Origin of the sequence: Streptomyces sp. NPDC050703, from assembly GCF_040654435.1 — a bacterium.
In the GTDB taxonomy this organism is placed as follows: domain Bacteria; phylum Actinomycetota; class Actinomycetes; order Streptomycetales; family Streptomycetaceae; genus Streptomyces.
This window is the reverse complement of record NZ_JBFAHX010000048.1, coordinates 1-52,553: the sequence shown is the minus strand read 5'-3', so window position 1 is coordinate 52,553 and position 52,553 is coordinate 1. Positions and strand designations below refer to the sequence as shown.

33 protein-coding genes and 1 pseudogene are annotated in these 52,553 nt (G+C 71.9%); 15 read left to right on the top strand and 19 right to left on the bottom strand.

Annotated elements, in window-relative coordinates; translation table 11 throughout:
* Window positions 1-12 precede the first annotated feature (12 nt).
* Both AB0I16_RS30855 and AB0I16_RS30850 read left to right on the top strand, forming a co-directional pair.
* A complete protein-coding gene (locus AB0I16_RS30855) occupies window positions 13-3,933 on the top strand; it encodes an SDR family NAD(P)-dependent oxidoreductase (RefSeq protein WP_363252933.1) in 3,921 nt (1,306 codons plus the stop codon).
* Window positions 3,934-3,984: 51 nt separating this feature from the next.
* Window positions 3,985-4,743 (top strand): alpha/beta fold hydrolase, encoded by a 759-nt coding sequence (locus tag AB0I16_RS30850; protein ID WP_363252932.1) that lies wholly within the window; start codon window positions 3,985-3,987, stop codon window positions 4,741-4,743.
* 82 nt (window positions 4,744-4,825) lie between these two features.
* Here the strand turns inward: AB0I16_RS30850 and AB0I16_RS30845 are convergent, their stop codons facing one another.
* From AB0I16_RS30845 to AB0I16_RS30835, 3 genes are all read right to left on the bottom strand, one after another.
* Complete coding sequence (locus AB0I16_RS30845; RefSeq protein ID WP_363252931.1) at window positions 4,826-5,446, bottom strand: response regulator transcription factor; 621 nt, start codon at window positions 5,444-5,446, stop codon at window positions 4,826-4,828.
* A gap of 269 nt (window positions 5,447-5,715) precedes the next feature.
* Window positions 5,716-6,669, bottom strand: a complete 954-nt coding sequence (locus AB0I16_RS30840; protein WP_363252930.1) for a threonine/serine dehydratase — start codon at window positions 6,667-6,669, stop codon at window positions 5,716-5,718.
* Window positions 6,670-6,796: 127 nt separating this feature from the next.
* A complete protein-coding gene (locus AB0I16_RS30835) occupies window positions 6,797-7,630 on the bottom strand; it encodes a helix-turn-helix transcriptional regulator (protein WP_363252929.1) in 834 nt (277 codons plus the stop codon).
* 137 nt (window positions 7,631-7,767) lie between these two features.
* On the opposite strand from AB0I16_RS30835, the gene AB0I16_RS30830 reads away from it, so the two are divergent.
* Both AB0I16_RS30830 and AB0I16_RS30825 read left to right on the top strand, forming a co-directional pair.
* On the top strand, window positions 7,768-8,505 hold the full coding sequence (locus AB0I16_RS30830; protein WP_363252928.1) for an SDR family oxidoreductase: 738 nt from the start codon (window positions 7,768-7,770) through the stop codon (window positions 8,503-8,505).
* A gap of 218 nt (window positions 8,506-8,723) precedes the next feature.
* Window positions 8,724-11,561 (top strand): glycosyl hydrolase, encoded by a 2,838-nt coding sequence (locus AB0I16_RS30825; protein ID WP_363252927.1) that lies wholly within the window; start codon window positions 8,724-8,726, stop codon window positions 11,559-11,561.
* A 25-nt stretch (window positions 11,562-11,586) separates the two neighbouring features.
* On the opposite strand, the gene AB0I16_RS30820 is transcribed toward AB0I16_RS30825, so the two are convergent.
* Window positions 11,587-12,120 carry a hypothetical protein gene (locus AB0I16_RS30820; RefSeq protein ID WP_363252926.1) on the bottom strand — a complete coding sequence of 178 codons (534 nt, stop codon included), beginning with the start codon at window positions 12,118-12,120 and terminating at the stop codon, window positions 11,587-11,589.
* A 115-nt stretch (window positions 12,121-12,235) separates the two neighbouring features.
* On the opposite strand from AB0I16_RS30820, the gene AB0I16_RS30815 reads away from it, so the two are divergent.
* Both AB0I16_RS30815 and AB0I16_RS30810 read left to right on the top strand, forming a co-directional pair.
* Window positions 12,236-13,888: a helix-turn-helix domain-containing protein gene (locus tag AB0I16_RS30815; RefSeq protein WP_363252925.1), complete on the top strand. Its 1,653-nt coding sequence runs from the start codon at window positions 12,236-12,238 to the stop codon at window positions 13,886-13,888.
* A 74-nt stretch (window positions 13,889-13,962) separates the two neighbouring features.
* Entirely contained in the window at window positions 13,963-15,588 is a 1,626-nt protein-coding gene (locus tag AB0I16_RS30810) for an AMP-binding protein (RefSeq protein ID WP_363252924.1), read from the top strand.
* 12 nt (window positions 15,589-15,600) lie between these two features.
* Here AB0I16_RS30810 and AB0I16_RS30805 read toward each other — a convergent pair whose 3' ends face one another.
* Entirely contained in the window at window positions 15,601-15,963 is a 363-nt protein-coding gene (locus AB0I16_RS30805; protein WP_363252923.1) for a hypothetical protein, read from the bottom strand.
* A gap of 104 nt (window positions 15,964-16,067) precedes the next feature.
* Here AB0I16_RS30805 and sigJ point away from each other — a divergent pair, with 104 nt between their 5' ends.
* Both sigJ and AB0I16_RS30795 read left to right on the top strand, forming a co-directional pair.
* A complete protein-coding gene (gene sigJ / locus AB0I16_RS30800) occupies window positions 16,068-16,973 on the top strand; it encodes an RNA polymerase sigma factor SigJ (RefSeq protein WP_363252922.1) in 906 nt (301 codons plus the stop codon).
* Window positions 16,974-17,300: 327 nt separating this feature from the next.
* Window positions 17,301-18,740, top strand: a complete 1,440-nt coding sequence (locus AB0I16_RS30795) for an FG-GAP repeat protein (protein WP_363252921.1) — start codon at window positions 17,301-17,303, stop codon at window positions 18,738-18,740.
* Window positions 18,741-18,742: 2 nt separating this feature from the next.
* Here the strand turns inward: AB0I16_RS30795 and AB0I16_RS30790 are convergent, their stop codons facing one another.
* Genes AB0I16_RS30790 through AB0I16_RS30780 form a run of 3 tightly spaced genes read right to left on the bottom strand, consistent with a single transcriptional unit; the run spans window position 18,743 to window position 33,105 of the window.
* Window positions 18,743-19,615 (bottom strand): TauD/TfdA family dioxygenase, encoded by an 873-nt coding sequence (locus tag AB0I16_RS30790; RefSeq protein ID WP_363252920.1) that lies wholly within the window; start codon window positions 19,613-19,615, stop codon window positions 18,743-18,745.
* A gap of 51 nt (window positions 19,616-19,666) precedes the next feature.
* Window positions 19,667-29,065 (bottom strand): amino acid adenylation domain-containing protein, encoded by a 9,399-nt coding sequence (locus AB0I16_RS30785; protein ID WP_363252919.1) that lies wholly within the window; start codon window positions 29,063-29,065, stop codon window positions 19,667-19,669.
* On the bottom strand, window positions 29,065-33,105 hold the full coding sequence (locus tag AB0I16_RS30780) for an amino acid adenylation domain-containing protein (protein ID WP_363252918.1): 4,041 nt from the start codon (window positions 33,103-33,105) through the stop codon (window positions 29,065-29,067). The genes AB0I16_RS30785 and AB0I16_RS30780 overlap by 1 nt, the downstream gene beginning before the upstream one ends.
* Before the next feature lie 841 nt (window positions 33,106-33,946).
* Here AB0I16_RS30780 and AB0I16_RS30775 point away from each other — a divergent pair.
* A complete protein-coding gene (locus tag AB0I16_RS30775; RefSeq protein WP_363252917.1) occupies window positions 33,947-34,324 on the top strand; it encodes a nuclear transport factor 2 family protein in 378 nt (125 codons plus the stop codon).
* Window positions 34,325-34,338: 14 nt separating this feature from the next.
* On the opposite strand, the gene AB0I16_RS30770 is transcribed toward AB0I16_RS30775, so the two are convergent.
* Window positions 34,339-35,466 carry a HAMP domain-containing sensor histidine kinase gene (locus AB0I16_RS30770; RefSeq protein WP_363252916.1) on the bottom strand — a complete coding sequence of 376 codons (1,128 nt, stop codon included), beginning with the start codon at window positions 35,464-35,466 and terminating at the stop codon, window positions 34,339-34,341.
* 124 nt (window positions 35,467-35,590) lie between these two features.
* A pseudogene (locus tag AB0I16_RS30765) lies at window positions 35,591-36,247 on the bottom strand (response regulator transcription factor); the annotation flags it as partial.
* Between the two features lie 86 nt (window positions 36,248-36,333).
* Here AB0I16_RS30765 and AB0I16_RS30760 point away from each other — a divergent pair.
* From AB0I16_RS30760 to AB0I16_RS30750, 3 genes are all read left to right on the top strand, one after another.
* Complete coding sequence (locus AB0I16_RS30760; protein ID WP_363252915.1) at window positions 36,334-37,095, top strand: M15 family metallopeptidase; 762 nt, start codon at window positions 36,334-36,336, stop codon at window positions 37,093-37,095.
* Between the two features lie 23 nt (window positions 37,096-37,118).
* On the top strand, window positions 37,119-38,261 hold the full coding sequence (locus AB0I16_RS30755) for an endonuclease/exonuclease/phosphatase family protein (RefSeq protein WP_363252914.1): 1,143 nt from the start codon (window positions 37,119-37,121) through the stop codon (window positions 38,259-38,261).
* Window positions 38,262-38,384: 123 nt separating this feature from the next.
* A complete protein-coding gene (locus tag AB0I16_RS30750) occupies window positions 38,385-38,852 on the top strand; it encodes an SRPBCC family protein (RefSeq protein WP_363252913.1) in 468 nt (155 codons plus the stop codon).
* A gap of 277 nt (window positions 38,853-39,129) precedes the next feature.
* Here the strand turns inward: AB0I16_RS30750 and AB0I16_RS30745 are convergent, their stop codons facing one another.
* A complete protein-coding gene (locus AB0I16_RS30745) occupies window positions 39,130-39,531 on the bottom strand; it encodes a restriction endonuclease (protein WP_363252912.1) in 402 nt (133 codons plus the stop codon).
* Between the two features lie 196 nt (window positions 39,532-39,727).
* On the opposite strand from AB0I16_RS30745, the gene AB0I16_RS30740 reads away from it, so the two are divergent.
* Together AB0I16_RS30740 and AB0I16_RS30735 are read left to right on the top strand one after the other, a co-directional pair.
* Window positions 39,728-39,970 (top strand): DUF397 domain-containing protein, encoded by a 243-nt coding sequence (locus tag AB0I16_RS30740; protein WP_363252911.1) that lies wholly within the window; start codon window positions 39,728-39,730, stop codon window positions 39,968-39,970.
* Between the two features lie 90 nt (window positions 39,971-40,060).
* Complete coding sequence (locus AB0I16_RS30735; protein ID WP_363252910.1) at window positions 40,061-40,975, top strand: helix-turn-helix transcriptional regulator; 915 nt, start codon at window positions 40,061-40,063, stop codon at window positions 40,973-40,975.
* A gap of 54 nt (window positions 40,976-41,029) precedes the next feature.
* Here the strand turns inward: AB0I16_RS30735 and AB0I16_RS30730 are convergent, their stop codons facing one another.
* Together AB0I16_RS30730 and AB0I16_RS30725 are read right to left on the bottom strand one after the other, a co-directional pair.
* The gene (locus AB0I16_RS30730) at window positions 41,030-41,845 is read right to left on the bottom strand and encodes an SAM-dependent methyltransferase (RefSeq protein WP_363252909.1); all 816 of its coding nucleotides are present in this window, start codon (window positions 41,843-41,845) and stop codon (window positions 41,030-41,032) included.
* Between the two features lie 259 nt (window positions 41,846-42,104).
* Window positions 42,105-43,310 carry a glycosyltransferase gene (locus tag AB0I16_RS30725; RefSeq protein WP_363252908.1) on the bottom strand — a complete coding sequence of 402 codons (1,206 nt, stop codon included), beginning with the start codon at window positions 43,308-43,310 and terminating at the stop codon, window positions 42,105-42,107.
* A 351-nt stretch (window positions 43,311-43,661) separates the two neighbouring features.
* Between AB0I16_RS30725 and AB0I16_RS30720 the strand changes: the two genes are divergently transcribed.
* Complete coding sequence (locus AB0I16_RS30720; RefSeq protein ID WP_363252907.1) at window positions 43,662-44,366, top strand: hypothetical protein; 705 nt, start codon at window positions 43,662-43,664, stop codon at window positions 44,364-44,366.
* Window positions 44,367-44,416: 50 nt separating this feature from the next.
* Here AB0I16_RS30720 and AB0I16_RS30715 read toward each other — a convergent pair whose 3' ends face one another.
* The 6 genes from AB0I16_RS30715 to ctaD all read right to left on the bottom strand — a co-directional run bounded on the left by AB0I16_RS30715 (window position 44,417) and on the right by ctaD (window position 52,212).
* Window positions 44,417-46,009, bottom strand: a complete 1,593-nt coding sequence (locus tag AB0I16_RS30715; RefSeq protein WP_363252906.1) for an AMP-binding protein — start codon at window positions 46,007-46,009, stop codon at window positions 44,417-44,419.
* Window positions 46,010-46,196: 187 nt separating this feature from the next.
* Complete coding sequence (locus AB0I16_RS30710) at window positions 46,197-47,084, bottom strand: LysR substrate-binding domain-containing protein (protein ID WP_363252905.1); 888 nt, start codon at window positions 47,082-47,084, stop codon at window positions 46,197-46,199.
* A gap of 79 nt (window positions 47,085-47,163) precedes the next feature.
* On the bottom strand, window positions 47,164-48,075 hold the full coding sequence (locus tag AB0I16_RS30705; RefSeq protein WP_363252904.1) for a glutaminase: 912 nt from the start codon (window positions 48,073-48,075) through the stop codon (window positions 47,164-47,166).
* A gap of 102 nt (window positions 48,076-48,177) precedes the next feature.
* Complete coding sequence (locus AB0I16_RS30700; RefSeq protein ID WP_363252903.1) at window positions 48,178-49,179, bottom strand: BtrH N-terminal domain-containing protein; 1,002 nt, start codon at window positions 49,177-49,179, stop codon at window positions 48,178-48,180.
* A complete protein-coding gene (locus AB0I16_RS30695) occupies window positions 49,176-50,390 on the bottom strand; it encodes a PP2C family protein-serine/threonine phosphatase (protein ID WP_363252902.1) in 1,215 nt (404 codons plus the stop codon). Before AB0I16_RS30695 ends, AB0I16_RS30700 begins: the two co-directional genes overlap by 4 nt.
* A gap of 109 nt (window positions 50,391-50,499) precedes the next feature.
* Entirely contained in the window at window positions 50,500-52,212 is a 1,713-nt protein-coding gene (ctaD, locus tag AB0I16_RS30690; protein WP_363252901.1) for a cytochrome c oxidase subunit I, read from the bottom strand.
* Window positions 52,213-52,553: the final 341 nt, after the last annotated feature.

The window sequence follows — 52,553 nt, the reverse complement described above, 5'->3', positions numbered from 1 at the left end:
CACTCGCCGCACGTGGAGCGTATCCAGGAGGCGTTGGCCGAGGTCCTGGCCGGAATCGAGCCCCTGCCCGCGACGGTGCCGATGCTCTCCACGGTGACGGGGGAGTGGCTGGCCGGGAGCGAGGTCGGCGCGGAGTACTGGTATCAGAACCTGCGCAACACCGTGCGCTTCGAGGACGCCACGCGTGGTCTCCTCGACCACGGCGTCGGCGTGTTCGTGGAGTGCAGCCCCCACCCCGTCCTCACCATCGGCGTGCGCGAGACGGTGGACGCCACCGGGGGCGACGCCGTCATGGTGGGCACGCTGCGCCGCGACGAGGGCGGCCTCGACCGGTTCCTGCTCTCGGCCGCCGAGGCGTACGTGGAGGGCATGCCGTTCGACTGGCGGGCCGTCGTGCCCGCGGGGCGGCCCGCCGACCTGCCCACCTACCCCTTCCAGCACAAGCAGTACTGGCTGGACGCTCCCCTGGACCTGCGCTTCGCGCACGCCGCCGGCGGTCTCGGCCTGGCGGACGCCGAGCACCCGCTGCTCGGTGCCGTCGTGGACCTCGCCGACGAGCAGGGCCTGGTGTACACCGGCAGGCTGGGCACGGACACCCATCCGTGGCTCGCCGACCACGCCGTCGCGCGGACGACGCTCCTGCCCGGCACGGCCTTCGCGGAGATCGCACTCGCGGCGGGCAGCGGGCTCGGCCTCGACGAGGTGGAGGAACTGACGCTGGCCGCGCCGCTGGTACTGCCGGAACGCGGCGGCGTACGACTGCGAGTCACCGTCGGCGGCGACGACGGCACCGGCCGGCGGGCGCTGAACATCGACTCCAGCCCCGAAGACGCGGCCACCGGCGCCGACTGGACGCGGCACGCCACCGGCTTCCTCACCACCGCCGAGCCCACCGAGCCCGCCGGACCGGCCGCCCCCACGCAGTGGCCGCCCGCCGGAGCCGAGCCCGTCGACCTCGACGGCCTCTACGACACCCTGGAGGAGGCCGGCTTCGGCTACGGACCCGCCTTCCAGGGCCTGCGGGCGGCATGGCGCGGCGACGGCGCCGTGTACGCCGACGTCGCGCTCGCCGAGGACCAGCACCGGGACGCCGCGTCGTTCGGTCTGCACCCGGCGCTGCTCGACGCCGCGCTGCACGCCTGCATGCTCGGCGGCCTCGTCGAAGACGCGGGGCGCCCCCGGCTCCCGTTCTCCTTCAGCGGCATCCGGTGGCACGCGACCGGCGCGACGGCGGCACGGGTACGGCTCACCACCGCCGGACCCGACGCCGTCACCCTGGAACTGACCGACGTGCGGGGCAACCCCCTGGCGAAGGTCGCGTCCCTGGTGCTGCGGCCGGTCGCCGCCGACCAGTGGGGCGCACGCCACCGCGACGCGCTGTTCCGGCTGGAGTGGGTGGCCGCACCGGCCCGTGGGGCCGCCCCCGCTCCCGTCGGCGGCTGCGCGGTCGTCGGCCCGGACGAGCTGAAGGTGGGCGCGGGCCTCGCCGCGGCCGGTATCGCCGTCCAGGAGCACGACAGCCTCGCGGCCCTCGCCGAGGCCGGGGTGCCGGGTCTCGTCGTCGTCCCGTGCCTCGCGGCGGACGGTGCCGAAGGGAACGGCGCGGCGCCGGTCGACGCGGCCCGTACCGCCGCCCTGCGCGCGCTGCGCCTCGCCCAGGAGTGGCTGGCCGACGACCGGTTCCTCGACTCCCGCCTCGTCTTCGTCACCAGCGGCGCCGTCGCCGCCGGCCCCGACGAGGACGTGCCCGACCTCGCCGACGCGACGGTGTGGGGTCTGATCCGCTCGGCGCAGTCTGAGAACCCCGACCGGTTCACGCTGGTCGACGTGGACGGACACGACACCTCCTGGCCCGTGCTGTCCACCGCACTCACCGCGTCCGAGCCGCAGTCGGCCGTGCGCGGCGGCGACGTACTGGTGCCGCGCATCGCCCGGTCCCGGCCCTCCGACGCGGAGAGCGGGCTCACGTTCGCGCCCGGCGGCACCGTCCTGGTGACCGGCGCCACCGGCATGATCGGCGGCCTCGTCACCCGCCACCTGGTGGCCGGACACGGCGTACGGCACCTCGTCCTCGCCAGCCGCAGCGGCGCCGCCGCCCCCGGCGCGGAGGACCTGCGCGCCGAACTGACCGGCCTCGGCGCGCACGTCACGCTCGCCGCCTGCGACGTCACCGACCCCGCCGCCCTGGCGGCACTCCTGGCCGATGTGCCCGCCGACCACCCCCTGACCGGTGTGGTGCACTCGGCGGGCGTCCTCGACGACGCGACGATCAGCTCGCTGACCCCGGAGCGGCTCGACACGGTGTTCCGGCCCAAGGTCGACGCGGCCTGGCACCTGCACGAGCTGACCCGCGGCCTCGGCCTCTCCGCGTTCGTCCTGTTCTCCTCCGCCGCGGGCATCCTCGGCAGCCCGGGGCAGGGCAACTACGCGGCGGCCAACGCCTTCGTCGACGCCCTCACCCACCACCGCAGGGCCGCGGGACTGCCCGCGACCTCGCTGGCCTGGGGCCTGTGGGAGACGGCGAGCGCGATGACCGGCGGCATGGCGGAGAACGACGTGGCGCGGATGTCGCGCTCCGGGTTCGCGGGCCTGACCCAGGAGCAGGGCCTGGCGCTGTTCGATCTCGGGTGCGCGGCGGACGAGGCGGTCGTGGTGCCGATGCGGCTCGACATCGCCGCCCTGCGCGGCGGCCCCGACGAGGTACCACCGCTGCTGCGCGGCCTGGTGCGCCCGCGGGCCGCCAGGGCGACCGCGGCGGCGAGCGAGGAGCCGCTGGCGCAGCGGCTCGCCGGACTCACGGAGGAGGAGCAGGTGCGGGAACTCCAGCTGCTCGTCAGGGACCAGACGGCCGCGGTGCTCGGCTACGCACCCGAGGAGCTGGACGTCTCGGGCTCCCTGGCCCAGCTCGGCCTCGACTCCCTGACCGCGCTGCAACTGCGCAACCGCCTCGCCGGCGTGACCGGCCTCCGGCTGCCCACCACGGTCGTCTTCGACCAGCCCACGGGGCCGGCGCTCGCCGCGTACCTGCGGCGCGAACTCGCCACGGCGACCGGGCCGCGGGACGACGCCCCCGCGTCCGCCGCCGCCCTCGCGGTGGAGGACACGCTCACCGGCCTCTACCGGCAGGCCTGCGAACTCGGCCGGTACGAGGAGGGGTGGCAGATGGTGAACGCCGCCGCGCTGGTGCGGCCGGTCTTCGAGACGCCGGACGAGGTGCCCGCCCTGCCGCCGGTCACGCTGGCGACGGGCCCGGCGACCCCGCTGCTCTGCTTCCCGCCGTCGATGGCGCCCTCGGGACCGCACTACTTCGGCCGCTTCGCCCCCGTGTTCGCGGGCGAACGCGACGTGACCGTGCTGCCCCACCCCGGCTTCGCACCGGGGGAGAAGCTGCCCGCGACCAGGGAGGCGGTCGTCGGCTTCCAGGCCGACGCCGTCCAGCGGCAGGCAGGGGGCCGCCCCTTCGTCCTCCTCGGCTACTCCTCGGGCGGCTGGATGGCCAACGCGGTCGCCGCGCTGCTCGAACGGCGGGGCAGTGCGGCGCAGGCGGTGGTACTCCTCGACACGTACACAGCCACGTCCTCGTTCGAGGACCGCCTGGAGGAGGCACTGCGCAAGCGCGCGGCCAACAGCGACGCGTTCGAGCTGATGACCGGGGCCCAGCTGACCGGACAGGGCGGCTACCTGCGGATCTTCGACGACTGGAAGCCCGAACCGCTCGACACGCCGACACTGTACGTGCACGCCACCTTCCCGCCCGGGGAGTCGCGGGCGCTGCCGACCGAGGACGACTGGCAGCCCCAGTGGCCCCTGCCGCACGAGGGAACCGACGTCCCCGGCGACCACTTCACCCTCATGGACGACCACTCGGAGTCGACCGCGCACGCCGTACGGACCTGGCTGGCGGAAGCCCCGATCAGCGAGAACTCCGCCTGAGCACCCCAAACCGAACCAGTACCGACAACCACAGCAGAACGGACGACCAACATGACTGCTACCGACGGCAGCGACCTCTGGCTCCGCCGGTTCCACCCCGCACCGGACGCCCCGGTACGGCTGGTGTGCTTCCCGCACGCGGGCGGCTCGGCGACCTTCTACTTCCCCGTCTCGGCGGCGCTCCAGAGCGACAGCGACGTGACGGCCCTGCAGTACCCCGGCCGCCAGGACCGGCGCTCCGAGCCGAACGTCGACGACATCGGCGTACTGGCCGACCGCATCGCGCCCGTGGTGGCGCCGCTGTTCGACCGCCCCGTGGTGTTCTTCGGGCACAGCATGGGCGCGATCATCGCCTTCGAGGTCGCGCGCAGGCTCCAGGAGCAGGGGCACACGCCGGCGATGCTGTTCGCCTCCGGCAGGCGCGCGCCCTCGACACGGCGCGAGGAGAACGTCCACCAGCGCGACGACGACGGGATCGTCGCCGAGATGAAGGCCATGAGCGGCACCGACGCCCAGGTCCTCGGCGACGAGGAGCTGCTGCGCATGGTGCTGCCCGCCATCCGCAGCGACTACCGGGCCATCGAGACGTACGGGCCCGTCGACGCGACCGTCGACTGCCCGATCACCGCCCTGGTGGGCGACGACGACCCCAAGACGACGGTGGCGGAGGCCGACGCGTGGCGCGCCCACACGACGGCTGCGTTCGACATCCGGACGTTCCGCGGCGGCCACTTCTACCTCAGCCCGCGGGCGGCGGAGGTGATCGCGCTGACGCGTGAGGCGCTGCGCGGCGCGGTGGCCGTCGGCTAGCCGGGTGTGCGGCCGGGGGCCGGACGAGAAGGCGGTCCGGCCCCCGCCGCGTCGGACGTGTGCGCCGCGCCGCGGTCGGCGCTCAGATGTAGCCCGCGCGCACCGCGTAGGCCACGGCGTGGGTGCGGTTGCGCAGGTGCAGGCGGGAGGTCAGGTTCTGCAGGACGTTCTTCACCGTCCGCTCGGAGTAGGCGAGCTTGTCCGCGATCTGCGCGGTGTCGAGACCCTCCGCCACCAGCTGGAGGACCTCGACCTCACGGGGCGTCAGGCCCATCGTGGGGAGCCCCGCCGGTCCCGGTGCGCCGCTCTTGAGCTGCCCCATCCGGGTGAGGAAGGTGCCGAGGAGATCGGCGGGCAGGTCGCCCTCGCCGCGGTGGGCGGCGAGGATGGCGCGGAGTAATCGCGCGGGCGTCGCCTCTCTGCGCCAGACGATCGAGGTGACGCCGCATCCGGCGACGTTCAACAGGTCGGCCTCCCGCATGCGTTCGACCACCAGGACCGGCCGGGCGCCCTCGCCGTGGACGAGGTTGCGCAGGCGCAGCAGAGTCGTCTCGTCCACGGACCCGACGACGAGCAGGGCGACGTGGCCGCTCTCCCGCTCGGCGGTGCCCGTGTCCACCCACTCGATCTCGGGGTACCCGCGGAGCTGGCTCAGGACGCCGGCCCGGGAGAGGGGGTCCGATGTGTGAACGGACAACCGCACCCGCTCAGTCGTAGGGTCACTCTCGACGGTCTGCCGCACGGGCTGTAGCTCCTTTGCGCTTCCACGAAGGCCAGGGCCGAGCACGGCAGACACGGGTGTGCACCGCTGCCCCTCGTCGACCACATAATCAGCTGCCGCGGTCGGGACCCAGGAGGCGCCGTGTGTTCCTGATCACCAGATTCCGGACCACCAGCGTGGGCCCGGCCGCTCACGTCCCGCTGATGTTCCGCTGATGTCCGGCCCGCCACCTGCGGAGTTGATGTCCTCCGTCATCCCGCGTAGCCGGTCACGTCGTCCACCGAGACGTTGCCGCCGCAGACCACCAGGCCGAGCCGCGTCTCCTCGCCGGTCTTGGCCAGGACCCGGCGCGCGGCCGGGAGGAGGCACCCCGCCGCGGGCTCGGCCCACACCTTGGCGTGCTCGGCCAGCTCCCGCACGCCGGCGAAGGCCTCCGCCTCGGGCACGACCAGCACCTCGTCGACCAGGTCGCGCACCATGGCGTACGTCAGCGGGGACACGGTGGGCGCGCTCAGCGTGGAGATGCGGGAGTCCACGCTCACCTGCACCGGCCCACCATGGGCCAGAGCCTGCGACATCGCGTCGGCGCCGCTGGTCTCCACACCCCACACCCGCACGCCCGGCCGCAGCACCCGCAGCGCCGCCGCCACACCGGCGATGAGACCACCACCGCCGATGGACACGAGGACGTCCGTCAACTCGCCCGAGTCCGTGGCGAGTTCGAGACCGACGGTGCCCTGGCCCGCGATCACCACCGGGTCGGCGAACGGATGCAGCAGCGTGAGCCCTTCGGCCTCCAGCCGCTCCATGAGGGCGAAGGCCTCGGCCATGGTCGCGGTCAGCCGGACGTCGGCGCCTGCGGCACGAGCGGCCGCCACCGAGCGCGCCGGGGCGGTCCGCGGCATCACCACCGTGGCGCGCACCCCGAGGGAGGCGGACATCTCCGCCACGGCGACGCCGTGGTTGCCCCCGGACACCGCGACCACCCCGGCCGCGCGCTGCTCACCGGTGAGCGAGAGCAGCTTCAGGGCGGCACCGCGCACCTTGAACGAGCCGGTGCGCTGCAGCAGTTCGAGCTTGACCGTGACCGGGACGCCGAGCAGCGCGCTCAGCCCCGGACTCGGCAGCGTGGGGGTGCGCACCACGTGCCCGGCGATGCGTGCCGCCGCCGCCTCCAACTCCTCGACACCGATCGTGGTGCTCATGGTGCTCCCCTCCACGCTGTGGTTCGCGTACGCCGTCTCCGCATGCACGAGGTGGCGGCATGCACGAGCACGATACGTGGCGGTGCGGACGGTGGAGGTGCCGTTCACCGCAGAGGTGATCCGTTCCTCACGGGGAGATCCGGTGCGCGGTGGCGTGGATCGAGCCGAGCAGGCCGAGGGCCTGGGCGCTGGGGCTGCCGGGTTCGGCCTGGTAGATGATCAGTTGCTGGCCTGGGGCGTCCCGTACGTCGAAGGACTGGTAGGTGAGGGACAGGGCGCCGACGTCCGGGTGGAGGAGGTGCTTGGCGTCCTGGGTCTTGCCCCGCACGGCGTGGGTGCTCCACAGGCGGCTGAAGTCCGTGCTGTGCTCGCTGAGCGCGCCGACGAGTTCGCGCAGCCGCGGGCTGTCCGGGTCGACGCCGGCCGCCTGCCGCAGATGGCCCACCAGGGCTTGTGCCGTGCCGCTCCACCGGGTGTAGAAGTGCCGGCCCGCCGGGTCGAGGAAGGCCATGCGGGCCAGGTTGTCCGCCGGTTCGAAGGGGGAGTGCAGCGCCTCGGCCAGGGCGTTGGCCGCGAGGATGTCCAGGGTCCTGTTGATGACGAACGCCGGGGCGCCCGGGTAGCCGTCCATCAGCTGGCGGAGGGCCGGGCCGACCTGGTCCGTGGTGTGGCCGAAGGGGATGCCCGGCACTGTCCCGGCCAGTCGGTGCAGGTGCGCGTGGGCGTCGGCGTCCATGTGCAGGGCGCGGCCGAGCGCGTCGAGGACCTGGGCCGACGGGTGGCGTTCGCGGCCCTGTTCCAGCCGGGTGTAGTAGTCCACGTTCATCCCGGCGAGGACGGCGACCTCCTCACGGCGCAGCCCGGCGACCCTGCGCACTCCGTAACTGGCCATGCCGACGTCCTGCGGTCGCACGGCGGCCCTGCGTGCGCGCAGGAACTCTCCCAGGTGGTTGTCGGTCATGCCGACCAGGCTAGACGGGAGGAGCGGGGTGCTGCCTGGGTGTGGCGCACCCAGGCGGCGAACGTCCTGGTCGGGGGTCTTCGGCCCGCCCAGACTCGGTCGGGCAGGACAGATCGACGCCGAGAGGAACAGCGAACATGACGAACACGGACAGCAAGGTCGTGGCGGTCACCGGAGCGAGCAGCGGGATCGGCGAGGCGACCGCCCGCAGGCTCGCCGCCGACGGTCACCGCCTGCTCCTCGGGGCGCGGCGCACCGACCGTCTCGAAGCACTGGTGAAGGAGATCGCCGCGGCCGGGGGCACCGCGGAGTTCCAGCGGCTCGACGTCACGGACGCCGCCGACGTCCGGGCCTTCGTGACCGCGGCCCGTGAGAGGTACGGCCGTCTCGACGCGGTCGTCAACAACGCCGGGGTGATGCCGCTCTCGCCGCTGGAGGCGCTGAAGACCGACGAGTGGGACCGCATGATCGACGTGAACGTGCGGGGAGTCCTGCACGGGATCGCCGCCGCGCTGCCCGTGATGCGCGCCCGGGGCGGCGGCCACTTCGTCAACGTCGCCTCGGTCGGCGCGTACGAGATCTCGCCGACCGCCGCGGTCTACTGCGCCACCAAGTTCGCCGTCCGCGCGATCTCGGAGGGACTGCGCCAGGAGTCCGGCGGGGACATCCGGGTCACCCTCGTCTCCCCGGGCGTGACCGAGTCCGAACTCGCCGACGGCATCTCCGACCCCGTCGCCAGGGAGGCCATGAGGGCCTACCGCGCCGTGGCCCTGCCCGCCTCGGCCATCGCGGACGCCATCGCCTACGCCCTCTCCCAGCCCGCGGAGGTCGACGTCAACGAGATCGTGGTGAGGCCGGCCGCGAGCGCGCAATGACCGTTTTCGCCCCGAGGAGGTGATCGCGGTCGGGCGTCCGGGCCCGGGGTCAGGACGCCACGCGCGCACGACGTGTCGCCGCCGGGCGGGGGCCGCCGCGCCGGCGGGGCCCCCTTCACGCCTGCCCCAGCTATTGACGCTTGTGTTCAAGAGTTTTACGTTCCTCGACACATGAGAGCGCTCTCAGAGAGCCTTTCCTTCATGACGAGGTGCCGTCCATGCCAGACTCCCTCGCACGACCCGCCCCGCACGGCAGACGATCCGAACCCGCCCCGCAGGGCAGACGACCCGCCCCGCACGGCAGACGGGCCGCCGCCCTGGTGCTGGCCGCCGCGCTGGCCGCCATCGGCCTCGGCCCCGCCGCCACTCCGGCGGCCGCCGCCAACGTCCCCGTAGGTTCCGGCAGCTACTCCGACACCCGCCCCGCGGGAACCTCCGGGCCGACCACCAACACCGGCGCCCCCGTGACCCCCAAGGTCACCGCGGCCGCCAAGGGCAAGCCGGTCCCCACCAACGACTGGTGGTCGTCCCTCGCCTACCAGCGCTACGGCGACAACCCGTACTCCACCCCGATGTACGGACACCCGCTCACCTACCAGGCCACCGCCGGCGGCCTGGAGGTCGGCCACCCCACGAGCCCCGCGGTCGTCGGCGAGGGCCGCCAGTACGAGTACGCGCACAAGCGCGACCTCACCCTCGGCCTGACCGGGCTCAACTCCCCGGACACCAGGGCCGACGCGTGGTCCGACTGGACCGTCACGCCCTACTGGTCCGACGGCACCCGCACCCTGCGCACCACCATCGGCCACGGCCTGCCCTTCGTCTACGCCAAGGGCTCCGGCGGCGACGCCCGGATCACCACCGCCGCCGCGCCGGCCGTCTTCGCGGACCAGGGCAACGTCCTCGGCATCACGGTCGGCGGCCACCACTACGCCCTCTTCGCCCCGAGCGGCAGCGACTGGACCGTCTCGGGCTCCACGCTCAGCGCCGGTCTGGGCGGCAAGGACTACTTCTCCGTGGCCGTCCTCCCGTCGACCGCCGCGCTCGCCACGTACAAGAAGTACGCCTACAGCTTCGTCACCGGCTCCAAGGCGAGCTGGTCCTCCTCGGCGGGCTCGGTGAAGGCGACCTACACCCTCACCACGCAGGCGCAGGAGGGCAGCGAGACCGGCACGCTCCAGGCCCTCTACCGCCACCAGTGGCTGCACACCGACGACCCGCTGACCTCCTACACCTACCCGTCGCCGCGCGGCACGATGAAGGTCCGCGAGGGGAAGTCCTTCACCACCACGCAGAAGTCCTCGGCCGTCCTGCCCGCCCTGCCGAAGTCGTCCGGCGTCGACCGGACGCGCCTGAAGAACCACCTCGACGACGTGGCGAACGCGGCCGACCCGTTCTCCGGCGCCACCGACACGTACTGGACGGGCAAGGCGCTCGGCAGGCTCGCCCAGCTCGTCCCCGTCGCCGACCAGATCGGCGAGAGCGCCACCCGCGACAAGCTGCTCGGGCTGCTCAAGGGCCGCCTCCAGGAGTGGTTCACCGCGGGCGGCGCGAGCGAGTTCTCCTACGACAAGGACTGGAAGACGCTGATCGGCTACCCGGCGTCGTACGGCAGCGACACGGAACTCAACGACCACCACTTCCACTACAGCTACTACGTCTACGCGGCGGCGATCGTCGCCCAGTACGACCGCGCGTGGGCCGCCGACTCCGCCTGGGGCGGCATGGTCAAGACCCTCATCAAGGACGCCGCCAACCCCGCCCGCGGCGACTCCGCCTTCCCCTTCCTGCGCGGCTTCGACGTCTACGCGGGCCACAGCTGGGCCTCCGGGCACCAGGGCTTCGCCGCGGGCAACAACCAGGAGTCCTCGTCGGAGTCGACCAACCTCAGCGCGGCCCTGGTGCTCTGGGGCTCGGCCACCGACGACGCCGAACTCCGCGATCTCGGCGCCTACCTCCTGACCACCGAGTCGGAGGCGATCGCCCAGTACTGGTTCGACGCCGACCAGCAGGTCTTCCCCTCCGCCTTCGGCCACGACACGGCCGGGATGGTGTGGGGGAGCGGAGCGGCGTACTCCACGTGGTGGACGGCGAACCCGGAGGAGATCCACGGCATCAACGTCCTCCCGGTCACCGGTGGCTCGCTGCACCTGGCCGGAGACAAGGCCGCGATCCGGCGCAACCTCGCCGAGATGGTGCGGGAGAACGGCGGCCCCGCCGTCGAATGGCGCGACATCCTCTGGGAGTTCGAGTCGCTCGCCGATCCGGCCGCCGCCAAGGGCAAGTGGGACGTGGGCAACGCCGGTTACACGCCCGAGCAGGGGGAGTCCAAGGCGCACACGTACCACTGGATCAACACCCTCGACGCCCTGGGCGCCCCCGACACGACGATCACGGGCGACATCCCGACGTCGGCGGTCTTCAGCAAGGGGACGACGCGCACCTACGCGGCGCACAACTTCGGCGCCTCGCCCCGCACGGTCACCTTCTCCGACGGCGCGACCCTCACGGTCCCCGCCCGCTCCACGGCCACGGGCACCGGGACGGGCGGCGGCGACCCCGACCCCGACCCGCCCACGGGGAACGTCTTCCAGCTCCGCGGCGGAGGCACGCTCACCACGGCGACCGGCGCCACACCCGGCAGCGACACCATCGCGTCGGCGGGCGGCACCAACCACGACGGCACACCGCACCAGCCACTGGTCTACGAGGCGAAGAACGTCAACGGCACCCTCGCCTCCGGCAAGTCCACGGCCTTCCGCCTCCAGGTGGACGCGGGCACCGCGGTGGGCCTCGGCCAGCAGGCCAGGATCAGCTACGACCTCACCGGCGACGGCACCTTCGACCGGACGGAGACGTACCGCTACTTCGCCACCGACCCGGTGAACGGCTGGGAGACCTACGGCGACGGCAGCGGCCTCAAGTCGTCCACCGGCTCCCTCGGTGACCTGAAGGGCGGCACGGTGCGCCTGGAGGTCTGGTCGGCCATCGGCAACGCCCCGGCGAAGCTCAGGACCGGATCGGCCGACTCCACCCTGACGATCCCGTTCGGCTGACTCCCGTCCCCCACACGACGTCGGCCTACCCGCCGTACGCCTTCCGGCGCGGCAGGGGGCCGACGTCGGCGTGGCGGCCGGGGCGCAGGGCGGCGTGCCGCTGCCCGGGGCCCGGTCCGTTGCGGGCGGCGAGCGCGTCGGCGACGGCACCGGTCGCGAAGGCGTAGACGGCCTTGTGCAGCACGTCGACGACGAGCTCCTTGCGGGGCCAGGTGGACGGCGGGGCGCCGACGCCGGTGGCGTTCTCCAGGATCTGGTCGTTGGTGAGACGCACGACGGTGAACTTCGCCGAGGCCAGCGGGCCGCGCGGGCCGGACTGGGCCATCAGCGAGCGCACCACGCCGAGCAGGGCGGCCTGACCGAAGTGCATGGCCCAGTTCACCGGCACGGGCTGCTTCCCGGGGTGTTCGGGCAGTCCGGCCAGGCGCTGGAGCACCCGTGCGGGGACGTGGGAGTCGGGCCGTCGGGTGAGGGCCTGTTCGAGTTTCTCGCCGAGGGTCATCACGACGCCTCCGGCGGTGCCGGCGATCAGTCCCTGCCACAGTGCGCGCTTGATCATGCCGTCACGGGTACCCGCGCCGGGCACATGGACTCGCCGCTTCCCGCGGGGCTCACCCGAGTGGGGGCGCGAGCGTCCCGGAACCGCCGGGGTACGGCCCGCCTAGCCTTGCACGGTGATCAGTGACCAGCCGACGAACCGTCGCACCAGCCTCGCCCGGGTGCTCGCGGACTTCAGTCCCGCCCTGCTCGACCTCGTGGCGGGAGAGCCCGAACCGGCCGACGAGGTCGGCGGCGTCGTCATCCACGATCCGGGGGACGAGGTCGCCTACCCGGCGCGCGCCATCGTGCTGGGCGTCGGCGTCTACGGCACGGAGGGCATCGCCCGGCTCCTGCGCGAGGCCGGCGGGCACGGCGCGGCGGCACTCGTCGTGCGCGGCCCGGTCGAGCGCGACGAGGCGCTGGCCGCGGCGTCGGCGGCCTCGGGGGTGGCCCTGCTCAGCCTGACCCAGGGCGCGTCGTGGTCGCAGCTGACGCAGCTCCTGCGGACACTGCTCACCGAGGGGGACGTCGGCGACGCGGGCGCGGAGTCGCTCGGGGGAGTCCCCAGCGGCGATCTGTTCGCACTGGCCAACGCCGTCGCGACGCTCCTCGACGCGCCGGTCACGATCGAGGACCGCCGCCAGCGCATCCTGGCCTTCTCCGGCCGCCAGGACGAGGCGGACGAGGCGCGCGTCGCCACGATCCTGGCCCGCCGGGTGCCGGACGCCTACCTGCGGATTCTCGAAGGCCGCGGCGTCTTCAGCGAGCTGTACCGCAGCGACCGGCCCGTACACATCGCCCCCGCGGCCCTCGCGGAGGGCGAGACGGCCATTCCGCGGATCGCCGTCGCGGTGCGCGCCGGCGACGAGTTCCTCGGCTCGGTGTGGGCCGCCGTGGAGGAGCCGCTGACCCCCGACCGCGAGCGGGCCTTCCAGGACGCGGCGAAACTCGTCGCGCTGCACCTGCTGCGCCACCGGGCGGGCGCCGACGCGCGGAACCGGCTGCGGGCCGACCTCGTCGGCACGGTCCTCGAAGGCGGCGCGGGGGCGGTGGACGCCCTGCACCGGCTGGGGCTCGTGAAGGCGTCCACGGTGGTGATGGCCATGGGCCTCACCGGAGAGGGGGGCGACCACGCCCGGCTCGCGGCGGAACGCCAGCGGCTGACCAGCGCCCTGGGCATCCACCTCAACGCGGTGCAGCCGCGGTCGGCACTCGCCCTGCTGGGCGATGTGACGTACGCCGTCGTCCCGGTGCCCGCGGACCCGGCGGACGGGGGGGAGCGGGCGGTGCGGATCGCCACCGACTTCGTGGAGCGCGCGGGCAAGCGCTCCCCGGTGGTCATCGGCATCGGGTCGGTGGCGGCCCACCCGTCGGCGCTCGGCCCCTCACGGACCCGGGCGGACCGTGCCCTGCGGGTCCTCATGAGCGAGCCGGGCGGCAGACGGGTGGCGTCGATCGCCGACGTCTCCGTCGACGCGCTCCTGCTGGAGATGCGGGACCTCGCCGCCGCCCGGGGCGATGAGCTGCTCGGCCCGGTGGCCCGGCTGGTGGAGTACGACGCCAGGCACCGGTCACACCTGGTCGAGACGTTGCGCGCCTGGCTGGACGCCTTCGGCGACACCGCCGCCGCGGCGGCGAGCGGGTTCGTCCACCCCAACACCTTCCGCTACCGCGTCCGCCGGGTCGCCGAAGTGGCGCGGGTCGACCTCCAGGACCCCTCGGTACGGTTCGCCCTCATGCTGCAACTGCGCCTCATGCAGCCGACGCCGGGTCCGGCCGGGGCATGATACGCCGCGAGCCGATGGCCGAAGAGGCCCCCCTCTGAACCCGGGGAATCCCCGCGGCATGTTTGCATATGCCCATGATCATTAACGCACAGCAAACAGCCGGGCCGCAGACCTACGTCGACCGGGTCCTGGACCACTGGTACCAGGACGAGGACGCCGAGGCGCTCGTCCAGGGCGAGCGGCGGCTGACCCGGGGCCAGGCCCGGAGGCAGCTGTTCCGGCTGGGCCACGCCCTGCGCGGGCAGGGCCTCGAACCCGGCGACGGAGTGGGCCTCTTCCTGGCCAATCGCGTGGAATCCGTCCTCGCGCAGCTCGCGGTCCACCTCATCGGCTGCCGCGTCGTGTTCCTGCCACCGGAGCCGGGCCCCGGCGAACTCGCCGCACTCGTCGAGCAGTCCCGGGCGCGCGCCGTGGTCACCGACCCGCTCTTCGCCGAACGGGCCGCCGACGCGGCCGGCCGCAGCGTCCACACCCCCGCACTGCTCAGCCTCGGGCCCTGCGAGCAGCGGTGCACCGACCTGCTCGCCCTGGCGGCCGAGTGCCCGGAGGAGCGCCCCGAAGGCGTGCCCGCGCCGGGGGAGGACGAGGCCGTCACGGTTCTCTACACCGGTGGCACCCTGGGCCGCCCCAAGCTCGCCGCACACAGCCACCGCCTCTACGACGCCCTGCTCGACCTGGTGCAGGGCGACCCCGACGACGCCAGGCCCGCGGCCTTCCCCGTCACGAGCCCGGGCACCGAGCGGGTGCTCGCCGCCACGCTGCTCACCCACGGCAGCGGCCACCTCATGACGGTGCAGGCACTGGTGACGGGGTCCGTGCTCGTCGTGCTGCCCGAGTTCGAGGCGGGCGCGGCGCTGGAGGTGCTGCGCGAGGAGCGGATCACCGCCACGATGTTCGTACCGCCGATGCTTTACGCGCTCCTCGACCACCCGGAGTGCGTGCCGGGCGCGCTCCCCGCGCTGCGGCGCGTCGTCGTCGGCGGCGCGGCCTCGTCGCCCAGCAGGCTGCGGCAGGCGGTAGACGTCCTCGGACCCGTCATCGGCCAGGGCTACGGGCAGTCCGAAGCACTCGGCATCGCCGCGTTCGCCGCCGAGGACCTCGCCTCGGAGGGAGCCCGGCGGCCCGAGCTGTGGGGCAGCTGCGGCCGCGCGATAGCCGGCACCGAGATCGAGGTCCGCGGCGAGGACGGCGCGGGGGCGCTGCCCGCCAGGCAGGTCGGCGAGGTGTGTGTCCGGGGCAGGACGGTGATGCTCGGCTACTACGAGGACCCCGAACGCACCGCGGAGGCACTGCACGGCGGCTGGCTGCGCACCGGCGACATGGGCTACCTCGACGCCGAGGGCCACCTCTATCTCGTCGACCGGGCCAAGGACATCATCGTCACCGGCAGCACCAGCGACAACGTCTACTCCCGCGTCCTTGAGGACTTCCTCCTGACGCTGCCCGGCGTCCGCAACGCGGCGGCGCTCGGCGTGCCGGACGAGGAGTACGGAGAGGCCGTACAGATCTTCCTGGCCACGGCCCGGGACGCCGACGTCGATCCCGACGCGGTCGGCGCGGCGGTCACCGCCGAACTGGGCGATCTGTACACGCCCCGCAGAACGGTCCTGCTCGACAGCCTGCCGACGACCAAGGTCGGCAAGGTCGACAAGAAGGCGCTGCGCGCCGCGTGGACGGACACGGCCCCGGCCACGCGGTAGGCGGGCAGGCACTCAGCGCCGTGCCAGCGCCAGCAGGCTCAGCCCGAACATCAGGACCCCCAGGGGGAGATGGACGGACGGCACGTGCGCGACGCCGAGCACGACCTGGGCCGAGGCGAGGGCGAGGAAGCCGGACGCGTACCAGATCGGCCGGGGCGAGCCGCCGCCCGGCTTCCACGCCAGCACGGCCGCGAGGACGTACAGCATCGACGCCCCGTACATCACCCGGGCTCCGACGCTGTGCAGTGCCTCACCGTAGGAGGACGTCAGCAGCAGTCCGGCGGAGACCGCCTGGAGGAAGATGGTCAGGGTCTGCAGAGCGACCGCGATGTGCAGGAACGAGAAGCGGTGCTGTGCCGTCGCCTGGGTCGACATGTCGGGGTCCCCTCTTTCCGCCCGGGGGCGGTAGATCGATAAGGTCTCACCTGCCCGACGACACGGGCCCGTGAAAGGTAAGGCGAGGGGGAGGCGGCCGGGGCATGGGGGCTGGGGCGAGTGCCGAGGAGATGGCCGCCGAGCGGCGTCAACTGATCAACATCGCCTACCGGTTGCTCGGCTCGCTGGCCGAGTCCGAGGACGCCGTGCAGGAGGCGTACGCCCGCTGGTACGCGCTGCCGGGGAGCCGGCAGGACGAGATCGCGTCACCCGGCGCCTGGCTGACGACGGTGACCGGCCGCATCTGCCTGGACATGCTCGGCTCGGCGCGTGCCCGGCGCGAACGCTACGTCGGGGCGTGGCTCCCCGACCCGCTGCCCGACCATGCCGAGTGGGGCCATGCCCACGGCACCGACCTAGCCGATCAGATGATCCTGGACGAGTCGGTGACCATGGCCTTCCTCATCGTCCTGGAGTCCATGACGCCTGCCGAGCGCGTGGCGTTCGTCCTGCACGACGTCTTCCGCTACCCCTTCGCCGAGATCGCCGACGTCCTCGACCGGACCCCGGCGGCCTGCAAGCAGCTGGCGGCCTCCGCCCGGCGGCGGGTGCGGGCGGGGAGTGCCCCGGCATCGGCCGCCGGGCAGGCCGGCGCGGTGCGTCACGTGAAGGAGGCGTGGGAGGCCAAGGACATCGCGGCCCTCGTCGACCTCCTCGACCCCGCCGCCGTGATGACGGCGGACGGCGGCGGCATGGTCGGCGCGGCCCTCCGCCCGGTCGAAGGCGGGGCCCGCATCGCCCAGTACATGGTCGCCATCGCCGACAAGGCGCCCGGACTCGAACTCCTGGAACGAACGGTCAACGGCGCGCCCGGCCTGGTGGCACGGCGCGACGGCGTCGTCATGACGGTGGCCTCCTTCGACGTCAGCGACGGCCGCGTCACCCGGGTCTGGGCGGTCCGCAACCCGGAGAAGCTGCGGCTGTGGCCACGCGACGACGCGCGCCGTTGAGCGCTGCGGGCGCGCGCCGCGACCACGTTGCCGGACATCGGCAACGAAGGCCCCCGGACTCTGCCGCCGCCACGACCTGCCTCCCCTCGCGGACCGAGCCATAACCTGACGCCCGGTTCACCGAGGTCTACGGCGGAGGCGGCATGGCGACGATTCTCACGGTCTTCGGGGCGCTGGGAGCAGCGCCGCCGTGACCAGGCGAGCATCGACCGCGCCTCCTGCAACTCCGCCGCCGTGCACAAGGCGCCGCCCACCCGACGTGAGCGCCCCCGGCGGCCTTGACCGCGAGGACCGACCGGCCCGCCCATGAACGACAGAGAAGGTTCCATGCCACAGCCACACCGCCCCCTCCACCGCACCGCTTCCGCCGTTGCCGTCGCTCTCGCGGCCGGTCTTCTCGCCGTCACTCCGGCGCACGCCGCGCCCGCCCCCGCTTCCGGCGGGCAGAACAACGGGCGGAGTGATGTGAACGGGGACGGCTACGGTGACCTCGTCACCGCGTCCGAAGTCGCCGTGGCGGGCGCCTCGGGAGCCGGTGCGATCGTCGTCAACACCGGCTCGTCCAGCGGGATATCGGCCGACCGGTCCGAGATCGTCACTCAGGACTCGCCCGGCGTCCCCGGCGCCTCCGAGGCGAACGACCGCTTCGGGTCGGCCCTCGCGACCGGTGACCTGAACGGCGACGGCTACACCGACATCGTCGCAGGCACCCCGCACGAGAAGGTCGGCGACGACGTGGACGGCGGCACCGTCGCCGTGCTGTGGGGCTCGAAGTCAGGCGTCGACGGAGGAACCACCCTGCCCGATCCCGCCCCCGGCGCCCACGACCTCTTCGGCAACCGTCTCGCCGTCGGCGACTTCGACGGAGACGACCGCCCCGAACTGGCCGTCGGCACCGGCAGCGACGACGTGTGGATCTTCGAGGGGGTCAGCGAATCGGGTGCCGCGGGACACCGCGGTCTGCAGACGGACATCGTCGCGGACAGCTCCGAGTACTACCGCTCCCTCGCGGCCGGGGACTTCGACGGCGACGGCAGGGACGACCTGGTCGTAGGCGGCAGATACGACAAGGACGGCAGCTTCGACGGCGCCACGCTCGTCTACCCGGGCGCCACGACCACGTACACCGCCCTCCCCGACGAGGCGCACACGGCCGCCACGGGCGACTTCGACGGCGACGGCCGCGACGACCTGGTCCTCGGCTCGCCCGACGACAACGCGGTCACCGCGTACACCGGCGGCGCCGAGGGCCTGACGGCGTCCACCCGCCGCACCCTCACCCAGGACAGCCCGGGCGTCCCCGGCACCGACGAGCCCGAGGACGCCTTCGGCGAGGCGGTCGCGGCGGGCGACGTCGACGGCGACGGCTACGACGACGTCGCCGTGGGCGTGGAGTTCGAGACCGTCGGCTCGGTCCCGAACACCGGCGAGGTCGTCGTCCTGCGCGGCTCCGCCGACGGCCTCACCGGCACCGGTTCCCAGGTGGTGCACCAGGGCACCGAAGGCGTCCCGGGCGCGAACGAGCCCTACGACCGCTTCGGGTCCGCCGTCCGCCTCACCGACACCGACCGTGACGGCCACGCCGACCTGGCGGCCGCCGCCCCCATGGAGAACACGAGCAACGGAGCGCTGTGGAGCCTGCGCGGCTCCGCCGACGGCGTGATCTCCTCCCACGCGGTCAGCTTCTCCGCGGCGACCGCCGGCCTCTCCAAGGAGCCGTACACCTACTTCGGCCGGTCCATGCCGACGAGCGCGCACGGCTCCTGACGTCAGCCCTTGACGGGGCCGCCGTTGATGGCGACGCGCCGGCCGTACCGGGCATAGGGGTAGTAGTCGTACGTCGCGTGGTGCTGGACGCAGCGGTTGTCCCAGAAGACCAGGGTGTTCGGCGTCCAGCGGACGCGGCAGTGCAGCACCGGCCGGCTCGCGACGGTGTCGAAGAGCATGGCGAGGACGGCATCGCTCTCCTGGGCGGACAGCTGGGGGATGCGGCTGGTGTACGCCTTGTTGACGTAGAGCAGCCTGCGGTCCGTGACGGGGTGGCGGGCGACCAGCGGGTGCTCGCTCTTCGGGATGACGTAGTCCGGGGGCGGTACGTAGCCCTGGAGGGCCTGGGCCCCGTCGTGGACGGCGGTGAGCGGGTCGAGCAGGGAACGCATGGCCGGGGACAGCATCTCGTAGGCCAGGTGCATGTTGGCGAAGAGGGTGTCGCCGCCGCAGCCCGGCTCCGGGATCTCGGTGATGTACAGCATCGAGCCCAGTGAGGGTTCGGCGTCGGCCGTGCCGTCGGCGTGCCAGCCGTTGCCCGCCACGTTCGCCGCGGCGGACGTCGTGCGGATCTCCAGGACGCACGGGTCGCCCTCGGGCGGCGGCGGGTTCACCGGACGCGGTTCACCGAACGAGGCGGCGAACCGCTTGTGGTCCTCGACCGTGATCGTCTGGTCGCGGAAGACCAGGACGTGGTGGTCGTGGAACGCGGTGGCTATCTCCTCCAGCTGCTCCGCGGACAACTCCTCGGACAGGTCGACGCCGGAGATCTCGGCGCCGAGAACGGGAGTGATCCGTTCGGCCGTGAGCGTCCGGTAGGACCGCGCGGGACGTGTGGTCACCGCTTCCAGTGCTGCGAGTTCGTAGGGCTCCATGACGTCCTTCGCGGTAGGCGTGGCGGGGTGGTGGGCAGCGGCCGACGCGGTTCAGTGCCCGGCGGGCTCCGTCAGCGTGGCCCTGATGGTCTCGGCGACGGTGTGCACATGGGGTGGCGCGACGATGCCGTAGTGGTCGGTGGGCAGGGACCTGCGTACGGCGGAAGGGGGCAGGCAGGCGTCCCACTGCCGCGCCCTCTCCCGGGGATCGCCAGGAGACGGCATGCCGGGTGTGGGCCGGTCGGCCAGCCACAGGTGGGTGGAGGTGGCGGCGAGCGGGCGCACCTCGTGCTCGGCCAGACTGCTCAGGTTCCCCCGGCAGCAGCGGGCCAGCCGCTCGGCGTACGCCTGCGCGTGCCCCGCCGACCGGGCCGATGCCGCGGTGCCGAGTTCGGCGGTGAACACCGCTTCGATGCGGGTCCTGTCGTAGGCGGCGACCAGCGCCTTCGCGTGCGGTGGCGGCGGGTCGACGAGGTGGAGCCCGTCCACGGGACGCCGTGCCGCCTCCGCGAGGGCGGCCATCTCCATCGCCACGCGGGCGCCGAAGGACCAGCCGGCCAGGTGCAGCCGGTGGCCGTCACCGCCGAAGCGCCCCCGCAGCGCGGCGTCGTAGTGACGTGCGCGTTCGGCCAGCGGCCAGGCGGGCGCGTCGGCGTCGCGCAGGGCGGGGTCGGCGATGAGACACACGGTCGGTGCGGGCCCGAGCGCCGCCACCAGCGCCCGGTAGGCGTGGATGTCGCCGCCCACGGGATGCACCAGGCACAGGACGGCGGAGCCGGTCCCTTCCTGCCAGACGTCGAGGGCCACGGGGGACGCGGTGTTCGCAGCGACGGAGAGGGCGGGCCCGGCATGTTCGGTCGGGTCCGTCGGGTCCGCCGGGGAGAGGGCCGTCTCGACGTGCTTGAGGATCTCGGTGAGGCTGACCCGGTGGCTGAAGGAGGCCAGGTCGCAGGTGACCCCGTACTCGTCCTCGATCCGGGCGATCAGATCGAGCAGCGTCAGGGAATCGGCGCCCAGGTCGTACAGCGAGTCGTGCGGGTCGAGGCCGTCCACGCCGAGGAGGTCCTGGAGTACGCGGGTCAGGGACCCGGTCCGGTCCACCGCGCTGCCCGAGGCCGCCGAACCCGCCGCGTCGAGCGCCGCCGCGCCGCCCACGGTGGCCGTCTCCGGTTCCGCACGGCCTTCGGCGGCGGGCGCGTAGAAGACGTGGGACGCGTCGAGGTCGGTCGTGGAGACGAGGAGCTGCGGCAGGCGCAAGGACAGGGCGTGGGCGAAGATCCGCTTGCCCTCCTCGGCCGTCAGGCCGACCGCGAGGTGCGCCCGGTGGCGGCTGTCCGGGTTCGGGACCCGGGTCGCCATCCCGGTGTCGCGCCAGATGTCCCAGCCGATGCCGACCCGGGTGGTCGTCTCGTTCTCGTCGGCGCGGTGGTGGGCGAAGCCGTCGAGCAGGCTCGCGCCGGCGGCGTAGTCGCTCTGGCCGATCCCGCCGAGCAGCGCGGACATGGACGAGCAGTAGACGGCGAGCTCCGGGCGGTGGACCCGGATCAGGTGCTCCACGACGAGTGCGCCGTTCTCCCTGGCCGCGGCGGCGTCGCGCATCGCCGTGGCGTCGCGGCGGACGAGCAGCCCGCCGAAACCGATCCCGGCCGCGTGCACCACGCTGTCGAGGCGCGAGGTGTGACCGGCGACGGCAGCCGCCACCTCGTCGGCGGGCGAGGCCGCGAGATCCGCGGCGACGAGGCCGACGCGGTCGGCCCAGCGGGTCAGTCCGGCGGGCAGGCGCGGAGTCCGCGACAGGAGCAGGACCCGCCCCTCCGTGTGTTCGAGGAGCCAGGCGGCGACGGCACCGCCGATGCCGCCCGTGCCGCCCAGCACCAGGTGGACCGCGTCGGCCCCCGCCGGTACGGCGGCCCCCGGGGCCTCCGCGCCGGATGGTCCGGGCACGGCCGTGGTGCCCGGCTGCCACCAGAACCCCTGGCGGAGGGCGAGCTGCCGGGGCACCGGCGCGGCCTCGGGGTCCCGGGCGGCGCGACGGGCCTCGGCGAGGGCCGAGGCGACATGACCCGCCCAGCGGGCGAGGTCACCGTCGGGAAGGTCCAGCCAGTGCCCCTCCAGGGCGCCTTCCTGCGGGCCCACCACGACGGGACCGGCGAGGAGCGCCAGTTCGGGGCGGTGGACCGGCCCGGCCACGGGCCGGGCGCCGTGCGAGAGCCACCACACGCGCGGGGAGCCGGCCCGTCCTGACCACGCCTTCGCCAGCGCGGCGGCGGTGTCGAGGCAGGCGTGCCGGGCGCGCTCCAGCGTCGCGGGACCGACCGGCCCCGTCACCTCCAGCGGCAGCGCGTGCACCCACTCCACCGCGGCCGGGCTGTCGGCGACGCCGTCCGCCGCGAGTGCGTCGAGCAGCGGGCGCAGGGACGCCGGATCGGCCGGATCGGCCTCGAAGACGTCGGCCCCCCGGCGGGCGAAGGACTCGGCGGGGCGCACCCGCACCACGCGCGCCGCGAGGTGCGCGAAGGGCGTGAACGCCGCCTCCGGCACCGCCTCGGAGGCCACCACGACCACGACGGCGGCCCGGCCCTCGTCCGCGGCGGCTCGCACGGGCGCGGCGTGGCGCAGCCGAACCCAGTGCGGCTGGTGCAGCCACCGCGACCGCGGCAACCGGCCGGGCACACCGGCAGCACCCCCGCCCGCCCTCTCGAAGTCGTACTCCGCGAGCGCGAACGACGGCGGCGGGAAGTCCCACGGCGCCGCGGCGGGACCACTCGCCCAGATGACCGGCCGTCCGGCGGCCCACTCCTCCGCCAGGTCGTCAGCCGTGCGCCCGGCCGCGTCGACCGGCGCCGCGTCCACGGCCGCGGTGCCGTACGGCACCGTCCCCGCCGCCACCGCGCGCAGCCAGCGCACGGCGGAGGCGGCGTCCGTGACGGCTGCCGCCGCCCGCAGGCGGCGGGCCGGACGCCCGGCCTGCAGATGGCGCAGCACGGACTCGAAGCGTTCGGGGCGCAGGTCGAGGTAGTCGGCGACGCGCCCGGCGTCCAGGGCGAGGGCCCGAGCGCCGGAGGCCGAGAGCACCAGACACGCGGGCGTCGCACCGCTGGCGGCACGCCTGCCCTCATCAGCGGCGTCTTCGCTCGGGGTGTCCTCGTACGGGGTGTCCGCACCGCCCTTCTCCACGATGACGTGGGCGTTGGTGCCGCCGATGCCGAAGCTGCTGACCGCGGCCACCCGCTCGCGCCCTTCGGGCCAGGGCGTGGCGCGCGTCGGTATGTAGAAGGGGGTGGGGTCCGGGTCGATCTCCGGGTTGAGGGCACGGAAGTTGATGTTCGGCGGCACGGTGGCGTGGTGCAGGGCGAGGACGGCGCGTACGAGGCCCACCACACCGGCGGCCGCCCCCATGTGACCGAGCTGGCTCTTGACGGAGCTGAGGGCGCAGCGGCCCGGCCGGTCCACGTCGAACGCCTGCCGCAGCGCGCTCACCTCGATCGGGTCGCCGAGGCGGGTGCCGGTCCCGTGCGCCTCGACGTAGCCGAGGTCGGCGCCGGTCCTTCCGGCGCGGGCCAGGGCGGCCCTGATCACCTCGCGCTGCCCGGCCAGGGACGGCGCGGTGTACGTCATCTTGGCCGCGCCGTCGTTGTTGACGGCGGAGCCCGTGAGCACCGCGTACACCGTGTCGCCGTCCCGCCGCGCCTGCCGCAGGGGCTTGAGGACCACGACGCCGACCCCGCTCGCGCCGACCGTGCCGCTCGCGTCGTCGCTGAAGGGGCGGCAGTCGCCGTCGGCGGAGAAGATGTGCTGCGGGCGGTAGCGGTAGCCGCCGGTGAGGCCGGGGTCGGCGAGGACCCCCGCGGCGAGCATCACGTCGGCCTCGCCCTGCCGGAGCAGGCCGGCCGCGAGGTGGACGCCGACCAGGGAACTGGAGCACGCCGTCTGGGCGTTGAAGGCGGGACCCGTCAGCCCCAGGTGGTAGGCCGCCTTGGTGGCCAGGAAGTCCTTCTCGTGGTGCAGGGCGAGCTGGAAGCCGTCGGGCAGCCGGGCGGGGTCCGCCTCGCGCAGCAGGGACTGGAAGTAGGTGTTCTCCCCGGCACCGGCCACCAGGCCCACGCAGGTGTCCGAGGTGTCCGCGATGCCGGCGTGTGCCAGGGCCTGTACGCAGGCCATCAGCAGATGGCGCTGCTGCGGGTCCATGAGGCGGGCCTCATGGGGGCTGATGCCGAAGTGGCCCGGATCGAAGTCGAGCAGCCCGTCGAGGGTGCTGTGGGCGCCGACGACGCCCTCCGGGGCGTCGACACGGCGGATGCCGGTGCCGCCCGAGACCACCAGGTCCCAGAAGGCGGCCAGGTCGGGGGCGCCGGGCACCCGGACCGCCATGCCGATGACGGCGATCGGTTCACCCGGCTCGGGACGGCGGTCGGCGGGGCCGGCGGCCCGCGGGCGCGGCGCGGGATCGTCCGCGGCGGCCAGGTGGTGGGCCAGGGCGCGGACGGTCACGTGCTCGAACAGATCCGCGATGCTGAAGCGCAGGCCGAGTTCCGTGGTGCAGCGCAGGTGGAAGCGCATCAAGGTAAGGCTGGAGGCGCCCGCGTCGAAGAAGGTCTGCTCCGGTGCGATCACCGATCCGGTGACGGCTTCGAAGGCGGCGGTGAGGCGTTCCTCGGCGACGGAGAGGCCGGTGCGGGTGGCCGGCGAACGCCGTATCTCCTCGCCGGGCGCCCGCAGCGCCGCCGTGCGGTCCAGCTTCCCGCTGGGGGTGCGCGGCAGCGTCCGCAGCCGCCGGAAGCGGTCCACACGTACGTAGGAGGGCAGCAGCGCGGCGAGATGGGCGGCCAGGCCGTCGGCGGACGGGGTCTCGCCCCGGAACTCCAGGCAGGCCGCCAGGCCGTCACCGTCCCGTGCCACGACGGCGTTGACCACCTCGGGATGGCGCAGCAGGGCCGCCTCGACGGAACCGAGTTCGAGGCGGTGCCCGCTGAACTTGATCTGCTGGTCGTCGCGGCCCGCGTAGTGCAGCGCACCCTCGCTGTCGAAGAAGGCCCGGTCACCGCTGCGGTAGAACAGCCCCTCCCCGGGCACCTCCACGAAGCGGGTGGCGTCGAGATCGGGTTCGTCGAGATAGCAGCGCGTGGTCATCGTGCCGCCGATGAGCAGCTCGCCGGTGCACCCGGGCGGGACCGGGTCGCCCGACGCGTCCACCACGCGCAGGTCGGCGCCGGCCACCGGACGCCCGACGGCGGGCCGCTCGGGCCACCGATACGGGTCACCCGTCAGGCACAGGGCGCTGACCACATGCGTCTCGGTCGGCCCGTAGTGGTTGAACAGCCGGGCACCCGGCAGGCCAGAGAACCAGCGGCGGATGGCGTCGGTGCACACCAACTGCTCGCCCGCGGTGACCACGTCGCGCAGCCGCGAGGGGAACCTGCCGAGCCGCACCCCGTACTCGGCGAGCAGGTGCAGCGCCACGTACGGCATGAAGATCCGCTCGGTGCCCGCCGCCTCCAGCCGTTCGAGCAGCCCGGGGACGTCCTGGCGCCACCCGGGGCGGATGAGCTGGAGCGTGCCGCCGCCGCACAGCGTCGCGAAGACCTCCTGGAACGACACGTCGAACGACAGCATCGAGAACTGCTGGGTGGCCGCGGGGGCGCCGAGACCACCGGGACCGGACTGCCACTGGATCAGGTCGCACAGTGTGCGGTCGGAGATCTGCACACCCTTGGGCACACCGGTGGAGCCGGAGGTGAACAAGGTGTACAGCGGCCGGGCACCGTCGTGGACGCGTCCCCCGTACGAGGCGGGCGCGCCACCTGCCGATCGCCGCCCCGCGCCCGACAGGGCCACGGGATGACGCGCCACGCCCGGCGGGCACAGCGCGTCCAGCGCAGGAGCGCCGTCGGGCGGGACCAGCACGCACAGCGGGTCGACGCGCTCCAGGACGCGCCGCAGCACCTCGTCCGGGTAGGAGGGGTCGAGGGGAACGGCGGTGATGTTCAGGCGGGCCAGCGCCAGCAGGGCCACCACGTGCTCGACGGACGGCTCCAGGTACAGGGCGGCCCGGCAGGGACTCCCGTCCGCCGGAACCACGTACCCCGTGGCCAGCTCGGCGGCGAGGCCATCGGCCAGGGCGTCCAGCGACGCGTAGCCGAACGTGTCGCCGTCCGCCGTGAGGACGGCGGGCGCGTCCGGCGTACGGGCGACCTGTCGGGCGAAGCCCTCGGCGATCGTGGTGAAACCGGCGCGGGGCTCGGGACCCCGTCCATGGGCGGGCAGGGAACGCCGGTAGGGCGCGACCAGTTCCCGCGCGGTGGAGCGCTCCGCGGAGGCGAGCGCGTCCACGCCGCGCCGGAAGAGTCCTGCCATCGCCTCGACCGCCTCTGCGGTGAAGCGGTCATCGGCGTACTCCCACAGCACGTCGAGCCCTTCGGCCCGCTCGATCACGGAGACCGTCAGCGGGCACTTGGCCTCCGGTGCCGCCCACCACAGGGGCCGCCCGTCGCAGCCCGGCAGGCGCAGCGCGTCGAAGTCGGTGTTCTCCAGGACGAACAGCACATCGAACGGGGTGCCGTCCCCGACGGCCTCCCAGCCCGTCAGTACGTCGGTGAGGGCCACGTCCTGGTGCCGCAGCACCCGCGCCGTGTCGGCCGCGACCCGGGCGAGCTGAGCACGCAGTTCCGCACCCGGCACCACGGTCACGGGCAGCAGCACGGTGTTGGCCCACATGCCCACGCTGTCCTCGAACTCGCGCACGGGACGGTTGGCGACAGGGGCCGCGATACGGGGGCTGACCAGGCCCGTCACGCCGTACAGACTCCAGGCGAACACGCCGAGCAGCACCTGGAAACGAGTGAGCCCCAGCTCGGCGCAGACCCGGTCCACCGCCGACCGGCCCACCGCGTCGAGAGAGGTGTGCAGCAGCCGCGCCCGGGGAGCCCGCTGCGAACTCGTGGCCGGCAGCGGCTCCTGGAACCCGGTCGAGCCCTGGTAGTACGCCAACAGCTCGTCGCGCTGCGCCCCGTAGGCCGCCGTCGCGAACCAGTCGCTCTGCCACGCCGCGAGGTCCAGCGGATCGGGCGTCGGCGCCGGTACGAGTCCCGCATCGGTGCCGGCACCGGAGGTCTCGGCGGCGTAGGCGGCCGAGAGGTCGCGCAGCAGGACACTCAGCGACCAGCCGTCGACGGCGATGTGGTGCAGGTGCAGCAGCAGCGTCCCGCCCTCGGCCTCCGGCAGCCAGCAGGCCCGCAGCATACGGGGAACGGCGAGGTCGAACGGCTCGGCGAAGAAGGCATCGGCGAACGCACGCGCCCCCGCCTCGTCCCCCACGCGCCCTGCCTCGGCCTCGCACCAGGGGTCGTAGACCTCGCCCACGGTCTGGCGAAGCCCCTCCGGACCGGTGCCGAAACCGGTCCGCAGCGCCACATGGCGCTCCACCAGGGACCGCAGCGCGTGGCGCAGGGCGGCGACATCGACAGGACCGTCCACGCGGAAGGCCTGATGGACGGAGTACGCCCGGGAGCCGGGCAGCCTGCGCTGCAACAGCCACAGCCGCTGCTGCTCACTGGTGGCGGGCGCCGAACGGGCCCCGGCGACGACCGGCACCGGACAGGCGGCCCGCCCACCGGTACCGGCCGCGGCGACGGCACGCGCGACGCCCGCCAGATCACCGCGCAGGACCTCCGCGGGAGACACGTCGACACCCCACCGCCGCCGCACCGCGAAACAGAGCCGCAGCGCCTTCAACGAGTCCCCTCCGCTCGCGATCCACCGGTCACCGAGGCCGAGCCCGGTCGCACCCAGGACCTCCTCGGCCAGATCGAGGACCTCACGCTCCCTCCCCGTCACGGCGGCCCCGGCGGAGGCGGACGGGCGCCAGGGCCGGCCGGCCCGCCGAAGCAGCGCCGACTGGTCGACCTTGCCGTTGGCGTTGAGCGGCAACTCCTCGACGCGGTGGATGCGGTGCGGGCGCATGTAGCCGGGCAGGCGGGCGCCCAGATGGCGGTCGAACTCCTCGTACGACAGCTCCTGGCGCGTGACGACGAACGCCAGCAGTTCGTTGGGTCCGGCCTGGTCGAAGCGGTGCGTGCACACGTACGCCTGGCGGACGGCCGGGTGCGTGAGGACCTGCCGCTCCACCTCGCCGGGCTCGATCCGGAAGCCGCGCACCTTGACCTGGCGGTCGGTGCGTCCGACGTACTCCACCCGCCCCTGGTCGTCGGCCCGCACCAGGTCACCGGTGCGGTAGTGGCGCTCCCGGCCGCCGTCGAGCCAGGCCGGCCGCACGAAGCGCCGCTCGGTCTCCTCGGGCAGGTTGCGATAGGCGCGGGCGAGACCGGCGCCGCTCAGCAGGAGCTCGGCGACCTCACCCGGGGCGGCGACCCGCTCCTGACCCGGCACGACCAGAACGGCACCGGTCAGCGGCAGCGGACGGCCGATCGGCACCACATCACCACTGAAGTCACGCGGGATGGGGTGGCACAGGGCGAAGGTCGTGGACTCCGTCGGCCCGTAGACGTTGAACAGGCGGGTACGGCTCCCGGCGTTGTCCCGGTACCAGCGGCGCATGATGGCGGCGTTGAGCTGTTCGCCGCCCACCAGCACCTGCTCGGCCGCGGCGAAACAGTCGGGCACGGCCGTGACCACCGCGTTGAACAGGGCGGTCGTGACGAAGCAGGTGTCCACACGCTCGCGCCGCAGCGCCGCCGCGAGCCGCTCGGGCGTCTGCGCGTCCTCGTCACCGAGCACCACGCAGCAGCCGCCGGTCACCAGGGGCGTCCACACCTCGAAGCTCAGCGCGTCGAACGCCGGGTTGGCGAGGCAGGCGTAGCGCATACCGGCCTCGACGCGCAGGTAACCGGGGCGCGCCAACCGCATGATCCCGGCGTCGCACACCTCGACGCCCTTGGGCCGCCCGGTCGTTCCGGAGGTGTAGAAGACGAAGGACACCTGATCGGCGGGGAGCGGGCCCGGCGCCGTCTCGACGCGCGGGGGCCCGGTCCGCGGGGCCGCGGCTTCCGGTGGCCCGGCGAGCAGGGTGTCCACGGCGAGCGGCACCACGCCTTGAGGCAGCCCGGTGGCGATGTCGGCCCTCGCGTGGACGAGGGTGGTCGCTCCGGAGTCCGTGAGGATGAAGCGGCGGCGCTCCGCGGGGCTCTGGGTGTCCACGGGCACCACCGTGGCTCCCAGCCGCAGGACGCCCAGCATCACGCAGACCAGCCGCCAGGAGCGCGGCAGCGCCACCGCGACGGCCTCCCCGGGCGCCACGCCCCGGCCGCTCAGCGCCTCCGCCACGGCGGCGGCAGCGGTGTCGAGTTCCGCGTAGGCGAGCCGGACGTCACCGTCGACGACCGCTTCGGCGTCCGGTGTCCGCAGGGCCTGGCGGTGCACCGCGAGGGCGAGGCCGCCAGGCGCATCGGTGGGCGGGGCCGCGTCGGCGGGGGTGTTCTCGATGTGCGGTTCCATCACGCCTCCGACGTGCCGAGAAGGGCCGAACGCTCAGCGGCGCCGGCAGCAGGACCGGCCCCCAACCGTTCGAGCTCGCCGGTGAGAACGGAGGCGACACGCGGCAGCTCGTCGCTCTCCAACATGTCCCAGTGGCCACAGGCGACCGGCACGACCTCGAACGCCCCACTGACCCGGCGCTCCCAGAACGCCCGCAGCCCGGCGCCGTCGTCGTCCTCCTCCACGTCCGTCGCCTGCATCAGCACGACACGGGCGGGCGACACGGGCACCACGTAGTCACGAGCCGTCTCGCGGTGGTGGTTGTACACGGTGAGGTACCGGGCCACCTGGGCGTCGTCGATGCCCGGGTACATGCCGTTGAAGCGGACGAGCTTGTCCCGGAACTCCGCCATGCCCACCGGAGTGATCGCGGCGCGCTGCTCCTCGCCCTCCGCGCCATGGGTGTCCAGCAGGACCACGCTGACCCTCTCGTGCCCGGCAGCCACCAGCAGCCGGCCCATCTCGTACGCGATGAGACCGCCGTAGGACAGCCCGCACAGCACCAGTGCCTCGTCCGGGCGGGGAGCGATCAGCCGCAGATACGCGGCGGCCATCGCCTCCACGCCGGGCAGCACCGGCTCCCCGGGGTTGATTCCGGGGGCCTGCAGCCCCACGACGCCGACGTCGTCGGCGAGCGCCGTGGACAGCTGCAGGTAGCAGAACGCGGTACCGCCCGCGGGGTGGACGCACACCACGCGCTGCCGGCCGGTCCCGGCGCGGAACTCCACGAGACTGCTGTGCTCGACGCCTCGCGCGGGTCCGCCCTGCGTGTGCTCGGCGCCCGGCGAGGCTTCGGCACCGCGGGAGGTTCCGGCACCGCGCACCCGCTCGGCGAGCGCCTCGATGGTGGGATGCAGCATGACGTCCCGGACCGGCAATGTCACACCCAGCTCCTCCTGTACGGCGGACGCCATCTTGATCGCGGAGATCGACGTGCCGCCCAGCTCGAAGAAGTTGTCGCCGATGCCCACCTCCGGGTGCAGCAGCACACGCCGCCAGATCCGGTAGAGCGCCATCTCGACGTGGTCGCGGGGCGCGGCCGTGTTGACCCGTCCGGCGCGGGCCCCCGCCGCGGCGCCGAGCACGGCCGCACGGTCGACCTTGCCGCTGCGATTCAACGGCAGCCGCGCGAACTCGGCCACCACGGCCGGGATCATGTAGTCGGGCAGGCGGTCCTTGAGGGCCGCCCGCCACTCGTACGGTGTCCGCGCCGCCTCGGCGTCACAGCCCACTCCGGCGACGAGCTGCGGCCCACCGGGCGCGTCGCGGTCGGCCAGGGCCACGGCTTCCCGCACCCCCGGCACCGCGAGCAGCGCCGCCTCGACCTCGCCGGGCTCTATGCGGAAACCCCGCAGCTTGAGCTGGTCGTCGCGGCGGCCCACGTACTCGGCGTTGCCGTCCGGCAGCCAGCGCGCCAGGTCACCGGTGCGGTAGACGCGCCCGCCGGGCTGGAACGGGTCCGGGAGAAAGCGTTCGTCGGTGAGGTCCGGCCGGTTGAGGTACCCGCGGGCCAGACCCGCCCCACCGAGGTAGACCTCGCCGGAGACGCCCACGGGCACCGGGCGCATGCGCTCGTCGAGCAGATACAGGCGGGTGCCGCGCAGCGGCCTTCCGATGGGGCAGGACCGCTCGGCGGGGCGCGGGTCGGTGTAGGCGACGGAGTACAGCGTCGCCTCCGTGGGACCGTACCCGAAGCAGACGCGCAGTCCGGGCAGCGCCTCACGCATCCGGTGCAGCGCGCCCTCCGGCAGCGACTCCACTCCCGTCAGGAGTTGGCGCAGACTCAGCCCCGCGAGCCGCGCGGCCGGGTCCTCGTCGATCCACAGGACGAACGACGGCGGCAGGAACGCCTGCGTCACCCGGTGCTCACGCAGCCAGCCCATCAGCGCCCCGGGGTCGCCCCGCAGCTCATCGGGAACCACATGGAGCACCGCGCCGGTGGTCAACGGCATCAGCAGTTCGTGCACCGACGCGTCGAAGCCGATGCTCGACCAGGCCGACGCCGCCTCGCCCGGCGCGTCGCCCATCAGCTCACGCCAGTGCTCGAAGAGGTTGACGACACTGCCGTGCGTCACCGCCACGCCCTTGGGACGGCCGGTCGATCCCGAGGTGTAGATGACGTACGCCAGTCGCGCCTCGTCGGCTTCGATACCGGGCGCATCGTCACGGGCACCCTCGGCCTCCACCTTCGCGAGGTCCTCCCACGTCTGCGGTACGTCGCCCGCGGGGTCGGCCCGGTCGGTGAGTACGAGAGCCGGTACGGCGTCACCCACCATGGCGGCGAGCCGTTCGGAGGGCTGCTCGGGGTCGAGCGGCAGGTAGGCGGCCCCGGCCTTGAGGATGCCGAGCACACCCACGACGAGGTCGACCGTACGCCCGGCGTGCAGGCCCACGACGTCATCGGGCAGGACACCACGGGCGATCAGCGCGTGGGCGAGCCGGTTGGCGCGGCGGTCCAGCGTCACATAGTCCAGCGAGGAGCCCCCGGCGACGACCGCCGCCCGCGTCGGCCGCTCCCGCACCCGCGCCGCGAACCGCTCAAGCAGCCCCGGCACCGGCGACGCGTCGCGCACCTCCGGTACGGGCCCGATGCTGTAGGCCGCGACAAGGGCCCGCTGCTCGTCCTCGTCCAGCAGCGTCAGGTCGGCGATCCCGGCTTCCGGCCGCTCGGCCATCAGACGAAGCACGCGCAGAAACTGGCGTACGTACCGTTCGACCGTCGCACGGTCGAAGAGCGCCACCGCGTAGTCGATCTCACCGGTGAGGCGTGCGCCCTCGTCGGCCAGCGCCAGGACCAGGTCGAACTTGGCCGGGACGTGGGCGGCGTCCTCCCGCAACTCCACCTGGAGACCGGGCAGGTCGAGTTCCTGCCGCATGGAGGGGACCCAGGCGAACATGGTCTGGAAGAGCGCCGTATAGGCGGGGCTCCGCGGCGGGTTGACCAGCTCCACGACGCGCTCGAAGGGCAGGTCGACGTGTGTGAGGGCGTCACGGATGCGCTGGTTCACGCGGCGCAGCGCGTCGCTGACGGTGGGGGAGTCGGAGAGGTCCGCGCGCAGGGCCAGAGTGTTGACGAAGAAGCCGATCAGGGACTCGACGTCACCGCGACGGCGGTTGGACGTCGGGGCGCCGACAACGATGTCGTCTTGGCCTGAGAGCAGGGAGAGCAGTACCGACCAACCGGTCAGAACCGTCGCGTACAGCGAGACCCCGTTGCGCTCGGCCACCTCACGCAGGGCCCGCGTCAGTTCCTCGTCGACGACGACTGGCACCCGGGCGCCACGGAAGTCCTGCTGGGGCGGACGGGGCCGATCGGTCGGCAGGGACAGCACGGCCGGGGCATCGGCCAACGCGGCGGTCCAGTACTCGGCGTGTCCAGCGGGCTCCGCCCCCGACATCCACTCCCACTGCCAACGCGCGTAGTCGCTGTACTGCCAGGTCAGTTCGGGGAGCGAGGCGTCCTCTCCCCGCTGAAGCGCCGTATACACCAACCCCAGTTCGCGCAGCAGCAGAGAACGGGACCAGCCGTCGAAGACGATGTGATGGGCGACCAGAATCAGTACGTGGTGGTCCACCGCGAGCGCCACGAGGCACCCGCGCACCATCGGCTCCTCCCCGAGACGGAACGGAGCGCCTTCCACCTCCCGCCGTATCGCCGCCAGTCGATCGGCCGCGTCCGGCTCGCCGCTCAGATCCTCACAGGCAATCGGAAAGCCATCGCCGGGCGGGTCGACGACCTGCATCGCCGAACCATCCGTCGGCACCAGCCGGGTACGCAGCGCCTCGTGCCTGTCCGCGAGCAGATGCAGCGCTCGAACGAGCAACTCCCGGTCCAACGGCCCCCGCAGATCGAAGGGCATGGCCTCGTTGTAAGCAGCGCTGGCGTCACCATCCATACGTGCCAGAACCCACAACCGCTCTTGCCCCAGCGACAGGGGAGCGAAGGGTATTTCCTCATGGGGGGAGGGCTGAGGTGTTGCGGCGTTGCGGGGGGAGGACACGTATTACCCTTCACAAGAATAAACGCCAGGCCGTACGCAGTGATGGGCGTACGCAAGGTTGTACATGTGCTGAAACTCTGAACTCTGCGTTCTCCCTCTGAGTTCGGTGCGGGAAGTGTGGAACGCCGGGAGGGAAAGGGGCCGAGGTCACCGGATTTCGGAAATACTCAATGGTCCGCGCATCGCGCCATCGCGCGCTATCTGGGGCTTTGTTGCAGAATATTTCTTTGAGTTTCTTTCTGATCATATTAATGACATGCAGTCAGCTTGAAGGTCAATGGTGATCTACGCCACACCGAAATGAGAGTGCGGCGATATCGGGTATTCGGGGCATCGGGGCAGGGCGTGGGGCAAGCCTTGGCTTGCCCCGGCAGCGGTCAGCTCGACGGTGGGACAGGGTGGGAAGCGTCGGCGGCAACGGGGCTCGTGAGGCCGGGCGCGGAGGCGGGAGCTGTTGCGGCGATGCTATGTATGCCGCCGGATGCGGGGAGAACCACCTCGGATGCGGGCACGGCGACGGGGCTGGCGATCGCGGCGGCGATGGCGAGGATGGCGAGGGCGCGTAGGGTCGACTTGGGCACGGTGAGGCTCCAGTTTCTGCGGATGAGAGACGCGGTCGCGTGAGGGCGTCTGAGGTGCGTGAGGCCCTGGACCCGATCGTCGCAACCGGTCGGACGCCCCGGAATCATCCGCAGGTCGGGGGCGCATCCGCCGAGCGGGGGAGCCGCCGGACCGGGATCGAGGCCGGGCTGGTCCACCGTAACCGAAAGGCGGCTCGCGGTAATCGGAGGACGGCTCGCGCGGTGAGCGCACTGCGAGGAACGACTGGTATTACTGGTGTATGCAGGAAGATACCGCGCGGTCCGCGATCGACACGTTCCTCTCCGCGTTCAACGCCTTGGACGACAGCTATGTGACGCCGCTGCTGTCCCAGTCGCTGACCTCGGACGTCATCTTCTGGGGGCCGTTGGGCCGCAGCGAGGGGATCGAGGCGGTCGAGCGGTTCGTGCTGGACATCCGGCGCCACCCGGCGGGGATCGGCACGATGGTCCGTGCCTCAGGGGTGGACATGCCCGACGAGTGGGCCCGCTACCAATGGGTCTTCACCACGCCGGACGGCGGCCCCCGCCTGACGGGAACGGATGTCGTCCACTTCCGGCGGAGCCTCATCGACCAAGTCATCGTGTTCGCGGGCGACATCGAGCCGTCCGCCTCCTGAGCCCCTGCGCCCGCTCACCACAGGTATGGCCCACTGGCGTCCACGGTTATGCCAATTTCTGCGCCCATCCCCATGAGGGTGGTGTCTCCCGTGGGAAGTCCCACTGTGATACGCATCCCGCCGTCGGGGCGTGGAGTGAGAGTGAGTATTCCCTCGTGAGCCTCGGTGATGGTCTTGACGATCGCCAGGCCGAGGCCGACGCCCGCATGGTCGGCGTGTATGCGCTCGGTGCCGCGCTGGAATGGTTCGGTGAGCGCGGAGACCAGCTCCGGCGCGAGCTTCTCCCCGGTGTTCTCGACAGTGAGCATCACGGCATGGGGATGGACGCTGCTATTGATCCAGACGGTGCCTTTCTCGGGCAAGTTATGGACGATGGCGTTGTGCACGAGGTTGGTGATGAGTTGCAGCAGGAGTGCTTGCGAGCCGGTCGTGGGAGTGATGTCACCGGAGGTCACCAGGGTGACGCCGTGCTTTTCCGCGAGGGGCAGGAGCGTTTCGATCGTCTCTTCCACGAGGAGTGACAGGTCGACAGGCTCTCGTATGAAGGCTCCTTGGTTGGCACGGCTGAGCAGAAGCAGTGCTTCGGTGAGGTTGATCGCACGGGTGTTGACGGCGTGCAGGCGCTCGATGAGTTCACCGGTGTCGTGGTCCGGATCGGTGCGGGCCACGTCGAGCAGCGCTTTCGAAATGGCCAGCGGAGTGCGTAACTCGTGTGAGGCGTTGGCCGCGAATCTCTTCTGCTCGGCCATGTACGCTTCAAGCCGTGCCAGCATCATGTCGAAGGCGTCGGCGAGATCGCGGAACTCGTCCTTGCGTCCGGGCAGTTGGGTCCGGTGGGAGAGGGACCCATTGGTGGCCATGCGTGTGGCATTGGTGATCTGGCTCAGGGGGGCGAGCATGCGGCCGGCGAGGAACCATCCTCCCAGGAGGCCGAACACCAACAGGAAGACCATGACCGCGGCTGCCGCCGGCGCGAAGGTGTGTACGAGGAGCTGGCGATTGGGATTCTCGTAGAGCATTCGGCGGTCCCAGTCGTCGGGCACGTATTTCAGCAGGAACACCCATACGGCGGTGAGCAGCAGGGCCCCGGCGAGCATGACGAATCCGGCATAGCTGAGGGTGAGTTTGAGCCGAACGCTCATCCCCGGTGCTCTATCCATGCTCGACCCCTCCCTGCTCGGCCTTGCCCTGCTCGGCCCCGCTGAATTCGACCCCTCCTTGGTCGGCCCCGCAAGGCTCGATCCCTTCGCGTCCGGCCTGCGGTTGCGTGTCGATGCGGTAGCCCACGCCCGGCACGGTGGCGATGATCCATGGCTCGCCGAGACGCTTGCGCAGAGCTGAGACGGTGATGCGCACGGCGTTGGTGAACGGGTCGGCGTTCTCGTCCCACGCGCGTTCCAGAAGACGCTCGGCGCTGACGACACCGCCTTCGGCAGCGACGAGGACTTCGAGCACGGCGAACTGCTTCCTCGTCAACGCCACATAACGGCCGTCACGGTAGACCTCTCTGCGGAAGGGGTCCAGCCGAAGTCCCGAGATCTCCCGCACGGGCGGCCTGCTGTGGGCACGTCTGCGGTCGAGCGCTCGCAGCCTCAGTGCCAGTTCTCGGAGCTCGAAGGGCTTTGTGAGGTAGTCGTCGGCGCCCAGCTCGAACCCGGAGGCCTTGTCGTCGAGACGGTCGGCCGCGGTGAGCATGAGGATCGGCATGCCGCTGCCGGAGGCGACGATGCGTTTGGCGATCTCGTCACCGGACGGCCCGGGAATGTCCCGGTCGAGGACGGCGATGTCGTAGGCGTTGACGCCCAGCAGTTCCAGAGCGATGTCACCGTCGCCCGCTATGTCGGCCGCGATGGCCTCAAGGCGTAGGCCATCGCGGATTGCTTCTGCCAGATAAGGTTCGTCCTCGACGATCAACACGCGCATGCTTCGATGCTACGAGCCGGTGCATATCGTCGGCGTATCGAAAACCACATACGTGCCGGCAACGCCGCGCTGCGTTGACTGGCGGCATGAATCAAACACCACCGTCATCAACACGCACGATGCTCCGCCGGAATCACCGGCTCCCTGTCATCGGCGCGACAATCGTCATCGCAGCGTTGATCGCAGCCCTGGGATATCAGTGGCAAAACTCCCCGGGCTCCTCCCACCTCTCACACTCCTCGCACTCGTCACGCTCAGCAGGCTCTCCGCACTCGTCAGGCTCTTCGGCCGCACCGCCCGGGAAGACCTCGTCGGTCGCACCGCCCTCGAAAGTCCCCTCTGGCCCCTCTGTCCCATCGCCGAACGCGCATCGCGGGGAGCGGCGTGACGCGTCCGGGGAGGCCGCAGGTGCCGTTCCCGACGGCGTGACGGTCCTCGACGACGAGATACCGGCCGTGGTCAAACTCGATCCGGATTTGCTCAAGGCTCTCCGCCGGGCCGCGACGGACGCCGCGGAGAGCGGAGCCGATTTCCGCGTCAACAGCGGCTGGCGTTCCGAGGGGTATCAGGATCAGCTTTTCCGCGAGGCGGTCTCCAAGTACGGGTCTGAGGACCAGGCCGCCCGCTGGGTGGCCACCGCGGCGACATCACCGCACGTTTCGGGGGACGCGGTCGACCTCGGACCTGCGGACGCGACGGCGTGGTTGTCCGAGCACGGTGTCGAGTACGGACTGTGTCAGATCTACGAGAACGAACCCTGGCACTACGAACTGCGCACCGATGCGCCCGATCACGGGTGCCCGCGCATGTACGCCGACCCCACCCGGGATCCGAGGATGCGGCAGTGACCGGCAGTGAGCGAGGACGGACGATGACGCAGGTGGAGACGGCGAAGACGGCGGAGACGGCACAAGCGGCGGAGGCGGCGGAGATGGGGGAGACGGTAGAAGCGGCGGAGACCGAGCAGGGCGGTGCCGGCCTCCGGGGGGCCGGCCCACGGAGACGTGGCGAAGCTATGCGCCGAGCCATCCGCATCGGCCTCCGGCCGGGTCCCTGGAAGCGCGGCCTGGTCCTCGCGGCACTGGCGGTGCTGCTGGGCCTGTGCATGCTGCTGCACGCCAGGATTCCGAACCGGATCGGGAATCTCGGCAGCCTGATGGAGACGACCCTGCCGTGGTTCGGCCTGTTCATCCCGGCGCTGCTGGCCGGCGCGCTGTGGCGCCGCTCGGCCTCCGCGATGACCGCGCTGCTGCTGCCGGTGGCCGCATGGCTGCACCTCTTCGGTGGGCTTCTCAGCGACAAGTCGCACCAGGGCGGCGACCTCATGCTCGTCAGCCACAACGTCCGCGCGGACAACCCCGACCCGGTGGCCACCGCCCGCGACCTGGCCGCCTCCGGCGCTGACGTGCTGGCCCTGGAGGAGATCACTGCTCAGGCGAGGCCGCTGTACGAGAAGGAACTGGCGAAGGAGTACCCGCACCACACGGTGCAGGGCACGGTCGGGTTGTGGAGCAAGCTGCCGCTTACGGACACCCGGCCGGTCGACACCATGATGGATTACGGACCCCTGGCGGACACGAAGCCGGCCCACGTCAAGATGACGTACAACCGGGCGTTGCGTACCACTGTGACCACGAAGCAGGGACGGCTGGCGGTGTACGTGGCTCATATGGGATCGGCACGGGTGAATCCCAGGACGGGCTTCTCGGCAGACTCGCGGGACAGAAATGCCCAGGCGCTCGGCAAGGCCATCGCCGCGGAACAGAATGAGCGGGTGGTGCTGCTCGGCGATCTGAACGGCACCATGGACGACCGCGCGTTCGCCGACATCACCTCGCGGTTGCGTTCGACGCAGGAGGTGGCCGGGAGTGGGTTCGGCTTCAGCTGGCCGGCCACGTTCCCAGTGGTGCGGATCGACCAGATACTGGTCCGCGGCGTGCAGCCGACGAGTTCCTGGTCACTGCCGGCCACGGGCAGCGATCATCTGCCGGTGGCGGCCAGGATCAACTGGTGAACACCGGCGGGGCTGAGTGCCGGAACAGCGGAGGGCTGTCGCTGCTGCGATGGTGGTGCGTGGCCGGCCGACCGTTGGCGCGGCGTGGCAGTGAGCGGTGTCCGCAGGTGCATGCTCGTGTTCATGCAGAGACTCGACATCACCCGGGCTCCGGCCGCCTCGGCTTCCATGATCGTGCGCAGGCCCGCGGTGGAGGTGTGCGAAGCGTTCACGGATCCGTCGGTCACGACCCGGTTCTGGTTCAGCCGGAGCAGCGGCCGCATGGTCGAGGGGGCGGAGCTGCGCTGGGAGTGGGAGGCCTATGGCGCATCGGTACAGGTGTGGGTGAAGGTCGTGGAGGAGGGGCGCCTGATCCGCTTCGAGTGGGGCAACTACGAGCAGCCGACCCAGGTCGAGGTGGTCTTCACGCCGCGGCCTGCGAACGCCACGCTCGTAGAGGTCACGGAGACGGGCTTCCAGGGCTCGGGGGACGCGACACTGCGCTGGGTCAACGACACGGTCGGCGGTTTCACCACGGCGCTGTGCGCGCTGAAGGCACTGTTGGAACACGGCATCGAACTGGGTGCGGTAGCAGACCACCATCCGGCCTGACCGGCCCCACGGCGGTCTTGCTCCGGTCTGGATCGGCCCCACGTCCTCCCTGCTTCGGGCTGGACTGGCTCCGCCTCGTCCTTGCTCGGGGCCCGTCCCAGGGCCCGGCAGGGCGCAGCAGATGACCGGCACCGGACCGGCGTGGCCCAGCAGATGACCGGTGCCGGACCGGCGTGGCCCCCTCGCGACGCGTCATCGTCCACCGACCCGCGGGGTGGGGGCCGCAACCCGCCGGGCATGCGGCGGGCGCCCGGCGGAAGGTCGGCCGCGGTGTGGATCAGGACGAGAAGACGGCGCCCCTGAGGCCCGCAGTGCGGTGGAGGCAGTCGAGGCGTTCGTAGAGGGCGCGGACGAGGCGGGCGAGGTTCTGCACTCGGGCCATCGTGGCGCGGGGCGGCGCTGACAGGCGTCGCTCGGTTTCGCCGAGCAGGATCTCGCTGAGGTCACGCGTCATGCTGTCCTCGGGCAGCTGGATGCAGAGGCGCCGCAGGTTCTCGGCAAGGACGCGGGCCTGGGCCGCCAGTTGCCGCGCGAGACGTTCGTAGTCGCGCGGCTGGAGCGACGTCTCGTGTGCGGACAAGGACAGTACGGCCGGGGCGAGCGACAGGTACAGCTCACGGTCGAGCGGCAACGTCTCCTCGGAGACGTCGTATGCGGAAAGTGCCAAAGGTGTGGTCATCACGATCTCCCCATGGGACATCTCGGGGTCTGGGCCGCGCAGTTCGGAAGGGCTAATATCCTCGTCGGCCGCCTTTCGCTGCAAGTACATCTGCAATTGCATCCGCAAGAACGGTCGTGCGGGGCTCGATTCACGCCACCGTACGCACGAGGCCCGACCTGGACCGAGACAGTTCGCACAGCGAGGAGACAGACAGGTGCAGTCACTGCCCAACGGCATATGCGCCAGCGCCATCGAGGGCGCGGCGTGGCGCAAGAGCCGCCGGAGCAACCCGAATGGCAACTGCGTTGAGCTGGCCGCTCTCGCCGACGGCGGGGTAGCGGTGCGCAACTCCCGGGACACGGGCGGCCCCGCGCTGGTCTACACCCGCGACGAGATCGCGGCCTTCGTCCAGGGAGCCAAGGACGGCGACTTCGACGACCTGGCGGGGCTCGCCTGACGCATATGTCGGCCGAATAGTCACCACGGCTGTACGAACAGTAGGGCCGGTGGGAGAATGAACCGTTAGTCGACGGACAGGGGAGTCAGCATGGTTGCCGCCCAGCCGGGGCGAGTCCCGCCTATGCGCCGTCACATCGAGCACCCCCGGGGTGGGCCGACGGTTCTCCGGATCGTTCTGGGGACGCAGCTGCGTCGGCTGCGGGAGGCCGCCGGGATCACCCGGGAGGCCGCCGGTGACGCCATCCGCGGTTCACACGCCAAGATCAGCCGTCTGGAACTGGGCCGCGTCGGCTGCAAAGAGCGTGACGTGGCCGATTTGCTGACGCTCTATCGGGTCACGGACGAGAAGGAGCGCGCTGAGTTCCTGGCGCTGGCCCGCGGGACCAGCGAGCCGGGGTGGTGGCACCGGTACAACGACGTACTGCCCGGCTGGTTCGAGACGCTCCTCGGCCTGGAGGAAGCGGCCTCCGTCATCCGCACCTACGAAGTGCAGTTCGTGCCGGGGCTCCTGCAGACGGAGGAGTACGCCCTCGCCGTATGCCGACTGGGCAACCCGCAGGCGTCCGGCAAGGAGATCGATCGCCGGGTGGAACTGCGCATGCAGCGCCAAGTCCTGCTCACCGCGCCCAACGCGCCCCGGCTCTGGGCCGTGCTCGACGAGGCGTGTCTGCGGCGTCCGCTCGGCGGCGCCGATGTCATGGCGGCCCAGTTGCGGCACCTGCTGGAGATGACACGCCTGCCCAACGTCACCGTGCAGATCGCCCCGTTCGACCTCGGCGGGCATGCGGCGGCCGGCGGGCCGATCACGATCCTGCGCTTCCTTGAGCCGGACCTGCCCGACATCGTCTACCTGGAGCAACTGACCAGCGCGCTCTACCTGGACAAGCGCGACGACGTCGACCACTACCTCGCCGTGACCGACCAGCTCAGCGCCCAGGCCGCGTCCCCGCGCGACTCACAGGCCATCCTGGAGGACATGATCAGGACGATGGAGAAGAGGTAGTCGTCCGGGTGCGGCCTGCCTACGTGCGCAAGGGGCCGGCCACCGCGCACCGGGCTAGCCCTTGCGGGCGACTCCGCCGTACTCGATCCACTCCATGGTCAGCTGCTTGGGGCCGATGTCCGCGTCCGGCTTCCAGGTCGACACCTCGACCAGGCCGGGTTCGAGGATCTCCAGGCCGTCCAGGAACGAGCCGAGCTCGGCGGCCGTACGGACCCGGCCCCATTGGCCGTGGGTGCTGACCCGCATGAACTCGGTGACGAAGTCGCGGGTCGCCTGGTCCTCGCTGACGAGCTGGCACACGACGAGGAAACTGCCGTCGACCAGGCGGTCCGCGACGCGCTTGATCAGACCGGCGGGGTCGTCGGCGTCCGGGATGCAGTGCAGTACGGACACGAACAGCGCGGCGACCGGCTTCTCGAAATCGATCAGCCGCTCCACCTCGGGGTGGCCCATGATGCCCGCGGTGTCACGCATGTCGGCCTGGATGACCGCCGTGTTCTGGTTCTCCTCCAGAAGCGCGCGGCCGTGGGCCAGCACGATGGGGTCGCTGTCCACGTAGACCACGCGTGAGTCCGGGTCGACCCGCTGGGCGACCTGGTGGACGTTGTCCTGCGTCGGCAGACCTGAGCCGTGGTCGATGAACTGCCGGATGCCTTGCTCCTCCGCCAGCCAGCGGACCACCCGCCGCAGGAAGCGGCGATTGTTGATGGCCAGGACCTGCGTGCTGGGCACGACCTTGTTCAGTTCCTCGCAGGCATCACGGTCCACGGCGTAGTTGTCCTTGCCGCCGAGGTAATAGTCGTACATGCGCGCCACGCTGGGGACGCTGACGTCAACGGTGGTGGGCTGTGGTCGCGCGTCCTGGCTCATGTCCTGCTCTCCCGTCGCCCGGGCGCCCCCGGCTGGGCACCGCGACCGGCCGTCCCGCAAGAGAGGGCCGTGCCGGTAGGAGGACCAACATACCTATCGGCAGGGCCTGTTGCAGTCCCTCGATCCCAAACCGTCGTGCACAAGGACGGCCACTGTCGCAAGGTACTGGTCTTCTTGGCCGAAACACGCCCCACCCGTGCGGCGGTTTACCGCCGGCGGCCCGGCCGACGGGGTTCCGGGCATGCCGGGCCGAACCTGTTCAGCCGCGGCCGTCGAGCAGCAGGTGCGCGGCCACCTCCGCTCCGTCGTCGCGGACCTGGGCGGAGAGGGCCCGTGCCCGGGCGCGGGTCTCGGGGGAGAGAGCCGTCTTGACCGCCAGGCCCAGGGACTCGGCGGTCGGGGGCGTGTCATCGTGTGCCGCGCCGATGCCCAGGTCCGCCACGCGGCCGGCCCAGTACGGATTGTCCGACATCTGCAGTCCCACCACGACCTGCGGCGCGCCCGCACGGGCGGCCGTCATCGTCGTACCCGCGCCACCGTGGTGCAGCACGGCGGCCACTTCGCCGAACAGGCGCTGGTGGTTGACCTCGCCGATGGCGAAGCAGTCGTCCCGGTCGTCGGTCAGGCCGAGTTCTGCCCAGCCTCGGGAGACGAGTGCGCGAAGCCCCTGCGCGCGGATCGCCTCGACGGCGTCACGGGCCATGTCCTTCGACGCGTGCATGCTGCCGAAGCCCACGTAGACCGGCGGGGCACCCGCGTCGAGGAACGCCAACAGGTCGTCGGGGAGCGGGCGTTCGTCCCGCAGGCTCCATGCTCCCGTCTGTACGACGTCCGTGCCCTGGACCTGCCGCCACGGACCCAGGACCGGGTCCGCCGCCAGCCACGGCCGGTCGGTGAAGACGTGGTCGCGGACGTTGTCCACCGGTGGCAGGCCGAGCGCTGTCCGGTGGCGGTTGAGCGCCTCGCCGAACTGGGCGTTCACGTTGCGCGCGTCCAGCTCCCATCGGGCCAGGTTGTCGGTCACCTCCGGCTCCGCCCAGCCAGGCCGCGGTGGCGGGGCGTGGTGCGGTGAGGGCAGATGGACCGCCGCATAGCTCGCGTACACATAGCGGATGCCCGCGGCCTCGGCCACCGAGCGCGCGGCGACCTGCGCCAGCCCTGCCGCCACCAGGACGTCACACCCCTCGGCCGCCGAGGGCAGGATGTCGAATTGCGCGTCGACCAGCCCGTTCCGGTAGCGGGACAGGTCCGCCGCCGACGGCAGAGCCGTCCCGCTCATCAACTCCCGTACCGGCGGACCGATCGGCACCAGCTCGATGCCGAGCCCAGCCAGTCGCCGCGCGAACTCCGCGTCCGGCGGGGCGCACATCCGCACCTCCACACCGAGCGCGCCGAGCCGCACCGCGAGTGCCACCAGCGGTTCGACATCGCCACACGTCCCGTATGTGGACAACAGCACCCGCATCCTGCGTCCTCTTCCGCTCAGTCCTGCCCCGAGACGCACCATGCCCGCCCGCACGCTCCGAGAGCGGTGCCCCGGCGTCGGCGACGCGTCGGCCATGGCGGGTGTGCGGGCAGCAGTGTACGGGGCGTGGGGCTCGCGGCCTCGGGGACAACGGCAGCAGCCCCGTCCACCGGGCCTTCGTGGGCTGCCCGTGGTCCTTGCGGATCAACACACCCTCTCGCGTGATGCCACCCCGGTGACTACGGTGATCGCCGGCGTGCCCCGTCCGACGTCGCGGCCCCGGCCAGGGCGCCGCCCGTATGCGGGGAGGCGCGCCGGGCCTCTGATCGCCGACACCACCTGGAAGCAACGATGCACAGCTCGTCCGCGCCCCTTCCCGATGCTTCGATCATCCTGCCCTGCGCCGGATTCGGCACGCGCTTCGAGGCGCCGTACTCGAAGGAGCTGCACAGCCTGGCTCCCGGGGTCACCGTGCTCGACCGGAGCCTGGAAGCCGTCGTCGAACTGGCCGAGAGCGGACTCGACGTGCGTCTCGTCGTGGTGATCAGACCGCACAAACTGGACACGATACGGTACCTCGCGCGCTATGCCGACACCTTCCGACTGGTCTTCGTCTACCAGGACGAGTCGTACGGACCGGGACTCGACGGCGCGATCCGGTCCGCCCTGCCGCTGACGCGGGGGCCGGTCGCGCTGGTGCTGCCTGACATCGTTATCTCCGGCGCGGGCGGTACCGGCCATCTTCTCGCCGCGCTGCGGAGCACCGGGGAGAACGGCTGGAGCGTGGTGGCCGCCGAGGAGCACGACCCCGTCAGGCTCCGGCAGATGGGCGCCCTTGCCGTGGTGGAGGACGGCGACTTCGCGACGGTCAAGGCGGCCACCGAGAAGCCGGCGGATCCCTCGGGGTTCAACGCCTTCTGGGGCATGGTGGTGGCCGCCGAGGACGAGGCGCACCGGTTGCCCGACGTGGTGAGCGCAGGGGCGGAGAGCCCGCTGCCCGGGGCGGTCGCCCGCATGGTGGAGACGATCACGAACTACAACACCGCCGCCGGCTGACCCTGCGGGCCGACCGTGCCGCCCGCTCACTCCGGAGCGATGCCCGCGTCTCAGACCGTCTCCCGCGCCTCGCTCCGCGGGCGGGACAGTTGCGCGCGCAGGCGCTGCCGGTCGGGCTTGCCCACCGTGGTCAGCGGGATGGCGGACAGCACGTGGAGGGCTTCGGGGGCGTAGATCCGGCCTTTGCGGGTCGTGACGAACTCACGGATCTCCGCCAGGTCCGGCCGGTGCCCCGCAGTGGGCACCACGGCGGCGTGGACGTGCTCCACCGCTTCGTCGTCCCGCGCGCCGAAGACCGTGCACTGGGCCACGGAGGGATGGCGCAGGAGCAGTTCCTCCAGCTCGGCGGGGTAGACGTGGCCGCCGACGACCACGATCATCTCCTTGATGCGGTCCACGATGTAGAGGTAGCCGCGCTCGTCCAGGTAGCCGACGTCGCCGGTGTGGACCCAGCCGTCGCGCAGCACCTGGGCCGTGAGTTCGGGCTGCTTCCAGTAACTCTGCATCGCGTACGGGGAGCGGACCACGACTTCGCCCCGGCTCCCCGTGGGCAGGGTGGCTCCGTCGGCGTCGCGGATCTCGATGTGTACGCCGGGCATGGCCCTGCCGACCGTCAGATGCCCCTCGGGCCCGGTCATCTCCTGTTCGCCGGGCCCCGTTTCGGTGATGAGCTGGGCCTCGGCCTGCCCGTACCAGCCGTAGAGCACGGGGCCCAGAGCCGCTGCCGCCTGGCGCAGCCGGGCGGGAGAGGCGGCGGTGCCGCCGTAGGTGACGCGTCTCAGGCTCGACAGGTCGGTGCCGGCCAGCGCCGGGTGATCGAGGAGCTGGTAGAGGAGCGGGGGCAACAGCCAGGTGTCGGTGATGCGTTCGCGCTCGATGGTGGCCAGTACGTCGGCGGGCTCGAAGCCGTGGCGCAGCACCACCGATCCACCCTGGTAGAGGGTGCGGTCGACCAGCAGTCCTGCCAGGTGGGCCAGAGCGGTGCAGGCCAGGAAGCGCGGCGGGTCACCGGCGCCCGCCAGCCGGTCCCCGAGCCCTCCGCGGTAGGGGCCGTGAGCCATGCGGATGCCCTTGGGCACGCCGGTGGTACCTCCGGTGTAGCCGATGCGCCAGTCGTCGTCGGGACCCACCTGCGACGGCAGCGGCGTCGCCGGACGCCGCAGGGCCAGGGCCAGGACGTCTTCGCCGTTCGTGGTCGGTCCCATCGACAGCATGGGCAGCTCCTCGGCCGACGGCGGCAGATCGCGCCGCAACTCCCGCCGCAGCTCCTCCGCCAGCTGGCGCTGCCGCCCGTCCGCCAGGAGCATGCGGCAGTCGGCACTGGTCACGATGGACGCCATGGTCGGTGCGCTCATGCCGTCGTACAGGCAGACCACCCGGGCGCCGGCGAGGTTGGCGGCATAGCGGGCCACCAGGGCCTCCACAGTGTTGCCGGTGAGCAGGGCGACCGTGGTGCCGACGGCCGCCCCGCGCTCCCGCAGTTCCGCCGCGAGGCCGTACACCTGGTCACGGAAGCCGGCGGCGGTCGTCGTCTTCCCCTCCGCGTCCGTGATGACGGTGCGCCCGGGGTCGGCGGACAAGGTGGCGAGGACGGCCTCGACGTAACTGGTGAAGGGGTCGGGTGCTCCATGGTGCTGCGACATCAGCGCTCCCGTTCGAGGAGGTCAAGGGATCAAGGGACCAGGGGACCGGGGGCCCGGGGAACAGCGGACCGGGGATCAGGGGATCTGGGGGTCAAGGGGCCGGGGTATCGGAGGGTCCGGGTCCGGTGGACGTACCCGACGTTAGAGGCCGCCGCTCATACCTTCCACGACCAGTTCTGTCATGTACTCATGACGAGTGAGGCATGAAGTGGTCCACGGCGATGCGGCGGAACGTCTCGGCCGCCGGTGAGAGGTAGGCGTCCTTGCGCCACACGAGGCTGAGGGTCCGGTGGGCGTCCGGGGTGTCGAGGCGTGCCCAGGCGATGGGCCAGTGCTCGCCGAGGGCACGTCGTGCGACAGCGGGCATCAGGCCGATGCCCAGTCCGCTTCCGATCAGCCCCGGGGTCGCCGCGGCCTCGTCGCCCTCGCACACCACCCGCGGCTGCAACCCCTCGCGGGCGAACAGCGCCTCCAGGAGCACGCGTTGCCAGTGCCCGGCACGCGTACTGACGAACTCCTCGTCGGCGAGCTCGGACACCGCGACGTGCTCCCGGTCCGCCAGACGATGACCGCGCGGCACGGCGAGGAACACCTCCTCCCGGGCCAGGGCCACCGCGTCGAGCCCCGCTCCGGCCAACGGCTGCGAGGCGACGGCGTAGTCCACGTCGGCGGCGGCCAGAAGGCGCCGCATGGACTGCACGGAGGCCTGTTGCAGATGCACGCTGACGCCGGGGCTGTGCGTCCGGAAGACCGCAAGCACCTCCGCGAGCTGCAGCAGCGTCTCCGCCGCGATGGCGACCCGCCCGGGGCCCGCACCCGCGGCGTCCGCCATCTCGCGCCGCGCGTCGTCCAGTTCGGCCATGGCGCGGTCGATCCGTCGCAGGAAGGCGGCGCCGTGCTCGTTGAGGCGTATCCGACGGCCCTGGCGATCGAACAGCAGGACTCCGAGTTCCGACTCCAGCCGGCTGATCGTGCGGCTCACCGATGGCTGGGCGACGCGCAACTCCTGTGCGGCGCGGCTGATGTGCTGATGGCGGGCCACGGCTTGGAAGTAGCGCAGCGAGAGAAGGTCCATGGCGACAGTCTCACCCCGCTCCCACGCGAACCCCTCCGGCAGGTGGGGCGCCCTCAGGAGACGGCAGAGCGGGGCGCCCTCAGAACACGGACCAGCCCGTCACCGTGGTGAAGTGGTCGAGCGCCGCCACACCCGCCACGGAGTTGCCGTACGAGTCCAGGCCGGGACTCCAGACGCACAGGGTGCAGCGCCCCGGGATCACCGCGACGATGCCGCCGCCGACGCCGCTCTTGCCCGGCAGGCCGACGCGGTACGCGAAGCTGCCCGCCGCGTCATACGTGCCGCAGGTGAGCATGACCGCGTTGACCTGCTTCGCCTCGCGCGCGGGCAGCAGGCGTGAGCCGTCGCCGCGCAGGCCGTGCCGGGCCAGGAACGCCGCCGAGCGCGCGAGGTCGCGGCAGCTCATACGGATCGCGCACTGCCGGAAGTAGTGTTCGAGCACCGTGTTCACGGGATTGTCGAGGTTGCCGTAGCTCGCCATGAAGTGCGCGAGAGCCGCGTTGCGGTCGCCGTGCTCGGCCTCGGAGGCCGCGACCACCGGGTCGAAGGCGACATCCGGGTTGCCGCTCTCCGCGCGCAGGAAATCCAGCATCGTCGTCGCCGCGTCCCCGGTGAGACTCTGCAGCCGGTCCGTGACGACCAGCGCGCCGGCGTTGATGAAGGGGTTGCGCGGGATGCCGTTCTCGTATTCGAGCTGGACCAGCGAGTTGAAGGGGTTGCCGGACGGCTCCGTGCCGACCCGGTCCCAGATGCGCTCGCCGCCCTCGGCGAGGACCAGCGCGAGGCTGAAGGCCTTCGAGATGGACTGGACGGAGAACGGCTCCTGCCAGTCGCCCACCCCGTGGACCTCGCCGTTCACATCGGCGACCGCGATGCCGAAACGCTCGGCGTCCACACCCGCGAGTGCCGGGATGTACTGGGCGACCTGGCCGCGACCCACCAGCGGCCGGGCGAAGGCGGCGACTTCTTCGAGCACGGCCTGATAGTCCACGAACTGAGCTTTCTGCAAGTACGGCGCGGCCCTTTCGTCCTGAAAAGCCGCCGGTCACGGGCTATGTCATCGGCCGCGGCCACAGGATAACGCCTGGCCGGCTCACACCTCCCGCTCGCTCCCCAGGCGGCTCAGCGCCCGCATGGCCTCGCGCTCGACGCGTGCCAGATCACCGAGGACGGTGCCTGCCTGTACGAGGTGCCGCTCGTCGCCCGTCTCACCGGCTCGGGTGATCAGTGCCGCGGTCTCCGTCCACAGGGTGGCCGCCTCTGCGTACAGCGCGTGGCCGGTGCGCAGATGGCCGCTGTCGACCAGTTGGGCGCACTCGGCGAGGAAGTCGCGGTAGAGGTTGCGGAACAGAGCGCCGCCGGTGCCGGCGCGCTCCATGAGGAGGGCGGCCTGCGGCAGGTCCCGCCGCGGGTCTTCGGCCCGCCGGAGCCATGTGCGTACCAGCTTGCCGGCCTTCTCGATGCCGCGGTGGCCCAGGTTGGCGATGGGCGGGTCGAGGAAGGCGGCGGCGCAGGCCGTGATGGCGGGCACGATCTGCCGTGCCGGGGAGGGCAGGTTCGCCGGAACGGTGAGGGTGAAGGACCGGTGCTTGGCGCTCATCGGGCCACGCGCGGCTCTGGCCAGGGCGAGGCTGCTCAGGCTGGTGGTCACCGCTCCGCCCTGCTGGTCGGTGTCCACCAGGTGGGCGTGGTGGTCGTCGTAGCCGTACATGGCGACGACATGACCGCCGAAGTGCACCTTCGACCCGAAGTAGTCCAGGTGACAGCTGTCGAGCTGGAGCCCGACGGGGCGGCCCGCGTCGATCGGCGCCACGACATCGGCCCACGCCTTGCGCGCGGAGGTGGTCTCCCGGACCACGAGGTCGAGCCCGAGTCCGGCGGCCAGGTTCCTGGTGAGTTCGAACGGCTTCACCCGGCCCCCGAGGAAGGGGCAAGCCATGTTCTTGCTGTCCCAGTAGATGAAGGAAAGGCCGGAGCCGAGGCCGAAGAGCATGGGTTCGGACAGGTCGAGTCCCTGGTGTCGCAGCAGCACCCCCAGCGCCGTCGTCTCGCAGTGCCGCGTACCGCGGGCGTCGACGCCTTTCACCGTGGTCATCCGGTCTCCGGGAAGGGGGTGTGGCGGCCCTCGGTGTGGCGGCCCTCGGGGTGGGGACCGTACCAGTCCAGGCAGATGAGGGTGGCGTCGTCGGCCAGGTTGCCGTCGCAGGCGTCGGCGACCGCGGCGGTCAGGGCCCGTACGGTCTCCCGGGGGTGCTCACCGGCGGTGTCGTGGATCAGGGCGGGCAGGTCGACGGTGTTCGCCCGGCGTTCCTGCATGCCGTCGGTGTACAGGACCAGGCGGTCACCGGGGCGCAGGTCCAGGTCCTCGACGCGGTAGGGGGTGGGGGAGGGGACGCCGAACGGCAGGTTGGGGGCCAGGGGCAGCTCCTCCACCGAACCGTCGCGCAGGCGCAGCGGCCGGGGGTGCCCCGCGTTCACGAGCTGGGCGCTGCTGCCGTCGAGGGCGATGCGCAGCAGTTGGCCGGTGGCGAGGGTTCTGTGGCCGTGGTCGAGCAGGGCCTGATGGGTCTGGCGGGCCTGCTCGACCAGGCTGTGGCCGGTGCGGCGGGCGCCGCGTGAGGCGTTGACCAGGAGCGTGGCCATGAGGGCGGCGTCGACGTCGTGGCCCATGGCATCGGTGATGGACAGGTGCAGCACGTCGCGGTCGAGGGCGTAGTCGTAGGTGTCGCCGGCGATCTGGTTGGCGGGCAGCAGCGCCGCGGCGAAGGTGAACTCCGCCGCCTCGCAGGACGGGGCCGAGGGCAGCAGCTGGCGCTGGATCTCGGCGGCCAGGCTCACCGGGATGGTGCGCTGGCCCCAGAAGTACAGGTCGGTGAAGCGGCGGTCGGTGACGACGATGTACGCCAGCGCGTGCGCGGTCTCCGCCACCTGCTCCAGTACGTCCTGCGCGACGCACGGAAGGAAGAGTTCCAGGACGCCGATGGTGTCACCCCGGTTGGTCACCGGGGCGATCACGTGGTGGCCTCGGTCGCCCGCGGGGGTCTGGACCAGCTTCTGGGTGCGCAGGACCTCGTCGTAGTCGCTGCCGGCGAGCGGGATCTGCTCGGCGTGGCCGTCGTGAAGCACCTCACCCTCCTCGCTCACCCGCACCATCTGCCGGCCGATGATGTCGACGAACAGGAATGAGACGTATCGTGCGCCGAATCGGTCGCGAAGATTGCGCGCGACCACGTCGAGAGATGCTCCCGGCGCGGCGTCCTCCGCTGCCGCGAGTACATCTGCCAGTCCGATCCGGTTCTGTGCCATGGTGGCCTCCTTCACTCTGGTGACCTCATGCCCCGGTGATCCCGGACAAGACAGCTTGGCCGGCGGTCGGCCCGTCCGCGCCGGTCGGGTGGGTGTCAGGGCCGCCGGGTCACGTCCGGTCGCCCTTGTGGTCGCCGGGGTCCAGGACGTCGCGCCGACCGGTGACCTCGGCCTCGTCGAGTCGCGTCATCGCGGGGTGGTGCAGGTCGAAGGCGGGGGATTCGGAGCGGACCTTGGGCAGGGTGACGAAGTTGTGGCGGGGCGGCGGGCAGGAGGTGGCCCACTCCAGGGAGCGGCCGTAGCCCCAGGGGTCGTCGACGTTGACGCGTTTGCCCTGGTGAGCGGTCTTCCACACGTTGTAGAGGAAGGGCAGCGTGGACAGGCCGAGCAGGAAGGCGCCGATGGAGGAGATGGTGTTGAGCGCGGTGAAGCCGTCCGCGGCGAGGTAGTCGGCGTAGCGGCGCGGCATGCCTTCGGCGCCGAGCCAGTGCTGGACGAGGAAGGTGGTGTGGAAGCCGACGAACAGCGTCCAGAAGTGAATCCGCTCCAGCCGCGCGTCGAGCATCGTGCCGGTCATCTTCGGCCACCAGAAGCTGAAGCCACCGAACATGGCGAAGACGATCGTGCCGAAGAGCACGTAGTGGAAGTGGGCGACGACGAAGTAGCTGTCGGTGACGTGCCAGTCCAGGGGAGGGGAGCCGAGGATCACCCCGGTGAGACCGCCGAAGAGGAACGTCATCAGGAAGCCCACCGCCCAGAGCATCGGCGGCTCGAACGACAGTGACCCCTTCCACATCGTGCCGATCCAGTTGAAGAACTTCACGCCCGTGGGGACGGCGATCAGATACGTCATGAAGGAGAAGAACGGCAGCAGCACGGCGCCGGTGGCGAACATGTGGTGGGCCCACACGGTGACGGAGAGACCGGTGATGGCGATGGTGGCGCCGACCAGCCCCATGTACCCGAAGATCGGCTTGCGGGAGAAGACCGGCAGGATCTCGGTGATCACCCCGAAGAAGGGCAGCGCGAGGATGTACACCTCCGGATGGCCGAAGAACCAGAAGAGGTGCTGCCACAGGATCGCCCCGCCGTTCTCGGGGGCGAAGACCTGGGCGCCGAAGCGGCGGTCGGCCTCCAGGACGAGCAGTGCCGCCGCCAGTACGGGGAAGGCGAGCAGGACCAGGACCGAGGTGAGCAGCACGTTCCAGGTGAAGATCGGCATCCGGAACATGGTCATGCCCGGCGCCCGCATGCAGATGATCGTGGTGATGAAGTTGACCGAGCCGAGGATGGTGCCGAACCCGGACAGGGCCAGCCCCATGATCCACAGGTCCCCGCCGATGTAGGGGGTGCGCTCGCCGCCGCTGAGCGGGGTGTAGGCCGTCCAGCCGAAGTCGGCGCCGCCCTGTGGGGTGAGAAAGCTGCTGAGCACGATCAGACCGCCGAAGAGGAACAGCCAGTACGACAGCATGTTCAGCCGGGGGAAGGCCACGTCGGGCGAGCCGATCTGCAGCGGCATGATGGCGTTGGCGAACCCGGCGAAGGTCGGGGTGGCGAAGAGTAGCAGCATGATCGTGCCGTGCATGGTGAAGGACTGGTTGTACTGCTCGGGGGAGAGCAGTTGCAGACCGGGGCGGGCCAGCTCGGCCCGGACGGCCATGGCGAGTACTCCGCCGATCAGGAAGAAGGCGAATGACGTGATGAGGTAGAGGTGTCCGATCCTCTTGTGATCCGTCGTGGTCAGCCAGGAGACGATCACCTGCCCTCGGTGGCGGCGCCTTCCTACCGGTACGAGCGTGGTCGGCTCTGTCTGTGCAGTCATTGCTTCCCCATGTGGGCTCGGATGCCGTCTTCCGGTGCATGCCGTTTCGTCCGGCGAATGCGGGCTTCTGTTTTCTTCCGGTCTTCGGTCTTCTTTCTGGCCATTTGCCATATTTTGTTCATCAAGTTCTCGAATGACGTGTCAGGACGGCGTGCGACGCGCCGACGCGCCCCCGGCATTCGCCGAATCACCGAATGAGCCGGACGTACACCGGTGACTTTCGGCCGCTGCTCGGCCGCTCGGTACGGGAGCGGACCCCTGAGGCGGCCCGGAGCGGACGCGCGAAGACCCCGGAGGGGGCGGACATACAGGGAAGCGGGCCTGCCGGTCATGACCGGCAG

What these genes read in the sequence shown, in the direction of transcription:
- AB0I16_RS30850 (WP_363252932.1), top strand. Translation starts at nt 3,985, where the DNA reads ATGACTGCTACCGACGGCAGCGACCTCTGGCTCCGCCGGTTCCACCCC.
- AB0I16_RS30840 (WP_363252930.1), bottom strand. Translation starts at nt 6,669, where the DNA reads ATGAGCACCACGATCGGTGTCGAGGAGTTGGAGGCGGCGGCGGCACGC.
- AB0I16_RS30835 (WP_363252929.1), bottom strand. Translation starts at nt 7,630, where the DNA reads ATGACCGACAACCACCTGGGAGAGTTCCTGCGCGCACGCAGGGCCGCC.
- AB0I16_RS30830 (WP_363252928.1), top strand. Translation starts at nt 7,768, where the DNA reads ATGACGAACACGGACAGCAAGGTCGTGGCGGTCACCGGAGCGAGCAGC.
- AB0I16_RS30825 (WP_363252927.1), top strand. Translation starts at nt 8,724, where the DNA reads ATGCCAGACTCCCTCGCACGACCCGCCCCGCACGGCAGACGATCCGAA.
- AB0I16_RS30820 (WP_363252926.1), bottom strand. Translation starts at nt 12,120, where the DNA reads ATGATCAAGCGCGCACTGTGGCAGGGACTGATCGCCGGCACCGCCGGA.
- AB0I16_RS30810 (WP_363252924.1), top strand. Translation starts at nt 13,963, where the DNA reads ATGATCATTAACGCACAGCAAACAGCCGGGCCGCAGACCTACGTCGAC.
- AB0I16_RS30805 (WP_363252923.1), bottom strand. Translation starts at nt 15,963, where the DNA reads ATGTCGACCCAGGCGACGGCACAGCACCGCTTCTCGTTCCTGCACATC.
- sigJ (WP_363252922.1), top strand. Translation starts at nt 16,068, where the DNA reads ATGGGGGCTGGGGCGAGTGCCGAGGAGATGGCCGCCGAGCGGCGTCAA.
- AB0I16_RS30795 (WP_363252921.1), top strand. Translation starts at nt 17,301, where the DNA reads ATGCCACAGCCACACCGCCCCCTCCACCGCACCGCTTCCGCCGTTGCC.
- AB0I16_RS30790 (WP_363252920.1), bottom strand. Translation starts at nt 19,615, where the DNA reads ATGGAGCCCTACGAACTCGCAGCACTGGAAGCGGTGACCACACGTCCC.
- AB0I16_RS30785 (WP_363252919.1), bottom strand. Translation starts at nt 29,065, where the DNA reads ATGGAACCGCACATCGAGAACACCCCCGCCGACGCGGCCCCGCCCACC.
- AB0I16_RS30775 (WP_363252917.1), top strand. Translation starts at nt 33,947, where the DNA reads ATGCAGGAAGATACCGCGCGGTCCGCGATCGACACGTTCCTCTCCGCG.
- AB0I16_RS30770 (WP_363252916.1), bottom strand. Translation starts at nt 35,466, where the DNA reads ATGAGCGTTCGGCTCAAACTCACCCTCAGCTATGCCGGATTCGTCATG.
- AB0I16_RS30760 (WP_363252915.1), top strand. Translation starts at nt 36,334, where the DNA reads ATGAATCAAACACCACCGTCATCAACACGCACGATGCTCCGCCGGAAT.
- AB0I16_RS30755 (WP_363252914.1), top strand. Translation starts at nt 37,119, where the DNA reads ATGACGCAGGTGGAGACGGCGAAGACGGCGGAGACGGCACAAGCGGCG.
- AB0I16_RS30750 (WP_363252913.1), top strand. Translation starts at nt 38,385, where the DNA reads ATGCAGAGACTCGACATCACCCGGGCTCCGGCCGCCTCGGCTTCCATG.
- AB0I16_RS30745 (WP_363252912.1), bottom strand. Translation starts at nt 39,531, where the DNA reads ATGACCACACCTTTGGCACTTTCCGCATACGACGTCTCCGAGGAGACG.
- AB0I16_RS30735 (WP_363252910.1), top strand. Translation starts at nt 40,061, where the DNA reads ATGGTTGCCGCCCAGCCGGGGCGAGTCCCGCCTATGCGCCGTCACATC.
- AB0I16_RS30730 (WP_363252909.1), bottom strand. Translation starts at nt 41,845, where the DNA reads ATGAGCCAGGACGCGCGACCACAGCCCACCACCGTTGACGTCAGCGTC.
- AB0I16_RS30725 (WP_363252908.1), bottom strand. Translation starts at nt 43,310, where the DNA reads ATGCGGGTGCTGTTGTCCACATACGGGACGTGTGGCGATGTCGAACCG.
- AB0I16_RS30720 (WP_363252907.1), top strand. Translation starts at nt 43,662, where the DNA reads ATGCACAGCTCGTCCGCGCCCCTTCCCGATGCTTCGATCATCCTGCCC.
- AB0I16_RS30715 (WP_363252906.1), bottom strand. Translation starts at nt 46,009, where the DNA reads ATGTCGCAGCACCATGGAGCACCCGACCCCTTCACCAGTTACGTCGAG.
- AB0I16_RS30710 (WP_363252905.1), bottom strand. Translation starts at nt 47,084, where the DNA reads ATGGACCTTCTCTCGCTGCGCTACTTCCAAGCCGTGGCCCGCCATCAG.
- AB0I16_RS30700 (WP_363252903.1), bottom strand. Translation starts at nt 49,179, where the DNA reads ATGACCACGGTGAAAGGCGTCGACGCCCGCGGTACGCGGCACTGCGAG.
- AB0I16_RS30695 (WP_363252902.1), bottom strand. Translation starts at nt 50,390, where the DNA reads ATGGCACAGAACCGGATCGGACTGGCAGATGTACTCGCGGCAGCGGAG.
- ctaD (WP_363252901.1), bottom strand. Translation starts at nt 52,212, where the DNA reads ATGACTGCACAGACAGAGCCGACCACGCTCGTACCGGTAGGAAGGCGC.